At 72.2% G+C, this 56618-nt stretch carries 52 protein-coding genes and 1 pseudogene (1 of these 53 cut by a window edge); 15 read left to right on the top strand and 38 right to left on the bottom strand.

Going from position 1 to position 56618, the window contains the following annotated elements; translation table 11 throughout:
- The 19 genes from GA0074694_RS32455 to asnB all read right to left on the bottom strand — a co-directional run.
- Positions 1-5593, bottom strand: the 5' portion of a protein-coding gene (locus GA0074694_RS32455) for a type I polyketide synthase (RefSeq protein ID WP_218105827.1). The gene continues 3806 nt to the left of window position 1, outside the view; the window shows 5593 of its 9399 coding nt (coding positions 1-5593); it begins with the start codon at positions 5591-5593; the stop codon falls past the left edge of the window.
- A gap of 476 nt (positions 5594-6069) precedes the next feature.
- Positions 6070-7698 carry an FAD-dependent monooxygenase gene (locus GA0074694_RS27645; RefSeq protein WP_091462885.1) on the bottom strand — a complete coding sequence of 543 codons (1629 nt, stop codon included), beginning with the start codon at positions 7696-7698 and terminating at the stop codon, positions 6070-6072.
- A gap of 176 nt (positions 7699-7874) precedes the next feature.
- Positions 7875-8075: a DUF5957 family protein gene (locus GA0074694_RS27640; RefSeq protein WP_176738140.1), complete on the bottom strand. Its 201-nt coding sequence runs from the start codon at positions 8073-8075 to the stop codon at positions 7875-7877.
- Positions 8076-8181: 106 nt separating this feature from the next.
- Positions 8182-9705: a peptide MFS transporter gene (locus GA0074694_RS27635; protein WP_091462883.1), complete on the bottom strand. Its 1524-nt coding sequence runs from the start codon at positions 9703-9705 to the stop codon at positions 8182-8184.
- Between the two features lie 8 nt (positions 9706-9713).
- On the bottom strand, positions 9714-10790 hold the full coding sequence (locus tag GA0074694_RS27630) for a ketoacyl-ACP synthase III family protein (RefSeq protein ID WP_091462882.1): 1077 nt from the start codon (positions 10788-10790) through the stop codon (positions 9714-9716).
- 357 nt (positions 10791-11147) lie between these two features.
- Positions 11148-11462: an antibiotic biosynthesis monooxygenase family protein gene (locus GA0074694_RS27625; protein WP_218105826.1), complete on the bottom strand. Its 315-nt coding sequence runs from the start codon at positions 11460-11462 to the stop codon at positions 11148-11150.
- Positions 11459-11791 (bottom strand): antibiotic biosynthesis monooxygenase family protein, encoded by a 333-nt coding sequence (locus GA0074694_RS27620; RefSeq protein WP_091462881.1) that lies wholly within the window; start codon positions 11789-11791, stop codon positions 11459-11461. The genes GA0074694_RS27625 and GA0074694_RS27620 overlap by 4 nt, the downstream gene beginning before the upstream one ends.
- A gap of 2 nt (positions 11792-11793) precedes the next feature.
- The gene (locus GA0074694_RS27615; RefSeq protein WP_091462880.1) at positions 11794-12543 is read right to left on the bottom strand and encodes an SDR family NAD(P)-dependent oxidoreductase; all 750 of its coding nucleotides are present in this window, start codon (positions 12541-12543) and stop codon (positions 11794-11796) included.
- Positions 12544-12571: 28 nt separating this feature from the next.
- On the bottom strand, positions 12572-13030 hold the full coding sequence (locus tag GA0074694_RS27610; RefSeq protein WP_091462879.1) for an SRPBCC family protein: 459 nt from the start codon (positions 13028-13030) through the stop codon (positions 12572-12574).
- Positions 13031-13032: 2 nt separating this feature from the next.
- Positions 13033-13290, bottom strand: a complete 258-nt coding sequence (locus GA0074694_RS27605; protein WP_091462878.1) for an acyl carrier protein — start codon at positions 13288-13290, stop codon at positions 13033-13035.
- A gap of 31 nt (positions 13291-13321) precedes the next feature.
- Positions 13322-14539 carry a ketosynthase chain-length factor gene (locus GA0074694_RS27600; RefSeq protein ID WP_091462877.1) on the bottom strand — a complete coding sequence of 406 codons (1218 nt, stop codon included), beginning with the start codon at positions 14537-14539 and terminating at the stop codon, positions 13322-13324.
- A complete protein-coding gene (locus GA0074694_RS27595) occupies positions 14536-15807 on the bottom strand; it encodes a beta-ketoacyl-[acyl-carrier-protein] synthase family protein (RefSeq protein ID WP_091462876.1) in 1272 nt (423 codons plus the stop codon). Before GA0074694_RS27595 ends, GA0074694_RS27600 begins: the two co-directional genes overlap by 4 nt.
- Positions 15804-16235 carry a cupin domain-containing protein gene (locus GA0074694_RS27590; protein WP_245714940.1) on the bottom strand — a complete coding sequence of 144 codons (432 nt, stop codon included), beginning with the start codon at positions 16233-16235 and terminating at the stop codon, positions 15804-15806. The genes GA0074694_RS27595 and GA0074694_RS27590 overlap by 4 nt, the downstream gene beginning before the upstream one ends.
- Before the next feature lie 41 nt (positions 16236-16276).
- Positions 16277-16600: a TcmI family type II polyketide cyclase gene (locus tag GA0074694_RS27585; RefSeq protein WP_091462874.1), complete on the bottom strand. Its 324-nt coding sequence runs from the start codon at positions 16598-16600 to the stop codon at positions 16277-16279.
- A gap of 159 nt (positions 16601-16759) precedes the next feature.
- A complete protein-coding gene (locus GA0074694_RS27580) occupies positions 16760-17635 on the bottom strand; it encodes an NAD(P)-dependent oxidoreductase (RefSeq protein ID WP_091462873.1) in 876 nt (291 codons plus the stop codon).
- On the bottom strand, positions 17635-18372 hold the full coding sequence (locus tag GA0074694_RS27575) for an SDR family NAD(P)-dependent oxidoreductase (protein ID WP_091462872.1): 738 nt from the start codon (positions 18370-18372) through the stop codon (positions 17635-17637). Before GA0074694_RS27575 ends, GA0074694_RS27580 begins: the two co-directional genes overlap by 1 nt.
- 72 nt (positions 18373-18444) lie before the next feature.
- Positions 18445-19365, bottom strand: a complete 921-nt coding sequence (locus tag GA0074694_RS27570; RefSeq protein WP_091462871.1) for a hypothetical protein — start codon at positions 19363-19365, stop codon at positions 18445-18447.
- A 26-nt stretch (positions 19366-19391) separates the two neighbouring features.
- Positions 19392-20417 (bottom strand): methyltransferase, encoded by a 1026-nt coding sequence (locus tag GA0074694_RS27565; RefSeq protein ID WP_091462870.1) that lies wholly within the window; start codon positions 20415-20417, stop codon positions 19392-19394.
- 111 nt (positions 20418-20528) lie between these two features.
- Entirely contained in the window at positions 20529-22400 is a 1872-nt protein-coding gene (asnB, locus tag GA0074694_RS27560) for an asparagine synthase (glutamine-hydrolyzing) (RefSeq protein WP_091462869.1), read from the bottom strand.
- A 280-nt stretch (positions 22401-22680) separates the two neighbouring features.
- Here asnB and GA0074694_RS27555 point away from each other — a divergent pair, with 280 nt between their 5' ends.
- Entirely contained in the window at positions 22681-23148 is a 468-nt protein-coding gene (locus GA0074694_RS27555; RefSeq protein ID WP_091462868.1) for an anthrone oxygenase family protein, read from the top strand.
- Entirely contained in the window at positions 23145-24656 is a 1512-nt protein-coding gene (locus tag GA0074694_RS27550; RefSeq protein ID WP_091462867.1) for an MFS transporter, read from the top strand. Before GA0074694_RS27555 ends, GA0074694_RS27550 begins: the two co-directional genes overlap by 4 nt.
- A 453-nt stretch (positions 24657-25109) precedes the next feature.
- Here GA0074694_RS27550 and GA0074694_RS27540 read toward each other — a convergent pair whose 3' ends face one another.
- The 3 genes from GA0074694_RS27540 to GA0074694_RS27530 all read right to left on the bottom strand — a co-directional run bounded on the left by GA0074694_RS27540 (position 25110) and on the right by GA0074694_RS27530 (position 28120).
- Positions 25110-26042 (bottom strand): DUF6410 domain-containing protein, encoded by a 933-nt coding sequence (locus GA0074694_RS27540; RefSeq protein WP_091462866.1) that lies wholly within the window; start codon positions 26040-26042, stop codon positions 25110-25112.
- 122 nt (positions 26043-26164) lie between these two features.
- Entirely contained in the window at positions 26165-26632 is a 468-nt protein-coding gene (locus GA0074694_RS27535; protein ID WP_091462865.1) for an anthrone oxygenase family protein, read from the bottom strand.
- Positions 26633-26905: 273 nt separating this feature from the next.
- Complete coding sequence (locus GA0074694_RS27530) at positions 26906-28120, bottom strand: RNA-guided endonuclease InsQ/TnpB family protein (RefSeq protein WP_091462864.1); 1215 nt, start codon at positions 28118-28120, stop codon at positions 26906-26908.
- Between the two features lie 101 nt (positions 28121-28221).
- Between GA0074694_RS27530 and GA0074694_RS32450 the strand changes: the two genes are divergently transcribed.
- The 3 genes from GA0074694_RS32450 to GA0074694_RS27515 all read left to right on the top strand — a co-directional run bounded on the left by GA0074694_RS32450 (position 28222) and on the right by GA0074694_RS27515 (position 32896).
- On the top strand, positions 28222-30108 hold the full coding sequence (locus GA0074694_RS32450; protein ID WP_218105825.1) for an acyltransferase domain-containing protein: 1887 nt from the start codon (positions 28222-28224) through the stop codon (positions 30106-30108).
- 40 nt (positions 30109-30148) lie between these two features.
- Positions 30149-32224: a multicopper oxidase family protein gene (locus GA0074694_RS27520; RefSeq protein WP_091462863.1), complete on the top strand. Its 2076-nt coding sequence runs from the start codon at positions 30149-30151 to the stop codon at positions 32222-32224.
- A gap of 165 nt (positions 32225-32389) precedes the next feature.
- A complete protein-coding gene (locus GA0074694_RS27515) occupies positions 32390-32896 on the top strand; it encodes an SRPBCC family protein (RefSeq protein ID WP_218105824.1) in 507 nt (168 codons plus the stop codon).
- Positions 32897-33278: 382 nt separating this feature from the next.
- Here the strand turns inward: GA0074694_RS27515 and GA0074694_RS27510 are convergent, their stop codons facing one another.
- Complete coding sequence (locus GA0074694_RS27510) at positions 33279-33977, bottom strand: SDR family NAD(P)-dependent oxidoreductase (protein WP_091462862.1); 699 nt, start codon at positions 33975-33977, stop codon at positions 33279-33281.
- Complete coding sequence (locus GA0074694_RS27505) at positions 33974-34813, bottom strand: LLM class flavin-dependent oxidoreductase (protein ID WP_245714938.1); 840 nt, start codon at positions 34811-34813, stop codon at positions 33974-33976. The genes GA0074694_RS27510 and GA0074694_RS27505 overlap by 4 nt, the downstream gene beginning before the upstream one ends.
- A gap of 165 nt (positions 34814-34978) precedes the next feature.
- Here GA0074694_RS27505 and GA0074694_RS27500 point away from each other — a divergent pair, with 165 nt between their 5' ends.
- Positions 34979-36160, top strand: a complete 1182-nt coding sequence (locus GA0074694_RS27500; protein WP_176738139.1) for a nucleotide disphospho-sugar-binding domain-containing protein — start codon at positions 34979-34981, stop codon at positions 36158-36160.
- 251 nt (positions 36161-36411) lie between these two features.
- On the opposite strand, the gene GA0074694_RS33410 is transcribed toward GA0074694_RS27500, so the two are convergent.
- From GA0074694_RS33410 to GA0074694_RS27470, 7 genes and pseudogenes are all read right to left on the bottom strand, one after another.
- Positions 36412-37935 (bottom strand): FGGY-family carbohydrate kinase, encoded by a 1524-nt coding sequence (locus GA0074694_RS33410; protein ID WP_091462859.1) that lies wholly within the window; start codon positions 37933-37935, stop codon positions 36412-36414.
- Entirely contained in the window at positions 37932-38621 is a 690-nt protein-coding gene (locus GA0074694_RS33405) for a glycerol-3-phosphate dehydrogenase C-terminal domain-containing protein (RefSeq protein ID WP_245714937.1), read from the bottom strand. Before GA0074694_RS33405 ends, GA0074694_RS33410 begins: the two co-directional genes overlap by 4 nt.
- Positions 38622-38682: 61 nt before the next feature.
- Positions 38683-39582, bottom strand: a pseudogene (locus GA0074694_RS34395) (glycerol-3-phosphate dehydrogenase/oxidase); the annotation flags it as partial.
- A gap of 59 nt (positions 39583-39641) precedes the next feature.
- Positions 39642-40526: a 3-hydroxy-5-phosphonooxypentane-2,4-dione thiolase gene (gene lsrF, locus GA0074694_RS27485; RefSeq protein ID WP_091462858.1), complete on the bottom strand. Its 885-nt coding sequence runs from the start codon at positions 40524-40526 to the stop codon at positions 39642-39644.
- Entirely contained in the window at positions 40519-41538 is a 1020-nt protein-coding gene (locus GA0074694_RS27480) for an ABC transporter permease (RefSeq protein ID WP_091462857.1), read from the bottom strand. The genes lsrF and GA0074694_RS27480 overlap by 8 nt, the downstream gene beginning before the upstream one ends.
- Positions 41535-42494, bottom strand: a complete 960-nt coding sequence (locus GA0074694_RS27475; protein ID WP_091462856.1) for an ABC transporter permease — start codon at positions 42492-42494, stop codon at positions 41535-41537. Before GA0074694_RS27475 ends, GA0074694_RS27480 begins: the two co-directional genes overlap by 4 nt.
- The gene (locus GA0074694_RS27470) at positions 42491-43048 is read right to left on the bottom strand and encodes an ATP-binding cassette domain-containing protein (RefSeq protein WP_218105822.1); all 558 of its coding nucleotides are present in this window, start codon (positions 43046-43048) and stop codon (positions 42491-42493) included. The genes GA0074694_RS27475 and GA0074694_RS27470 overlap by 4 nt, the downstream gene beginning before the upstream one ends.
- Before the next feature lie 3 nt (positions 43049-43051).
- Between GA0074694_RS27470 and GA0074694_RS27465 the strand changes: the two genes are divergently transcribed.
- The 3 genes from GA0074694_RS27465 (at position 43052) to GA0074694_RS32020 (ending at position 45266) form a co-directional block, all read left to right on the top strand.
- On the top strand, positions 43052-43465 hold the full coding sequence (locus GA0074694_RS27465; RefSeq protein WP_218105821.1) for a GntR family transcriptional regulator: 414 nt from the start codon (positions 43052-43054) through the stop codon (positions 43463-43465).
- A 184-nt stretch (positions 43466-43649) separates the two neighbouring features.
- On the top strand, positions 43650-44879 hold the full coding sequence (locus tag GA0074694_RS27460; RefSeq protein ID WP_091462855.1) for a helix-turn-helix domain-containing protein: 1230 nt from the start codon (positions 43650-43652) through the stop codon (positions 44877-44879).
- Positions 44880-45098: 219 nt separating this feature from the next.
- Positions 45099-45266: a hypothetical protein gene (locus GA0074694_RS32020; RefSeq protein ID WP_176738138.1), complete on the top strand. Its 168-nt coding sequence runs from the start codon at positions 45099-45101 to the stop codon at positions 45264-45266.
- A 160-nt stretch (positions 45267-45426) separates the two neighbouring features.
- On the opposite strand, the gene GA0074694_RS32015 is transcribed toward GA0074694_RS32020, so the two are convergent.
- Positions 45427-45588: a hypothetical protein gene (locus GA0074694_RS32015; RefSeq protein ID WP_176738137.1), complete on the bottom strand. Its 162-nt coding sequence runs from the start codon at positions 45586-45588 to the stop codon at positions 45427-45429.
- Between the two features lie 248 nt (positions 45589-45836).
- Here GA0074694_RS32015 and GA0074694_RS27455 point away from each other — a divergent pair, with 248 nt between their 5' ends.
- The 3 genes from GA0074694_RS27455 to GA0074694_RS32010 all read left to right on the top strand — a co-directional run bounded on the left by GA0074694_RS27455 (position 45837) and on the right by GA0074694_RS32010 (position 46782).
- Complete coding sequence (locus GA0074694_RS27455) at positions 45837-46316, top strand: DUF2975 domain-containing protein (RefSeq protein ID WP_091462854.1); 480 nt, start codon at positions 45837-45839, stop codon at positions 46314-46316.
- Positions 46316-46522 carry a helix-turn-helix domain-containing protein gene (locus GA0074694_RS27450; RefSeq protein WP_088985077.1) on the top strand — a complete coding sequence of 69 codons (207 nt, stop codon included), beginning with the start codon at positions 46316-46318 and terminating at the stop codon, positions 46520-46522. Before GA0074694_RS27455 ends, GA0074694_RS27450 begins: the two co-directional genes overlap by 1 nt.
- Positions 46523-46617: 95 nt before the next feature.
- The gene (locus GA0074694_RS32010; protein ID WP_176738136.1) at positions 46618-46782 is read left to right on the top strand and encodes a hypothetical protein; all 165 of its coding nucleotides are present in this window, start codon (positions 46618-46620) and stop codon (positions 46780-46782) included.
- A gap of 143 nt (positions 46783-46925) precedes the next feature.
- Here the strand turns inward: GA0074694_RS32010 and GA0074694_RS27445 are convergent, their stop codons facing one another.
- The 5 genes from GA0074694_RS27445 to GA0074694_RS27425 all read right to left on the bottom strand — a co-directional run bounded on the left by GA0074694_RS27445 (position 46926) and on the right by GA0074694_RS27425 (position 53447).
- Positions 46926-48122 carry a M24 family metallopeptidase gene (locus GA0074694_RS27445; protein ID WP_218105820.1) on the bottom strand — a complete coding sequence of 399 codons (1197 nt, stop codon included), beginning with the start codon at positions 48120-48122 and terminating at the stop codon, positions 46926-46928.
- 10 nt (positions 48123-48132) lie between these two features.
- Positions 48133-49182: a PLP-dependent cysteine synthase family protein gene (locus GA0074694_RS27440; RefSeq protein WP_091462853.1), complete on the bottom strand. Its 1050-nt coding sequence runs from the start codon at positions 49180-49182 to the stop codon at positions 48133-48135.
- Between the two features lie 93 nt (positions 49183-49275).
- On the bottom strand, positions 49276-51111 hold the full coding sequence (locus GA0074694_RS27435) for an asparagine synthetase B family protein (protein ID WP_091462852.1): 1836 nt from the start codon (positions 51109-51111) through the stop codon (positions 49276-49278).
- 88 nt (positions 51112-51199) lie between these two features.
- Positions 51200-51625, bottom strand: coding sequence for a SchA/CurD-like domain-containing protein (locus tag GA0074694_RS27430; protein WP_245714935.1), 426 nt, complete (start codon positions 51623-51625; stop codon positions 51200-51202).
- 238 nt (positions 51626-51863) lie between these two features.
- Positions 51864-53447 (bottom strand): multicopper oxidase family protein, encoded by a 1584-nt coding sequence (locus GA0074694_RS27425; protein WP_091462850.1) that lies wholly within the window; start codon positions 53445-53447, stop codon positions 51864-51866.
- A gap of 162 nt (positions 53448-53609) precedes the next feature.
- On the opposite strand from GA0074694_RS27425, the gene GA0074694_RS27420 reads away from it, so the two are divergent.
- Together GA0074694_RS27420 and GA0074694_RS27415 are read left to right on the top strand one after the other, a co-directional pair.
- A complete protein-coding gene (locus GA0074694_RS27420; RefSeq protein ID WP_176738135.1) occupies positions 53610-54344 on the top strand; it encodes a maleate cis-trans isomerase family protein in 735 nt (244 codons plus the stop codon).
- A 125-nt stretch (positions 54345-54469) separates the two neighbouring features.
- Entirely contained in the window at positions 54470-55570 is a 1101-nt protein-coding gene (locus GA0074694_RS27415; protein ID WP_091462848.1) for a pyridoxal-phosphate dependent enzyme, read from the top strand.
- Positions 55571-55673: 103 nt separating this feature from the next.
- Here GA0074694_RS27415 and GA0074694_RS27410 read toward each other — a convergent pair whose 3' ends face one another.
- Entirely contained in the window at positions 55674-56021 is a 348-nt protein-coding gene (locus GA0074694_RS27410; RefSeq protein WP_091462847.1) for a DUF6059 family protein, read from the bottom strand.
- 225 nt (positions 56022-56246) lie between these two features.
- Between GA0074694_RS27410 and GA0074694_RS27405 the strand changes: the two genes are divergently transcribed.
- On the top strand, positions 56247-56585 hold the full coding sequence (locus tag GA0074694_RS27405) for a PadR family transcriptional regulator (RefSeq protein WP_091462846.1): 339 nt from the start codon (positions 56247-56249) through the stop codon (positions 56583-56585).
- Positions 56586-56618 lie beyond the last annotated feature (33 nt).

Genomic DNA, 56618 nt, shown 5'->3' with positions numbered 1-56618 from the left:
CCCGGACGGTCTCGGCGAACCGGACCGTGTTGCGCAGGTTCTGGAACCAGTACCCGGTGCCCAGCTCGGTGGTGTCCAGCAGGCCGCCGGTGTACGTGGACCAGAACGGGATCCGCGACGCCCGGGGCCGGATCTTGCCGAGCAGCTCGTGCACCTGCTCCCGGATCGGCTCCACGAACGGGGTGTGCGAGGCGTAGTCGACGTCGATCCGACGGGCGTTGACGTCCCGGGCCTGGAAGCTCGCGACCAGGTCGTCGAGGGCGGCGGCCTCGCCGGCCACCACCGTGGAGTGCGGCCCGTTGATCGCCGCGACGTGGATCCGCCCGTCCCACGGGGCCAGGTCGACCTGCTCCACCGGCAGCGGCACGGAGACCATGCCCCCGGTGCCGGCGAGCGCGGTGATCGCCTGCGACCGACGCGCCACGACCCGGGCCGAGTCGTCGAGGGTGAGCGCTCCGGCGACGTACGCGGCGGCGATCTCGCCCTGGCTGTGGCCGATCACCGCGTCCGGCTCGACGCCGTGCGCCCGCCAGGTCTCCGCCAGGGAGATCATCATGGCCCAGAGGACGGGCTGGATGACGTCCACCCGGTCCAGCGGTGGGGTGTCCGGCTCACCGCGCAGGACGTCGATCAGGTTCCAGTCGGTGTACGGGGCGAGCGCCTCGGCGCAGCGGTGCAGCTGGGCGGTGAACACCGGGTGGGTGTCGAGCAGCCCCAGCGCCATGCCGACCCACTGCGACCCCTGCCCGGGGAAGACGAAGACGGTCTTCCCCTCGGTCGGGGTGCCGGTGACCAGGTTCGGCGCGGACCGTCCCTCGGCGAGGGCGGTGAGCGCCTCGCGGGTGGCGTCCGGGTCGGCGGCGACGACGACCGCGCGGTGGTCGAACCGCGCCCGGGTGGTGGCCAGGGTGTGCGCGACCACGGCCGGGTCGAGGTCCGGGTGGGCGTCGAGGTGCCGGGCCAGGTTGGCGGCCTGGTCGCGCAGGGCGGCCGGGCCGCGCGCCGACAGTGGCAGGGCGACCGCGCCCACCATGACCGGCGGGACGTCGTCGTCGGCCGGGGCGGCGTCCGCGTCGGCCGGGGCCTCCTCCAGGATCACGTGCGCGTTGGTGCCGCTGATGCCGAACGAGGAGACCGCGCCCCGGCGGGGTCGCGCATCGCGTGGCCACGGCACCGCCTCGGTGAGCAGGGCGACCGCGCCGGACGACCACTCCACGTGCGGCGACGGCTCGGCCGCGTGCAGGGTGGGCGGCAGCAGGTCGTGCCGGAGCGCCTCGATCATCTTGATCACGCCACCCACACCGGCCGCCGCCTGGCTGTGCCCGATGTTCGACTTCAGCGAGCCCAGCCGCAGCGGCCGGTCCGCCGGCCGGCCCTGCCCGTACGTGGCGAGCAGCGCGCCGGCCTCGATCGGGTCGCCGAGCTGGGTGCCGGTGCCGTGCGCCTCGACGGCGTCCACGTCGGCGGGGGAGAGACCGGCGTCGGCCAGCGCGTCGGAGATCAGCCGTTCCTGGGACGGGCCGTTCGGGGCGGTGAGCCCGTTGCTGGCCCCGTCGGAGTTGATCGCGCTGCCCCGGATCACCGCGAGTACCCGGTGACCGTTGCGGCGGGCGTCGGAGAGCCGCTCCAGCAGCAGCACCCCGGCGCCCTCGGCCCAGCCGGTGCCGTCCGCCCCGGCCCCGAACGCCTTGCAGCGCCCGTCCGGCGCGAGACCGCGCTGCCGGCTGAACTCGACGAAGATCCCGGGCGAGGACATCACGCACGCTCCGCCCGTGACCGCCAGGTCGCTCTCGCCCCGGCGCAGCGACTGCACCGCGAGGTGGATCGCCACCAGCGACGAGGAGCAGGCGGTGTCCACCGTGAACGCCGGGCCCTCGAACCCGAAGACGTACGAGATCCGTCCGGAGGCGACGCTGGCGGTGCTGCCGGTGAGCCGGTACCCGTCGGAGCCGGCCGACGTCTCGTACAGGCGTGGTCCGTACTCCTGGGACATCAGCCCCATGAACACGCCGGTGCGGCTGCCGCGCAGCGCGGTCGGGTCGATGCCGGCCCGCTCGAACGCCTCCCACGAGGTCTCCAGCAGCAACCGCTGCTGCGGGTCCATGGCGGCGGCCTCGCGCGGACTGATCCCGAAGAACTCCTCGTCGAACTCGTCGGCCCGGTGCAGGAAGCCACCGTGCCGGGCGTACGACTTCCCGGGCACGCCGGGCTCCGGGTCGAACAGCCCCTCGAGGTCCCAGCCCCGGTTGGTGGGTAACTCGCCGATCGCGTCGACACCCCCGGCGACCAGCCGCCACAGGTCCTCCGACGAGCGGACGTCGCCGGGGTAGCGGCAGCCGATGGCCACCACCGCGATCGGCTCGTCCGCGTCCGCGTCCGCCCGGGTGGCCGCCGGGTCGACACCGCCGCCGACCAGGTGGTCGCGCAGGTGCCCGGCGAGGGCGGCCGGGGTCGGGTGGTTGAACAGCAGGCCCGAGGCGAGCCGCAGCCCGGTGGCCGCGGCGAGCCGGTTGCGCAGCTCCAGCGAGAGCACCGAGTCGAAGCCCAGGTCCCGGAAGGAGAGGTCGACCCCGATCGCGGCGTCGGAGGCATGGCCGAGCACCGCCGCGGCGTTCTTGCGGACCAGGTCGAGCGTCAGCCGGGACTGCTCGGGCGCGGGCAGCAGGGCGAGCCGTTCGGCCAGCGTGCCGGTCAGCCCGGGCCGGGAGTCCCGGACGGGCTCCGCGTCCCGGACCGGGTGCGGTGCACCGCCCGGCGCGGGCCCCGTCGGGACCGGCCCGGCGGCGATCCAGTACGCCTGGCGCTGGAACGGGTACGTGGGCAGGTCGACCGCGCCGTCCGGGACGTGCTCCGGATCGGCGGCGAGGACCGGCGTCCGTTCGGTGCGGGTGTGCACGGTGGCCAACGAGAGCAGCAGCCGGCGCGGGCCGCCGTCACCGCGTTTGAGGGTGCCGGTGGTGGTGCCGGCGACGTGGCTCGCGTCCAGGCTGTCCTGGATGCCGACGGTCAGCACCGGGTGCGGGCTGGGCTCGACGAAGTGGTTGTGCCCGGCCGCCGCCAGCGCCCGGACGGTCTCGTCGAGGCGGACCGGGTTACGCAGGTTCCCGTACCAGTAGTCCGCGGTCAGGGCGGTGCCGTCGACCGGCCCGGCGGCCACCGTCGACCAGAACGGGATCCGCGTGGCGGTCGGCCGCAGCTCGCCGAGCATCTCGTTCCATCGCTCGCGCAGCGGCTCCACGTGGTGGGTGTGCGAGGCGTAGTCGATGTTGACCCGGCGGCAGGTGATCCCCCGCTCCGCGTGCGCGGCGGTGATCTCGTCGAGGGCGTCCAGGTCGCCGGAGACCACGGTGGAGTACGGCCCGTTCAGCGCGCCGACGTGCAGCCGCCCGGCCCACGGGGTCAGGTCGACCTGGTCCGGCGGGAGGGGGATGGAGACCATGCCGCCGGTGCCGGCGATCGCGGTGATCGCCTGGGCCCGACGGGCGACGAGCCGTGCCGAGTCGTCGAGGGTGAGGGCTCCGGCGACGTACGCGGCGGCGATCTCGCCCTGGCTGTGGCCGATCACCGCGTCCGGCTCGACGCCGTGCGCCCGCCAGGTCTCCGCCAGCGAGATGATCATTGCCCAGAGCGCCGGCTGGAGCACGTCCACCCGGTCCAGCGGCGGGGTGCCCGGCTCACCACGCAGGACGTCGATCAGGTTCCAGTCGGTGTACGGGGCGAGCGCCTCGGCGCAGCGGTGCAGCTGGGCGGTGAACACGGGGTGGGTGTCGAGCAGCCCCAGCGCCATGCCGACCCACTGCGACCCCTGCCCGGGGAACGCGAAGACCACCTTCCCCGGGGTGCGGGTGCCGGTGACCAGCCCGCCGTCGGGTAGCCCCTGGGCCAGCGCGGTCAGCGCCGTCCGCGCCTCGACGATGTCCCCGGCGACCACCACGGCCCGGTGGTCGAACCGGGTCCGCGTGGTGGCCAGGCTGTGCGCGACCACGGCCGGGTCGAGGTCGGGGTGGGCGTCGAGGTGCCGGGCCAGGTTGGCGGCCTGGTCGCGCAGGGCGGCCTCCCCGCGAGCGGAGAGCGGCCACCCGGTCACCTCGCCCGCCGCCCCGGTCGCCGCTTCGCGCGCCGTCCCGCCCGCTGCCCCGGTCGCCCGTTCCGCGCCGGTGGTTGCGGTGCGCCAGGTGGTTGCGGTGCGCCAGGTGGTTGCAGGGGCCCCCTCCTCATCACCAGACGGTAGGAAGGGCCCCCTGCAACCAGCCACGCCTCCCGACGGCTCCCTGCCGGCCGGTTGCTCCGGGGCGGCGGCGAGCACCAGGTGGCAGTTGGTGCCACCGATGCCGAACGAGGAGACCCCGGCGAGCAGGGGCGCGTCCGGCCGGGGCCAGTCGCCGGCCCGCTGCTGCACCCGCAGCCGCAGGTCGTCCAGGGGGATGGCCGGGTTGGGGGTGGTGAAGTTCAGGCTGGCCGGCAGGTGCCGGTGACGCAGGGCGAGCACCGCCTTGAGTAGGCCGACGACGCCGGCCGCGCCCTCCAGGTGACCGACGTTGGTCTTGACCGAGCCGACCAGCAGCGGCGCGTCGGCCGGGCGGCCCGCGCCGAGCACCCGGCCCAGCGCGCCCGCCTCGACCGGGTCGCCGACCCGGGTGCCGGTGCCGTGCAGCTCGACGTACTGCACGTCGTGCGGGTCGACGCCGGCATCGGCGTACGCCAGCCGCAGCACCTCCTCCTGCGCCACCCGGCTGGGTACCGTGAGCCCCTCGGCAACCCCGTCGTTGTTGACCGCGCCGCCGAGGATGACCGCGTGCACGCGGTCGCCGTCGGCCAGCGCCCGAGCCAGGGGCTTGAGCAGCACGGCCGCGCCGCCCTCACCCCGGACGTAGCCGTTGGCGCGGGCGTCGAAGGTGTGACAGCGGCCGTCGGGGGAGAGCGCTCCGGTCCGGGCCATGCCGGTGGTGCTCTCCGGAGCCATGATCAGGTTCACCCCGGCCGCGATGGCCAGGCTGGACTCGCCGCGCCGCAGGCTCTCGCAGGCCAGCTGCACGGACACCAACGACGAGGACTGCCCGGTGTCGACGGTCATACTCGGCCCGGTGAGGCCGAAGTGGTGCGAGACCCGGTTGGCGAGGATGCTGCGGTGCAGCCCGGTGACCGTGTGCGGGGAGACCGCCTCCGGGCCGCCCCGGTAGGACAGCGTCGCGTAGTCGTCCCAGATGGCGCCGACGAAGACCCCGGTGCGGGTGTCCCGTACCGTGGCGGGAACGATCCGGGCCTCCTCCATTACCTCCCAGCTCAGCTCCAGCATCAGCCGCTGCTGCGGGTCCATCGCCGCGGCCTCCCGGGGGCTGACCCCGAAGAAGGCCGCGTCGAAGGTGTCGACCCGGTCGAGGAAACCGGCCCGGCGTACGTCCACCGGCGGCTCGCCCACGTCCCGCCACCGGTCTGCCGGCGGTTCGCCGACGGCCTCGACCCCGTCGCGCAGCAACTCCCAGAAGGCTCCCGGGTCAGGTGCCTTCGGCAGCCGACAGGCGAGTCCGATGATCGCTATGGGTTCGGTACGCCCCACGGGTGCCTCACCCACGGTGGTCTGCGGTTCGCTCACGGTTCCCTCCCGGGCGCGGTGGTTCTGACAGGCGCGTGGTGTCCTCTGGGCGGTACTCCGCGCGGGCGCGCCGGGCACCGACGCTGCGCACGCTGACGGCCGCGAAGCTCTGACGGACGGTTCGATGCGGTACGACCGAACTGCACTGCTGGACTACTGCACTGCTGGACTACTGCACTGCTGGACTACTGCACTGCTGGACTACTGAACTGCGTCGCACCCGCTGCGCGGCACCGCGCTGTGCCGCGCCTCCTGCTCAGCTCGGCTGCACCGCCTTCCTCGGCTGCGCTACGTCGCGCTGCCCCGCGCTGGGTTGCGCGCCGCGCCGCGCCGCGTTGCGCTGCGCCGTCGCGTCGCGCTGGGCTGGGCTGAGGTGGTTGCAGGGGGCCCTTCCTCATCAAAAAGCGGTAACAAGGGGCCCCTGCTTCCACCCCAGCCGGGTGTGGCTGGCCGAGAGGCGGTGCGGGCGGGGTGGGTCAGCGGTGCAGCAGGGCGCCCAGCACCCGTTCGACGGTGGACTCGGTGGCCTCGGCGTCGGCCGGGGAACGCCAGCAGACGAAACCGTCCGGCCGGACGAGCACCGCCCCCTGCGGGGCGACGCCGTACGTGTCGTGCCAGGGCCGGTCGTCCTCGACCAGGTCCGCGCCGATCCGGTGGATGTCGAGGTCCACGCCGAGGCGCTTGGCGGCGGCCGTCGCGGCGACGCGCCACGGTTCGCCGGCCGAGCCGAGCAGCAGCACCGGCCGCCGGCCGAACAGGTCCAGGGTGGAGATCCGTTCCCCGTCGCGGCGTAGCCAGACGTGCGGCGCGCGGGTGCCGGGCCGGCCGCCGAGCTGGCGCGGGTCGACCAGGGCGGCGGTACGGACCCCACCCGGCCCGGGCGGGGCGGCGGGGACGGCATCGCCCGGTTCGGCGGCCACCGCGGACGAGTCGTAGACGTAGCCGAAGGTCACCATCAGGGTGTCCCGGACGGCGGCCTTCTGCTCGCCGGTGGCGAACCCGCCCCGGGTGGCCAGCCGGAGTCCGGCCTGGGTCATCACGGTCACCCCGACCGGGTGGCGCTCGGCGTCGTAGGTGGCCAGCAGCGTGGGGGAGGCCTGACCGGTCAGCACGGCGCGCAGCTTCCAGGCCAGGTTGTGCGCGTCGTGGATGCCGGTGTTCGCGCCGTACCCGCCGACCGGCGGCACCACGTGCGCGGCGTCGCCGACGAGGAAGATCCGCCCGTCGGTGAACCGTTCGGCGACCAGCGCGCCCATCTCCCACGGCATGACGCTGCGCAGTCCGACCTCGAGGTCCGGTACGCCCACCGCGGCCCGGACCAGCTCGACGCAGCGTTCGTCGGTGAAGTCCTCCGGGCGCTCGCCCTCCTCCGGGTGGTAGGTGACGATCAGGGTGCCCTGCCCCAGCGAGTCGTCGTGCCCGAGGATGCCCTCCACCTGGTCGTTCTCAACCTGGCAGATGGCGAACCGGCGGCCGGCGAGCGGGCCGGTCAGGTCGGCCCGGAACAGGATGCTCATCTGGTGGCGGACCACACCGCGCCCGTGCCGTCGGATGCCGAGCCGCTCCCGGATCGGGCTGTGCGTGCCGTCCGCGGCGACCAGGTACTCGGCCCGGACGGTCCGGCGGGCCCCGGTCTTCCGGTCCTGGACGGTGGCGGTGACGCCCTCGTCGTCCCGGGCGAGGTCGACCAGCTCCACGCCGAAGCGGATGTCGGCGCCCAGGTCGTTGGCCCGCTCCAGCACCAGCGGCTCGATCCGGTCCTGCGGCAACGAGACCAGCCGCTCGATCGGGCTGATGTCGCTGACGTCCTCCTCGTCGGGGATCCGGGACATGTGGATCTCCCGGCCGGTCAGCGACTCGACCTTGCCGTTGAGGACGTGACCGGCGAAGCCGGCGCTCTCGGCGTAGATGGCGTCGGTCAGCCCGACGGAGCGGTACAGCTCCAGCGTGCGCGGGTACCAGCCCCAGGCGCGGGGGTGGATGGCGGTGCCCGGGTGACGTTCGACGAGGACCGACCGGACGCCGTGCGCGGACAGGAACAGGGAGGTGGAGAGCCCCACCACCCCACCCCCGACGATCAGTACTGGTGTTGTCTCGTCGTACACGAGTGACTCCTCCCGGATCGTGGCTGGCCCAGCCTGGCAGCCCCGCTTGGAGGACGGCTCGAAGCGCGCTTGGAGATCAACGGGGATCGGGTCCGGTACGGCTTCGGATCCGGTACGACGACGGGCGCCTCCCGTCGGTGACGGGAGGCGCCCGGGAGGTGTGTGCGTCGGCGGGGTCAGCGCCGGGGCGGCGCGCTCCGGTGCTGCCGCTGTCGGTCGACGACGACCGCGACGACCGCGCCGACGGCGGCCAGGACGACCGGCAGGAACCGGAAGCCGCCCGGGTCGCCCGAGGTGAGCAGGCCGACGACGCCGATGATCTGGTCGACCACCAGTCCGGCGAAGAACCCGGCGACGAGGCCGATCAGAACTGCCACCAGCGTCCTCACGAGCTGCCTCCCAGCCTCGGTGGGTCGATATCCATAGCCATCCTACATATCGGTTTCCCCGGGGTGGACCGGGCAAACCCGAACGGGACCGCGCTCAGTGCAGGGAGGTCACGCCCTCCGGCGACGGCGTCGTCGCCGGCTGGTCCGGTACGGGCTCGTCGGCGAGGCGTCGCGTCAGCGAGCGGACGGAGAACGCCAGAGCCGCCGCCACGACGAGGCCGACGCCGCCGAGCACCAGGTAGAAGGTGGCGTCGGAGACCACCGCGGTGATCCCGGCGAGCTGGCCGCCGGTGGCCGCGCCGACCGCCGCGAAGAGCCAGAACAGGCCGATCATCTGGCTGGAGAAGCCCGGCGGGGCGACCTGGGCGGCCAGGCTGAGCCCGACCGGCGCCACGACCAGCTCGCCGCAGACGACGATCAGGTAGACGGTGAGCAGCCACAGCGGGGACACCGGGCCGCTCTCGGCCAGCGAGGCGGCGACCGCCATGACCACGAAGGAGACGCCCCCGAGGAGCATGCCGGCGACGAACTTCGGCGGTACCGCCACCCGGGAGCCCAGCCGCACCCAGAGAGCGGCGAAGGCCGGGGCGAGCATCAGCAGGAACAGCGGCTGGGCCGACTGGAACCAGCTCGCCGGCACCTCGAAGCCGAACACGTCCCGGTCGACCGAGTCCTTGGCGAAGATGTTCATCAGCGCGGGGCCCTGGGCGTAGAGCATCCAGAAGAACGCCGAGGCGATCAGCATCCAGAGGAACGCCCGCAGCCGGACCCGGTAGGGCGCGATCTCCGGCCGGCGGTTGAGCCGGATCCAGTAGACGATCGGCACACCGAGCACCATCAGGCCGAGGAGCATCAGGACCTGCTGGAGGGCGACCACCCCGCTGGCCACCCCGACGACGGCGAGCAGCGCCGGGATCCCACCGAAGATCGCCGAGCGCCGCCAGACGCGGGCCCGTACCTCCGGTGGGGCGGGGTTCGACGGGCGGGAGCCGACGTCGCCCAGACCGCGCATCCCGACCACGTACTGGATCAGGCCGACGACCATGCCGAACGCGGCGATCCCGAAGCCCAGGTGCCAGTTGATCTTCTCGGCGGCGAAGCCGGTGACCAGCGGGGCGAGCAGGGCACTGACCTGGACGCTCATGTAGAACAGCGAGAAGGCCGCCTCCCGCCGCTCGGGCTGGCCCTGGTACATGTCGCCGACCATCGCCGCCATGCTCGGCTTGACCAGGCCGGTGCCGACGATGATGCAGCCCAGCCCCAGGTAGAGGGTGGGCTCCGCGGGCACGGAGAGGAAGATGTGCCCGGCGGTGATGAAGATGCCACCCCAGAGGGTGGCCCGCCGCGCGCCGAGTACCCGGTCGGCGAGCCAGCCACCCGGCAGGGCGGCCATGAACACCAGGGACATGTGCATGCCGAAGAGCGCGGCGGCGTCCACCTCGGACATGCCCATGCCGCCGTCGGCCGGGCTGGCGACCAGGAACAGCGCCAGGATGGCGAGCATGCCGTAGAAGCTGAAGCGCTCCCACATGTCGACGACGAAGAGGGTGCCGAACCAGCGCGGCTGGCCGAGGAAGGTCTTTTCGGTGGGCGGGATCGGTGTGGCTGTCGAGCTCATGGTCTCTCTCAACCCCTTCTCGCGGTGCGGGTGAGACCGGCCGACGTGGCCGGGCGGCCGGCGGTGGGTGGCCTGCGGAGCATCTCGACCACGGCGCACGACCAGGTGAATCCCGCGCCCACGCCGGCGAGGAGGCACCGCTGGCCGGGTTGCAGGACGCCGGAGTCGGCGATCTGCCCCAGCCCGGCGATCTGGTCGCCGGCCCCGAGGTGTCCGACCTGGCGTCCCCAGGACCAGGTGGTCCGGTCGGGGTCGATCTTGAACTTGTGCAGGAAGTGGGCGTTGAGCCGGCCTCGCCCGAGGTTCGGCAGGACGAACCAGTCGATGTCGTCGAGGGTCACCTCGGCGTCGGCCAGCGCCCGTTCGATCGCCTCGGACTGGCCCCGGTCGATCCGGTCGAGGATGCCGTCGAGCCCGCTGGACCGGACGAATGCCTGCCGCAGCGACTCCACGTCCACCGTGGCGCGGGCGCTGAACGGGACCGGACCGAACGGGTCCACCCCGCGCTGCATCTGTTCCAGCCCGGAGTCGGCGACGGTGACGATGCTGCGCAGCCGGGCGAACCCGGGCCGACGGGAGACGACGAGGGCGGTGCCGGCGTCGCCGAAGACGGTGCCCGGGTCGCTGCGCCAACGGTCGAACCCGGGCGCGCAGAACCGGTCCCCGGTGGTGACCAGCGCGCTGGTCCGGGTCGGGTCGCCGAGCAGGTAGCCCACCGCCAGCTCCAGCGCGCAGAGACCCCCGTTGGACATCTGCCGCACCTCGATGGCCGGGCAGGAGTTGCCCACCGCCTCGCGCTGCACGTACGAGGCGGGAGCCCACATGTCGTGCCCCTGGTACCAGGTGTTGGCGTGCAGGATCAGGTCGATCTCCGCCGGCCGCGCCCCGGCCTGCCGGATCGCGGTCCGCGCGGCGTGCGCGGCCATCTCCGGACCGGACTCGCCCTCGCTCACGCAGACCGACTGCATCTCGGTACGCCAGACCAGCCGGCGCTCGCAGAGCCCGGCCCGTTCGGCCTCCTCCAGCGTCATCGCCGGGGACAGGCGACGCCCGGTGCCGACGACGTACAGGTTTTCGACCTTCATGCCGACGACCCCGTTCCGGCTCCCGTGGTGCTGCCCGCGTGTCGCAGCCGGTGGCGCTCGGTCCTGTGGTGCCGGTGGCCGCCCGGCGCGCCGGCGAGCCGGGTGCCGGTGCTCGGGGCGGCGCCCACCTGGAGCGGGGTGTCGGTCATGGAACGGCCTCCAAAGTCCGTCGCTGCCCATCCCTGGGCCTGTCGTGCGCTCCCCGGTCGCGGGAGCCGGAAACGGGCGGACGGTGGCCGGAGGACGACCTGGTCAGGGTCGTCCTCCGGCCACCGGTGGATCGCCGGGCGTCCCGCCCGGTCGTCGTCCGGCCCTCGTGGCGGGCGGCCCGCCGGCCGCCCGGCGGTACGACGGCGTTCAGAACGCCGCCGACACCTCGAAGACCTCGAAGAAGTTCTCCTGCTCGCGGTCCTGGTACTGCCGCAGGGGAGAGGTGGAGGGGCGGTGCGAGACACCCTCCTCCCAGACCCGGAACGCCTCCAGGCTCTCCCACTCGCTGAGCACCACCAGGCGGTGCGGGTCCTTCGTGGACCGGAGCAGCTCGTTGCCGATGAGCCCCGGCGTCCCCTCCAGGTGCCGGCTGATCTGGTCGTACGCCTTGGCCACCGCGTCGGCGTCGTCGGCCGGCGCGCGGTGCCACACCATCACCCGGGCGCGACCGGCGCTGCTCACCGCAGGGCCTTCGCGGCCTCGCCGGCCGGCAGCGCGAACACGACGTTCATGGTGAACATCGCGCCGCCGTGCCGGAACGGGTGCAGCTTCTTGCGGTGCTCCACGTGCTCGTCGCTGTGCTCGAACTCCCGGAACCGCGGCTCGTCCACCCAGTCGCTGATGACGTAGTAGGTCGAGTCCTGCTGGGAGTCCTTCATCAGCCACTGCCCGAGGTTGGCCGGGTGGTCGGTGATGACGCTGCCGATGGAGAGCCAGGTCTGCTCGAAGTCGGCCTCCATCCCAGGGTTGATGTCGAACCGCAGCATGACCCGGAACACGGGGTTGCTCATGATCAGATACCTCCGTCGACGGGGATTTGCGCGCCACTGACGTAGCGGGACTTGTCACTGGCGAGGAAGAGCACGACCTCGGCGACCTCGTCCACGTGGCCGAGCCGGCCGAGCGAGGTGAGCTGCGCGTAGCGGGCCTCCATGGCGGCCCGCTGCTCCGGGGTGAGGCGTGCCATCTCCTCGGTCGCGATGACACCCGGCTCCACCAGGTTCACCCGGATACCCCGGCGGCCCAGCTCCTTGCAGAGCGAGCGGGTCAGACCCACCAGGCCGGCCTTGGCGGCGGTGTAGTGCGCCCGCATCGGGATGCCCACCTTGGCCACCCGGGAGCCGATGTTGACCACGGACGCGCCCTCGCCCATCAGCGGCAGGGCCTTCTGGATGACCAGGAAGGTGCCGGTCAGGTTGGTGTCGACGACCGCGTGCCAGTCGGCCAGCGACAGGTCGTCGTAGCCGATGTGGCTGATCACGCCGGCGTTGTTGACCACCACGTCCAGCCCGCCGAGGCGGACCTTGCACTCGGCCAGCAGCTGGTCGATCTGGTCCGCGTCACCGACGTCGGCGCGGACCAGGTGGTGCTGCCCCGGGGTGTCCTTCAGCTCGCGGGCCAGGCTCTCCACGGCCTCGCCCTCGGAGCGGTAGCAGGTCACCACGTTCGCGCCGGCCTTCGCCAGGGTCAGCACGATCGCCCGGCCGATGCCGCGCGTACCGCCGGTGACCAGGGCGTTCTTGCCGGCCAGTAGCTGTTCCATCAATCCTCCAGGTAAGGGGTGCGCCGGCTCAGGAGCGGGCGACGGCGGCCTTCTCGATCCGTTCCTTGATGGCCGCCATCTGGATGGCCGAGTTCTTCAGCAGGTGCGCGGCCATGGCGTCGTCGTCGAAGGGCATCTCGTCCTTGACGTGGAACTCCTGCTCCCAGCGCATCTCCACGCCGCCGTCGACCTCCCGGTACGCCCAGAAGATGTTCATGAAGTCGAACGGGCCGGTCTCGATCCGGTGCGCCCGGACGGTCCGGGTGGCCGCGTCGGAGGTCCGCTCGGAGACCCAGGTGTTCACCCGGCCGTTCTCGTCGGGGTGCATGGTCAGCCGGAACCGGATGGTGTTCCCGTCCCGCTCCAGCACCTCCGCCGCGGCGTACTCGGTGAAGAGGTCCGGCCAGTTCGGCACGTCGTTGGTCATGTCCCAGACCAGGTCCATCGGCGCGTCGATGACGACGGCGCACTCTGTCTTTTTGGCCATCGTCACGCCGCCGGGGCGAGCTGGTCGTTGACGAACTCGATCAGCTCACGCGGGGTGCGCAGCTCGCTGATCATCTCCTCGGGAACCGAGGCCGGGAACTCCTTCTCCAGCCGGCTGACCACCTCGAGCAGGGCCAGCGAGTCGTAGCCGAGGTCGGTGAAGAGGGTGTCGTGGATGTCGGCGGTCAGGTCGACCGAGTCGTCCACGCCCACCGTCGCGCGGATCACGCGCGTCAGGTCGTCCAGGGTCATCTCACGCATGGCAGGTGCCTCCAGTCGGTTGTGGGTGTCGTTACGAGGTGGCACGGACGACGACGGCGGAGTTGAACCCGCCGTGCCCGCGCCCGAGCACCAGCGCGGTGCGCACCGGCGCGGTTCGGGGGCGCTCCCGGACGAGGTCGATGTCGCAGCCGGGGGCGAGGGTGTCGACGTTGATCGTCGGCGGGATCACGCCGTCCCGGATGGACAGCAGCGCGCCGACTGTGTCGAGGGCACCGGCACCGGCGTAGATCCGGCCGGTCATCGTCTTCGGCGCGGTCACCGGCACGCTGTTCGGGCCGAAGATCGCGCTGATCGCCGCGGCCTCGATCCGGTCCAGCTCCGGCACGCCGTACGCGTCGGCGAAGACCACGTCGACGTCGTGGGGCTCGACGCCCGCGTCGGCCAGTGCCAGCCGGGCCGCCTGCTCCAGCGTCGGCTTGCGGTCCCCGCCCGGACGGGGGTCGAAGGTGGCCGCGTAGCCGGCGATCTCCCCGTAGATCCGCGGCGCGCCGCGCCGGCGGGCGGTCTCGGCGTCCTCGACCACCAGGATCGCGCCGCCCTCACCCGGGACGTAGCCGCCCGCCCGCACGTCGAACGGGAGGAACGCCGCGTCCGGGATGTCGCTGTGGCTCAGGTTGCCGGTGGGCATCTGGGCCACCACACCGGCCGGCGACATCGCCGACTCGGTGCCGCCGACCAGGACGAGCTGGTGGTTCTGCCGCAGCACCCGCCGGCCGTGGCCGATCGCGTCCAGGCCGCCGGCCTGCTCGGACACCACGACGCCGCAGTGCCCGCGCAGCTTGTGCCGGATGGAGAGCTGCCCGGTGGTGGCCGCGTAGAACCAGGCGATCGACATGTACGCGCTGACGTGCTCCGGGCCCTGCGTCCAGAGCTTCTCCAGCTCCCGCTGGCCGACCTCGACGCCACCGGTGGCGTTCGCCGTGATCACGCCGATCTCGTACTCGGGGAGCTGGGTCAGGTCGACCTCGGCGTCGGAGATCGCCATCTCGGCGGCCACGAACGCCAGGTGGCTCATGGCCGAGGTCTCCACCAGCAGTCGGCTCGGCACGTGCTCGGCCGGGTCGAAGGTGGCCAACTCGCCCGCGAGCTTCACCGGGTAGCGCGGGGCGTCGAACCGCTGGATGCGGTTGATGCCGCTCTTGCCGTCCAGGATGGACGACCAGTAGGTCTCGGTGTCCATGCCGTTGGGCGCCATGACGCCCAGGCCGGTCACCACCGCTGTCTTCATGCCGGCACCGCCTCGGGGTCGACGACCAGGATCGCGCTCTGGAAGCCACCGAACCCGCTGCCCACACTGAGCGCGGCGTCGGTGCGGTGCTCACGCGCGATGTTCGGTACGTAGTCCAGGTCGCACTCGGGGTCCCTGGTGGTCAGGTTGGCCGTGGGGGGCACCACGTTGTGCTTGACGGCCAGGGCGCAGGCGGCCACCTCGATCGAGCCGATCGCGCCGAGCGAGTGACCGACCATGGACTTGATGGAGCTCATCGGCACGTCGTAGGCCCGCTGGCCCAGGCTGGCCTTGACCGCCGCGGTCTCGTGCCGGTCGTTCTGCTTGGTGCCCGAGCCGTGCGCGTTGACGTAGTCGATGTCCTCCGGGTTGAGCTTCGCCTGGGCCATGCTCAGCCGGATCGCCTCGGCCATCTCCCGCCCGTCCGGCTTGAGGCCGGTCATGTGGAAGCCGTTGGCCCGGGTCGCGTAGCCGGCGATCTCGCAGTAGATCGGCGCGCCCCGGCGGCGGGCCGACTCGGTGCTCTCCAGGACGAACATCGCCGCGCCCTCACCGAGGATCAGGCCGCGCCGGTTGCCGTCGAACGGTCGGCAGGCCGACTCCGGGCTGTCGTTGAAGGTCGACGTCGCCCGGATCGCGTCGAAACAGGCCACCGTGATCGGCGAGATGGGCGCGTCCGTCGAGCCGGCGATGACGATGTCCGCCGCGCCCTCCCGGATCAGGTTGGCCGCGTAGCCGAGGGCGTCGATGCCGGAGGTGCAGCCGGAGGAGACCACCGACGCGGGGCCCTCGGCACGGGTCGCCCAGGCCACCTCGCGCGCCAGCGAACTGGGCGCGAAGTAGTCGTACATCTCCGGGACGGCGTACTCGTGGTCGACGATCCACTTGCGACCGCCGTCTGAGACGACCGTGTACTCGGTCTCCAGGCCCATCGTGCAGCCGACCGCGTTGCCGACGGTGACCGCCGTGCGGGTCGGGTTGAGGTCGTCCAGGGTCAGCCCGCTGTCCTCCACCGCCTCCCGCGTGGCCAGCACGGCCAGCTGGGCGGCCCGGTCCATCCGGCGGACCTCCTGCGGGGTCAGGCCCATCTTCGCCGGGTCGAAGTCGATCTCGGCGGCGACCTGGCAGCGGAAGTTCGACGGGTCGAAGAAGGTGATGCGTCGGGTGGCGGTCCGGCCGGCGGTCATCATGTCCCAGAACGCCTGGCGGCCCACGCCGCCGGGCGCCATCACGCCGATGCCGGTGACCGCGACGCGCGGTGTGCTCACAGGTGCCCTCCGACCTGGGGCGCCGGCTCGTTCTCCCGGCCGGGCAGGAACTCGGTGTCGATGTGCCCCAGCTCGGGGCGGGGCGCCAGCGGGCAGAGGTGGAAGATCACCTGGGCCGGCTCCTGGCCGCGGTTCTCCACCCGGTGCTTGACGTTGATCGGCACCAGGCACGCCTCACCCGGACCGAGGTCCACGTACTCGGTGTCGATCCGCATGGTGATCTGACCGCTCACCACGTAGATGGACTCCTCGGAATACGGGTGAATGTGCTCGCACACGAATTCGCCCGGCTCCAGCGTGAGCATTCCGCCGAATCCGGTCGTCGACTTCACCGTCTTCGGGCTGAGCATGATACGGACATCACCGCCGCGCCGACTGTTCGGCTGTACGTCGCTCCACGAAACCTTCAAGGCGCTCGTGGTGGTCACGGTTTTCTCCTCTCGGCCTGCGGTGCCGGCCCCGGTGACGGTCATTTGTCCGGCGTCCAGGTGTAGAAGGGCTCGGCCATGGCGTCCTTCGGTTCCGCCCAGGCCGGGTCGTACGGGCTGATGAACTTCGCCAGCTTGTCGTGGATGTCCTGGTAGAGCGGGTGGCTGCGCGCCTTGTAGAGGTCCCGGTCGATGGACTTGTCCGCCTCCACGAGGTGGAAGTAGAGGTCGTGGAAACGGAACAGCGTCCGCCGGTCCACCCCGATCATGTGGGGCAGTTCGGTGGCGTCCGATTCGGCGAAAATGTTGGCGACCGACGCGGCATCCGCCGGGTTCATACGGGCCACAATGAGCGTCCGGTGCACAGTCCTCTCCTTTCGGCTGATGCAGGGTTGATCGCCAGGAGTGCCGATCAGGCTCGGCCAGGCATCCCGGTCTGTACTGCGAAATGATTTCGTCGGCGCCTCGAAGGCGCTTAAAGCCCGGATGGAGCATTCGCGAACCCACCGGGGTGGAGACCGCCGTCAGGCGTCGTTACGGCTGAGCATCTCGTGCACCGCGGCGGCGTCCTGGTCGCCGTAGCCCGCGTCGATCGCCTCGGTGAAGGTGACCGCGGACCGCTCGATGACCGGCATGTCCACGCCCACCTTGGCCGCCTCCGCGAGGGCGAGGCGGAGGTCCTTGTTCATCAGCCGGGTCCGGAAGGCGGCCGGCTCGTACCTGCGCTCGCGCATCAGCGCGGCCCGGAACGACATCACCTTGGAGCTGAAGCCGCTGCGCTCCACCGCCATCAGCAGCATGTCCCGGTCCAGGCCGGAGCGCTCGCCGTAGGCGACCGCCTCGGCCATCGAGGCGACCTGGGCACCGAGCATGGCGTTGAAGACCAGCTTCATGGTGGCGGCCATCCCGGGCGGACCCAGGTAGACCACCTGCGGGCCGAGCAGGGCCAGCACGTCGGCCACCTCGGCCAGGTCGTCCTGGGTGCCGGCGGTCAGCACCCGCAGCTCGCCGTTGCGCGCCTGGTGCGGGTTGCCGACCACGCACGCCTCGATCCGCTTCACCCCCGCCCTCGCCGCCCGCTCGCCCGCCTCCCGGGCGTACGTGGGGGAGACCGTGGAGGTGTCGATGATCGGTGTGCCCGGCTTGGCCGCCGGGCACACCGCGCCGAAGAGGACCTGCTCGACAGCCTCGGAGTCGGCGAGGCTGACCAGGACCACGTCCGCGTCGGCGACCGCCTCGGCCGGCGACTCCGCCTGCCGCGCGCCGGCCGCCACCAGCCCGGCGGCCTTCGCCGCGGTGCGGTTCCAGACGGTCAGCTCGACGCCGCTGTCCAGCAGCCGGTGCGCCATGCCGCCGCCCATGCCGCCCAGTCCGAGGACGGCCACCTTCCGGGCGGCCATCAGATGCCGCCGTCGACGTGCAGGGTCGCCCCGGTCACGTACGCCGCCAGCGGGCTGGCCAGCAGGAGCACGGCGTTCGCCACGTCCTCCGAGGTGCCCAGGCGACGCAGCGCGGCGTTGGACTTGATCCGCTCGTACATCTCCGGCGGCAGGCCGGCGCCCGGCTCGGTCTCGATGATGCCCGGGGAGACCTCGTTGATCCGGATGCCGCGCGGGCCGACCTCCTTGCACACCGACCGCATCCAGCCGTTGATGGCGGCCTTGCTGGCGGTGTAGTGCGCCTTCCCGGCCAGGCCCCGGGTGCTCACCGAGGCGCCGACGTTGACGATCGACGCGCCCGCGCCGAGCAGCGGCAGGGCGGCGTGGGTGACCAGGTGGAACGCGGTCAGGTTGGTGTCCAGCACCCGCCGCCACTCGTCGAGGGCCACCTCGGCGGCCGGCGCGTGGCTGTCCACCCCGGCGCTGTTGACCACGATGTCCAGCCCGCCCAGCTCGGTCTTCGCGACCTCGACGAGGCGCGTCACCTCCGCCGGGTCGCGCAGGTCGGCCTGGACCACCTGGTGCCTGCCGCCGGTCGCCTTCAGCTCCCGCTCGAGGCTCTCGGCCGCCTCACGGTCGTGGCGGTAGCAGGTGACGACCGAGGCGCCGGCCCCGGCCAGGGCGGTGACGATCGCGCGTCCGATGCCGCGGGTGCCACCCGTGACCAGGGCGCGCTTGCCGGCCAGTTGAAGATCCACGATTCCTCCGGGTTTCGGGCGGCGCCGCCGGAGCCGGCGGCGCCGCTTGCTCGATGGTGCTCAGGGGGTCGGTCAGACCAGCGTGACCATGCGGTACAGGCCCTCGACCGCACGCGGGTAGCCGGTCTCGGCGTTGGTCGCGTACGAGTAGAGGAGGTACGCGCCGGGGGGCAGCTCGGTGCGGACGATGGCCTTCTGGCCCGCCGAGAGCGGAGCGAGGCCGACCGGCATGGTGGTCACCGGCGACTCGCTCGGCCACTGGCCGTTCTTGATCGCCGCGAAGTACTCCGCCACGTCCTCCGCCGTCGCGCCCGGCGCGAGCCGGGACAGGACCGCCTCGTTGTTGTGTCGGGTGGTGTTGACGACCAGGTGCTCACCGGTCGCCGCCAGGGTCCGGTTCGGCAGCAGGAACGAGACGTTGTCGTTCCGCTCCCGGTGCAGGACGTAGTCGTCCACGTCCGGGAACCGCGGGGCGCCCAGCCGGGTCACCGTCAGCGGCTTCACCTGCGGCACCGCGGTGGCGCTGGTGTAGTCGAAGTTGACCAGGTGGTACGTTCCCGGCAGCAGGAACTGCGTGAACGACACCCGCGAGTCCGGCGTCACGACCGCGCCGCCGAGGTTCTCGGCGCAGGCCATGATCTCGCGCTCGGCGGCGGCCCGCTCGGCCGGGGTGTAGGCCGAGGTGGCCGCCAACGCGGTGAGGAACCGGTCCACCGACACTCCCGACCGGAGTCGAACCAGCAGCAGGGACCGGCCACCGGGCTCCGGGGTGCTGACCCGGAAGGTGACCGAGCCGCCGCGCAGCTGGCTCGGTGCGGTGAAGCTGTCGGGGTGGATGACGATGTCCACCGGGGTCGTGCCGGAGGTGGACGCCGGTGCGGCCGTGGCCGGTGCGGCCACCGACAGGCCGGCCAGCGCGGCCCCGGCGGCCGTGCCCATCAGCAGGCGACGCCGGGAGATCGCGGCGCGCCCGGTATCGGGTTTCGCTGTCACAGGATCGTTTCTCCTTCGTGGCGGGATCAGATGGATCCCGGTCGTGTTAAGGCGGTCTTGCGCCCGATCACGGCCGAGTCTGCGTCGGTCAACGGCAGGACCGAGGTCTCGGTGAAGCCGGCCTCGCGCATCCAACGCTGGCAGTCCGCCCCGGTGTACTCGCCACCGCCCGGGGTGACCAGCTGCATGTTGAGGCTGAGCAGCAGGTTCGCCGGCTCGCGGCGGTCGTCGTCGATCAGGGCGTCGTACACCATGACCCGGCCGCCGACCGGCAGCGCCTCGTACGCCTTGCGCAGCAGGGCGATCCGCTGCTCGTCGTTCCAGTCGTGAAGCACGTGGCCGAAGACCAGGACGTCGGCGGTGGGGAGGCGGTCGTTGAAGAAGTCACCGGCGTGGAAGGTGACCCGGCCGGTCATGCCCAGCTGGTCCATGTGCTCGTCGAAGAAGGGCTGCACCGGCGGCAGGTCGAAGGTGCCGGCGTTCAGGTGCGGGTGAGCCTTGGCGATCACGGCGGCGATGTTGCCCCGCGCGCCGCCGACGTCCACGAAGGACCGAACCTCGGTCCAGTCGAACCTCTCGGCCAGCGCCGGGCCGACCGCCGAGTTGGCGCCGTCCATGGCGGACATGAAGTTCCGCACCGACTCCGGCCGCGAGTAGAACTTGTTGAAGTCGCGGTCGGTGTGCGCCTGCATGTCACCGGTCTTGAGCAGGTCGGTCAGCTTGCCCCAGACGCCGTACTGCCAGGCGTGCATGCGGAGGAAGCCGCCCTGGTACGACGGGTGCTTCGGGTCGAGCTGGTTGGCGGCGGCCGGGCTGATCGAGTAGCGCCCCTCGGCGTCCCGGGCGAGCACCTTGAGGGCGACCAGCGAGTCCAGGAAGTCCCGGGTGGCGCGGGGGTGCAGGCTCAGCGCCTCCCGGATCTCCGGCTCGGTCTTGCCGCCCTCGGCGAGGACGCCGAACAGGCCCAGCTCGACCGCGCTGAGGAAGGTCTTGGCCGACCAGTAGCCCGCCGCGAGGTCGAGGATCGACAGGTCAGAGTTCTTGGTTCCCATTACGAAGGCTCCTTCGGGATGTGGTGCGGGCCGTGGTGGTCGCCACGATGCTCGGAAAACGCTGGCAGCCGCTCCTCGACGAGGGATCGAAGACGACTGGGACGGTGCCGGTCAGAGGTCGACCCGCACCCGGTACTGGTCGAGCCACATGTTGAGCTGGAAGAGCATCTCCACGTGGGTACGGGCCACCCACGCGCGCGGGCCGGAGATCAGGCTGTCCGGGTCGGCGGCGAACGCCTTCGCGGCGGTCACGTCGACCAGCCCGGCGATGGGGGCGTCGCGATCCTCGGTCAGCGTCAGGAGCTGGTCGCAGAGCGCCTTGGCGTACGCGGCGTCCTGGGTCACCGGGTACGGCGACTTCTTGCGGTCCACGATGGACGGGGGCAGGACGTCCCTCACCGCGGCGCGCAGCAGGCTCTTCTCCCGGCCGTCGAAGCTCTTCTGCGCCCACGGGGCGGAGTAGACGTACTGCACCAGGCGGTGGTCGCAGTACGGCAGCCGCAGCGCCAGCCCGACCGAACCGGCGATCGACTCCGAGTGCGGGATCAGCGTCTCCAGCCAGTTGGTGACGTTGAGGTACCACATCTCGCGCATGCGCTTCTCCTGGCCGGTCTCACCCGGCAGCAGCGGCACCCGGTCCATCGCCTCCCGATACCGGCCGCTGGTGTAGCCGCGCATGTCGAGCCGCTCCAGCAGGCCCGCCTCGATCAGGTCGGTGCCCATGCCGTGCTTGCCGCCGCCCCAGTGGGCCATCGCGATCCACGGGAAGGTCTGCGCCTCGATCAGCGGCGGCATCGACATCCACATGGTGCCGCCGAAGACACCGTCGGCGGCGTCGCCGAGCAGGGCCAGCGGGGTGTGCTCCTGCACCGCGCGGCAGAGCACGTAGAGCGAGGTGTTCATGTTGCCCAGCGGGCTCGGCACGTCCTTGGCCCGCAGCGCGTTCGCCGCGACGATCGGGTCGAGCAGGTCGGCGGTGTCCAGCACGATGTCGGTGTGCTCGGCGCCGATCCCGTCGACCAGTTCCTTCACGTACGGCGCGTCCGAGGAGCCCCAGACCTCGTCCGGGGTGAACTCCTCCACCGAGCCGAACGACACGGTGAAGGTGTGCAGCGGCCCCTCGCCGCGCTCCTTGAGCGCCCGGGCGGCCAGCGCGGTCACCCCGGAGGAGTCCAGGCCGCCGGAGAGCATCATGCCCAGCGGCACGTCCGCGGTGAGCTGCCCGCCGACCGACTGCTCCAGCAGCTCCCGGACGGTGGCCACGGTGGTGTCCAGGTCGTCGGTGTGCGGCTGCGCCTCCAACGCCCAGTACCGCTCCTCCCGGTGCCCCGAGCGGGCGACCCGGACGACGTGCCCGGCACGCACCTGGTACATGCCCTTGAACACGCCGTGGCCGGGGGTTCCGGCGTAGGAGAGGATCTCGCGCAGGCCGTCGACGTCGACCACGGCCTCGGCCTGCGGGTGGTCCAGGATCGCCTTCCGCTCGGAGGCGAAGAGCACGCCGTGCGGGGTGGGGTAGTAGAACATCGGCTTGTTGCCGAGCCGGTCCCGGACCAGCAGCAGCTCCTCGCGGCGGACGTCCCACACCGCGAAGGCGTAGCCACCCTCCAGCTTCTCGGCCAGCCCGGCCCCCCACTGGAGGTACGCGTACGCCACCACCTCGGCGTCGCCCCGGCTGCGGAACCGGTGTCCGTGCGACTCGAGCTCGGCGCGGAGCGCGGGCGCGTTGTACACGTCACCGTCGAGCGAGACCACGGCGAGCACCTGCCCGTCCGCCTCGACGACGTACGGCTGCCGGCCGCCGTCCAGCTCGACCAGCTCGACCAGCGCGAGCCTGCGGTGTCCGATGGCGGCACGCGGCGACGTCCAGATCCCCTCCGCGTCCGGTCCCCGGTTGGCCATCGTGGCGCTCATGGCGCGGACGGTCGAATGCGCGCGGGACAGGTCCCGCTCGTAGTCAACCCAGCCAGCGATACCCGACATGGCTCGTCTCCTCACATTCGCGGTCGTTAGGCGTGCAGCGCGGCCCCGGACCGGGGCGATGCGTCACGCCGCCCGGTCGCCTGCTCGCGGTCGATGCTCAGCGGCGCGTCTCGGGTCTGCCTCGGGGCTCGGTCGAAGGCCACGCACGTCGGTGTCGTCGCCCGCCCCCGACCGGCCGGGACGCAGGCGGCGTCGAGCTTTCCTCCACGTCGGCTCGAGGCGGGGCCGTGAGCATCGCTGGCGGAGTTCGTTGCCGGACGCGACGGAAGATGGCGAGCCGATGAGAGAGACAATTGCCCAGGCGCTGGCGGTGGTCGCCGTCGGCGGCAGCGGAATCGTGGCGGGGGTGTTCTTCGCCGTGGCGGTGAGCGTGCTGCCCACCCTCTACACCATGCCCGCGGGCAGCTACATCACCCTGCACCGCAAGCTCGGCCAGGGATACCACCCGTCGATGCCGTTGATCGTCAACTCGACGATGTTCGCCGACATCGCACTGATCTTCCTGGTCGAGGAGCCGGCGACCCGGTGGCTGTTCGTCCTGGCCTCGGTGCTGGCGCTGGGCGTGCAGGGGGTGTCCCACCTCGGCAACGTCCCGATCAACAAGCGGGTGCTCCGGGTCGACCCGGACGCTGTACCGGACGACTGGGACGACCCCCGACCCCAGTGGCGGCGCCTGCACCAGCTGCGGACGGCGCTGGCCCTGGCGGCCCTGACGGTGACCGCGGCGGGCGTGGTGGTGCTGCCGTGACCGCGACCACCCCCGGCACCACGCCCGACGTGGTGACCCCGCCGCCAGCCGCCACCGCCCCGCCGGCCGGCACCACCGCCACCGACGCCCCGCCACCCGCGCGGCGGCTCGGCGTCGTGCTCACCGTGGTGCTGGTGGCCGCCTTCATGACCGGCTTCGACACCACCGGGGTCAACATCGCGATACCGTCCATCCAGGACAGACTGGGCGCGAGTTACGCCTCGATGCAGTGGGTCCTCGCCGGGTACACCCTGCCGTTCGCCCTCCTGCTGGTCACCGGCGGTCGGATCGGCGACGCGTTCGGCCGTAAGCGCGCGTTCCTGGTCGGTCTGGCCGGTTTCACCATCGCCTCGGCGCTCGCCGGGGTCGCCGGTGACGTCGGCTGGCTCATCGCCGCCCGGGTGGCGCAAGGCATCACCGCCGCGATCATGGGCCCGCAGATCCTCGCGGTCTTCCAGGTTCTGGTGCCGCCCGCCCGCCGGGCCCCGCTGCTCGCCGTCTACGGTCTGGTCATCGGCCTCGCCACGGTCTCCGGCCCGATGCTCGGCGGGGTGCTGATGAGCGCCGACCTGTTCGGCTGGGGCTGGCGAACCATCTTCCTGATCAACCTGCCGATCGGCCTGGCCGCCTTCCTCGGCGCGGTGGCCTGGATGCCCGAGTCCCGCGACGAGCGGGGACGTGGCTTCGACTTCGGCGGTGTCTTCCTGGCCGCCGCCGCGCTGCTGCTCCTGCTGCACCCGCTGATGTACGGCCGGGAACTCGGCTGGCCGTGGTGGTCGTGGGTCTGCCTGGCCGTCTCGGTGCCGGCGTTCGTGCTACTCGTCCGTTTCGAGCGGCGCAAGGAACGGGCCGGTGAGTCGCCGCTGGTTGCGCTGCACCTGTTCGGGCAGCGGGCGTTCACCGCCGGGGTGCTGGCGAACCTCATCGTCTCCGCGCTGATGTGGGGCTTCTTCCTGACCTTCGTGGTTTTCCTGCAGAGCGGTCTCGGCTTCACCGCCGACCGGACCGGGTGGACGGTCGCGCCCTGGGCGATCGGCACCGCGCTCGCCTCGATGGTGGCGATCCCGCTGGCCCGGACCGCCGGCCGGACCGCCCTGGTGGTCGGCGCGGTGCTGATGACCCTCGGCATGGCCGGCCTGAACGCGGTGGTGGTCGCCTCCGGTGACCGGCTCACCTCGCTGCCGATCGTGGTCAGCCTCTCCGTGGTCGGCGTCGGGATGGGACTGGTCAGCACGCCGATGCTCAACGTCACCCTGGCCGGTATCCCGCACGCCGACGCCGGGTCCGCGTCGGGCATCTTCTCCACCTTCAAGCAGACCGGTGGGGTGCTCGGCGTCGCGGTGACCGGTGCGGTCTTCTTCGGCCTTCTCGCCGACCAGGACACCGCGAGCCGGGCCCGCTTCGTCGACGCGATGAGCTGGACCCTCGGCGTGCAGGTGGTGCTCTGCCTCCTGGTCGTGGCGCTGGTCTTCGTCCTGCCCCGCAGGGTCGACGCCGCCGCCCGCTGACGTCGCACCAGCTGAGGATCCTCCGTCGGGGTGCCCGGTACCACCGGGCACCCCGACGTCGTGCGTCCGACCTTCGGGTGACCCGGCCCCTGCTCCTGCTCGACGTCGACGGCGTCCTCAGCCTGTACGGCGCGCCCGACCCGCCGGTCGGCTTCACCGACCACCACTTCTTTCCCGGCGAGGGGCCCGTCCGGGTCAAACCCGCGCACGGCGCGTGGATCTCCGCCGCCCTTACTGGACGACGGCCGGCAGCGTGGACCGACGACCCGCGCACCCCCGGAAGCCCGCGACCGGGCCGCGGGCCGCACCGCTCCCACCCTGCTGATCACCGCCGACCCGGCGGTTGGCCTCACCCGCCGGTCCATCGACCAGGTCATCGCCGGGGCCACCACCCTCTGACGGCGATCGGCCGGGCACCCGGTGGGGTGCCCGGCCGATCGGCGACGGGACGGATCAGTGCGACGGGGCGACGCCCACCTCGCGGCGGTTGGACGCCTTGCGGAACGGCAGGCGGACCAGGGTGACCAGGCCGACGACCAGACCGGCGAACATGATGATGCCCCAGAGCGCGTCGGGCACCTGCCGGTTGCCGAGCATCGGGACGAGCAGCAGCAGCACCACCGCGGCGAGCCCCGGCCACCGCTGGCCGAGCGGAAGCGCCCGGTACCGGTCCCGGCCGCGCGCCGCGAGGGCGGCGAACCAGGCGACCGGGACGAGCAGCAGCAGCACCCAGTAGCCGGGGAGCCGGATCGACTCGCCGATCAGGTCCTTCACCGGCGGGACGCTGAGCAGCAGGCCCACCCACCAGTACTCGATGAGGACGAACACGGTCAGCGCGAGCGAGGTGGCCCACAGGACGCCCCGGGTCCGCTCCCGCCGGAACGCCTGCTCGGTGATGTCGATGGCGTTGAACGGGCTGTACAGCACCGTCCGGCGTCCCAGCAGCAGCATCGGCAGGGCGGCGACCTCCAGCCCGCCGTACCGCGCCACACCGCAGAGCAGCACGCCGAGCGTGGTGTAGACGGCCAGCGCCTGGTGCATCGGGGCCGAGCCGATGCCCATCGGGTAGAGCATCATCGGCAGTTGCAGCAGCGCCGACGGGATCCACGGGCTGACACCCTGGAACCGGTCGATGCGCCCGAAGAACCAGATGACGGCGGTGTAGATCGCCGCGATCACGGCGAACCAGACCACCATCATGACCAGTTCGCCGCCGTCTAAGGCCTTATCGATCCGGTACCAGAGGCTGGCGACCGCGATCAGTCCGTAGAGGATGCGGAACCAACTGGCGACCGTGCCGACGTCGCGGCCGATCACGAAGCGGCGGTCGGCGGGTGTGTCCGAGTGGTCCACCGCCCGGCCGGCGGTGTCCGTGTCATGGCTCATCGCGTGCGTACCTTCCATCGAGGGGGATCGTCCGGTACCCGACCGGTCACGGTCGGTCGGGTGAGTATCTGATCGACGAGCAACGAACGGGGGGCAGACAGCCGGGGGACGACGGGGCCGCGTCAGAGCAACGGGCCGACGGCGATCGCGCTGAGCCCCAGGGCGATGACGACGAGGGTCGTCCGGATCGAGTTCCATCTGCCCCAGCGGACCCGCGGATTGATCTGTTCGAAGTTCTCCGGCAACCGCTCCGGGTCGAGGGTCTTGAGCCACCGGTTGATCGGGACGTTCTTGGTCATCGAGATGACCATCGCGCCGAGCAGCAGGACGGCGGACAGACCGAAGCCGATCCGTGCCACCGGTTGGTCCACCACCACGGTGAGCACCAGGTCGACGAAGAGTGACGTGATCATGCAGATCGGCATGAACGGATCGAAGCGGGTCACCAGGAACTGGTGGATCGGCACGTACTGGTCGGTCGGCAGCCGGAGCAGCAGCGGCACCCCACCGAGCACAGTGATCATCAGCCCGCCGGCCGCCATCCCGGTACCCGTCAGGGTGATCGGGACCAGGAGCTGGGTCCAGGTCATCTCGTTCTCGCTTCCAACCCGAGGGTGGCTCGACCACGGGTGGCCGAGCTGGCTTCCGGACATCCTCGGACCGGGGTCTCAACGCCAACTCTGAGGATCGCTGGAGAACCGGGGAGCAGGGCTTCCTTCCAGATGCCTTCGAACCGTTTTCGAGAGCCGACCGCCACTGTCGGTCCGGACTTGGACGACATCGGCGCGACCCGCTGGACAGCCCTACACGGTCGCCGGCGGTAATAGGGCCCGGAGCGGGAGAGAGTTGACATCCTCTCCCGCCTAAAGGCGGGAGATTCTCACCCTCGCGGGTGGGGTTTCCTGGTTCACGGCGGACCGCACAGAAGGAGGACCTTCGTGTCTGACGTCCGCTCCGCAGGCGTTTATGGTCTCGACCAGCCCGGCCGCGACCGCGATGTTCTGGGCGGCGTTGACGTCCCGGTCGTGCCGGGTGCCGCAGGACGGACACCGCCAGTGACGGATGCCCAGGGAGAGCGTGGCGAGCACATGCCCGCACGTCGAGCAGGTCTTCGACGACGGGTACCAGCGGTCGATGACGGCGAGGTGCCGGCCGGCGCGCTGGGTCTTGTAGGCGAGCATCTCGCGGAACTCGGCCCAGCCGGTGCGGGAGATCGCCTTCGCCAGAGACCGGTTGCGGACCATGTTGGCCACGGCGAGGTCCTCCACGGCGATGGCGTCGAACCGGCGCACCAGAGCAGTGCTGGTCTGGTGCAGGAAGTCCCGGCGGGCGTCCCGCACCCGCGAGTGCGCGCGGGCAACCTTCCGTCTGGCCTTGGCCCGGTTGGCCGAGCCCCGCTGTCGGCGAGCCACCATCCGCTGGTAGCGCTTCAGACGGCGCTCCCGACGCTCCATGTGCCTCGGGTGGGGGATGCGTTCGCCGGTGGACAGCACCGCGAAATCCGTCAGGCCGAGGTCCACGCCGACGACCTGCCCGGTCGGCTCGGGTGCGGTGGAGGTGTCGACGTCGATGTCGACGGCGAGGGCCACATACCAGCGGCCGTCCGGGTCACGGGACACCGTCACCATCGTCGGATCCAGCCCGGCCGGGTCGATGCCGGGCCACGACCACACGAACCGCAGCGCGCCGGGGGTTTTGGCCAGGTACATGTTGCCGTCGCGCAGGCGGAACGCCGACCGGGTGAACGACGCCGACTGCCGGCCGTGCCGGCACTTGAAACGCGGATACCTGGCCCGCTTGGCGAGGAACGCGGTCATCGCCGCATGTTGGTGCCGCAGCGTCTGCTGCAACGGCACCGAACTGACCTCGCCCAGAAACGCCGTCTCGGGCTGCTTCTTCATCCCCGTCAACGCCCGGTCGGTCTCCGCGTAGGAGGTGCCTTCACGGGTAGTGCGCCAGCGGCCGGTACGGGCGGCCAGGGTGCGGTTCCACACCACGCGCACGCGCCCGAACGTGCGGTTCAGTACCGCTGCCTGTTCGGGGGTCGGGTATGCCCGGCACTTGTACGCCGTCCGCATAGGACAAACCTACCCGAGAGGATGATCATGGGTGACAGTGGGGCCGCCATTCCTTCCCGCCCTGAAGGACGGGGCATCCTGGCGGCGATCCGGTGACCGCGATGGCAGCGACTGACGTCGCGATCGTGTGGTGGGCGGTCGGACCGTCGGGGCAGGAGGACCGGGGGGCCACCGGCCGCGCGGCAACCGTCGCGGCGGTGTTCGACCGGCTCGGCCCGACCGTACGGCGGGGTCGGCGGACCTCGCTCGTGCTGACCGGTACGACCAACCCGGCCGGGTACGAGGGCGGGGTCAGGTCGGTCTGCGTACTGCCGGGGGTGGCCGGGTCGACGGTGGTCGTTCCCCGCCTCTGCGCGGCGCTGCACCACGCGGCGACCCTGCTGGGCCGGGCCGAGGCCGACCTCACCCTGGTCGCGGCCGAGTTGGACGACGAGCCGGGACGGTGGCTGGTGGTGGCGCTGCGTCGCCTCGCCGAGTCCTGGTCCCCCGACGAGCCGCCGCTGGCGGTCGTCCGGACCACCGACGACCTGACCGAGGCCGACCGTACCCGCTCCGGCGTGCTCCGCCCCGGCGACCTGCGCCGTATGCTGGCCGACGGCTGCCGCCGCCCGAACCCGGTCGCCGACCACCGGGCCCCCACCCCGGTCGCGGTGCCGGACACCTCCCGGCGGGGACACTCGGTGCTCCTGCTGCCGCCGCCCGCGCCGGTGCCCCCGGCCGGGGACCCGCTGGTGATCCGCTGGTCGGCCGTCGACGAGGCGACCGAGGACCGGCGACGCCGGGCGATGGGGCGGCTCGCCCGCTTCGAGGGCGACCTGTTCGGTGACGACCGGCGGCGGGTCGGGACGCTGGCCCGGCAGGCCCCGCGCCGGGCGACCCCCGAGGGCATCCGCGGCGCGGTCGTGGCGGCCGACGCCGCCGAGGCGGCCGGGGCCCTGGAGCGGCACCGGCCCGCGGTGCCGAAGCAACGCCCGGTCGCGCTGCTCTTCCCCGGCCAGGGCGCGCAGTACCCACGCATGGGTGCCGGCCTCTACGGCCACGACCCGGTCTTCACCACCGCGATGGACACGTTCTTCACGCTCTGGGGCGAGGGCGGGGAGCAGTTGCGCGAGGAGTGGCTCTCCGACGACCCGAGCGTTCCCTTCGACGACGGCTCCCGTGCCCAGCCGCTGCTCTTCGGCGTGGGCTACGCGCTCGGCGCGATGGTCCGCTCCTGGGGGGTCCGCCCGGTCGCCTTGCTCGGCCACAGCGCCGGGGAGATGGTCGCCGCCACCCTGGCCGGGGCGTTCAGCCTGCCCGCCGCCGTCCGGCTGATGCGGGCCCGGGTCACCGAAGTGCTGCGCACCCCGCCCGGCGGCATGCTCGCCGTGGCGGCCACCGCCGACGAACTCCAGCCCTACCTGACGCTGGACCCGACCGGGCAGGTCGCCGTCGCCGCCGTCAACGCCCCCCGGCAGACCATGCTGGCCGGTCCGGACGAGGCGCTGGCCGTGGTCCAGGACAAGCTGCGCGAGCAGGGGTACATCTGCCGGCTGGCCAAGGCGCGACAGGCGTTCCACAGCCCGGCCGTGCTCGACGCGTCGCTGGCCACCCGGCCCGCGGTCGAGGCGGCCCGCCCCGGCCCGCCGGTCGACACGGTCTACTCCGCGTACGTCGGACGGAAGCTGGACGCCGCCACCGCCGACGACCCGATGTTCTGGACCACCCAGATCGCCGACCCGGTGCTCTTCTGGCCGGCGCTCGACGCGCTGCTCGCCACCGGTGACCTGCTGCTCGTGGAGGCCGGTGCCGGTCAGGGGCTGACCAACGTGGCCCGCCAGCACCGCGCGGTGCGGTCGAAGGCCAGTGACGTGGTGGCGCTGCTGCCGGCCTCGCCCGGTGCGCCGGTCGCGGACCGCCGGAGTGTCCTCGGCGCCGCCGCGCGGATCTGGGCCGAGGGCCACGAACTCCGGTGGGAGGCGGTGGACGGCACGACCGCCCGCCCCTGACCGTCCACCCCCGACCGATGCCTGACCACGGAGGTTGCCCGTGTTGTTCGAAAGTTATCTCAACTACGACATCGAGGCCGCGCTCTTCCTCACCCTGCTGTGGGGCACGAGCGCGGTCCTGGTGGCGCGTAGGCCACACCACCGCTCCGACCGGCGGGGCCGCCGCCGGGCCACCGTCATGCTGGTGCTGGTCGCCCTCGGCTGGCTCCTCGTCGCCGGCCGCCTGGTCACCACCGCGCTGATGGGCAGCTACGGCTACCTCTTCGTGGCCGACCGGGTCGCGGTGGCGCTGCCCCTCGTGGTCCTGCCCGCCCTGGCCGTGCTGGTGCTGGCGGTGCCCCGCTGGCGTGCCCACTGGAGGAACCCGTCGGCCGAGACCCGGTTGGCGACCTTCGCCCCGCAGGCCGTCGTGCCGTTCCAGGCGACCGCGCTGGGGGCGTTGACCGGTTTCGTCACCGCGATCATGGTCACCATGGGACCGCCGCAGCTCGTCCCGATCCTCACCGTCTACGTCTCCTTCCTGACCGTCCTGGTCGGGCTCTGGCTCTGGCAGCAGTACCGGTACCGGGTCGCCGCGAACGGGGGCCCGGTCCGCCGTTCCCGCCCGGTCCGGGCGCTGCGCGCGGTCGCCGTCGTCGCGGTGGTCGGCCTGGTCCTGGTCGGCGGCCTGAGCTGGGCCGCCAACGAGACCGTCCTGCCGGGACGGATGAACATGACCGACCACGCGCACGGCGGTGTCTCCGCGGCCGGGGCGCACGGCCACCCGACCGGCCGTACGGTCAGCGTGGCCGACCTGACCGGGCCGCGCAGCGAGACCCCGGACCGTCGGTTCACCCTGGTCGCCGAGGCGACGAAGCTGCGGCTGGCCTCCGGCCGGGAGGTCGACGCGTGGCTGTTCAACGGGCAGAGCCCCGGCCCGGAGCTGCGGGTCAAGCGCGGTGAGCTGATCGAGGTGACGGTGCACAACAAGGTGCCGGACACCAACGTGTCGGTGCACTGGCACGGTGTGGACGTGCCCAACGCCGAGGACGGCGTCGCCGGGGTCACCCAGGACGCGATCAAGCCCGGCGGCACGCACGTCTACCGGTTCCGCCCGGACGAGGTCGGCACCCACTGGTACCACTCCCACCAGCAGTCCTCGGTCCAGGTCAAGAAGGGCCTTTTCGGGCCGCTGATCATCGAGCCGGAGCAGTCGGACCTCGCCCCGGGCACCCAGGACCTCATCGTCTCCACGCACACCTGGTACGAGGACAAGCTGCCCCTGGAGCCGCCCGCGATCGGCACCGTCGACCAGCTCGACCGGCGCCGGATGGCTCCGGGCACCCCGGTCCGGCTCCGGCTGATCAACACCGACGGCGCCACCCACCGCTACTCGCTGACCGGTACGCCGTTCCGGGTGGTCGCGATCGACGGCAACCCGGTCAACCAGCCGACCGACGTCGCCGGCGAGCAGGTCGTCATCGGCGGCGGCGGCCGGTACGACCTGGAGTTCACCATGCCCGCGCAGCCGGTACGCCTCACCGAGCTGCGGCGCTTCGGCTCCGAACTGCGGGTCGTCGACGGCGGTCTGCTGCTCAGCGCCGACGGCACCGGCGACGTGCGGCCGGACAAGCCGACGGAGGCGTTCGACCCGACCACGTACGGCTCGCCGCTGCCCACCCCGTTCGGCCGGGACAGCACGTTCACCAAGACGCATTCGTTGGTCTTCGACAACGAGCTGTGGTTCTACGACGGGAGGTTCACCGTGGTCTGGGCCAGCAACGGCATGGCCTTCCCGAAGGCCCCGTCGCTCACCGTCCGCGAGGGCGACCTGGTGAAGGTGCGCTTCGCCAACCGCAGTCACTTCGACCACCCGATGCACCTGCACGGCCACCACGTGCTGGTGCTCAGCCGCAACGGCAGGCCGGCCACCGGCAGCCCGCTCTGGCTGGACACGGTCAACGTCGAGGTGGGGGAGATCTGGGAGGTGGCCTTCAAGGCCGACAACCCGGGCCTGTGGATGGACCACTGCCACAACCTCGACCACGCTGCGGCGGGCATGATGTCGCACGTCGTCTACGAGGGCGTGACCACCCCGTACGAGGTCGGCCACGACACCCCCAACGAACTGGAGTAGCGAACCGCCGCGTTGACGACGGCCCCCGGCTACCCCGCCGGGGGTCGCAACGGTGGCGTCGACGCCGGGGCCGGCCGAAGTAGGCTCCCGCCCGGGGAAGTGGATGCGGCGGCTGCGGCCGGAGGGCCCGCAGGGTGAGCCGCCACGCAGAGGCGGGGGCGAGAGTTGAAGGACGTACTGGACGAACTGGCGGCCGTGCACCGCCAGCTGCGGAAGCGCAGCCTGCCAGCCGGCGAGCCGCACGCGGTGGTGCTCCGACGCCGATACGCTGCGGAGATCGACGACGTCTGGGACGCCGTCACCAGCGCCGAGCGGCTGAGCCGCTGGTTCCTGCCGGTCAGCGGCGACCTGCGCCTGACTCCCGGCCCGGCCGGCGACACCGAGTTCGAGCTGGTCCACACGGCCATCGTCGACGAGGTCTTCTTCTCGACGTACGGCCCGGGTGCCACCGGGGTCGGCTGGGACCTGGGCCTGCTCGGCCTGGCCCTGCACCTGGCCGGCGACGGGATCGGGAACCCGGGTGGATTCGAGTCGTCGCCCGAGGCACGTGAGTTCAGCCGGCGCAGCGCCGTGTCCTGGGGCGAGGCGCATCTCGCCGCAGGCGGCGACCCGGCGCAGGTCGGCGCAGCGGTGGAGGCCACGACGACGTTCTACGTGTCGGACCCGACCTGATACCGCCGCGCCCGTCACCACCGAGCCCGGTGCGGTCGCCCTGGGCCGCCCCGGCCGGCGGAGGGTCCACGTGACTGACGACGACCTGCGCGACCCACGTCCACTTCGCGGCCGGTATCGCCCTCTGCATGCTCCCCGCCTGTCGAGGGGCCCCGGTGTGAGGATGCCCGTGGCTCTGGTGGTCATCTCGCCGTCGAGACAAGCTGACCACGACAGAGCCACGGGCTCGGTCGAGGACACGACCCGGCTCGCGGGTACTGTCCGCCGCTACCGTCGCTGCGCCTGCGCTGACCTGTCCGAACCCGAGCGTTCGGCCATCACCGCGTAGCCCTGGTGGGCCCGGATCCCCGCCTTCGTTCCCACCAGCGTCACCAACGCCGGTTCACCATCCCATGACCTCACGGTCCCCGCGCAGGAACTTGCCGCTGGGACCGTCGTCGGGCAGGGTCGCGGCCCACACGATGCCCTCGGCAGCCTCGGCGGGCAACCGCTGGGCGGTCGGCTGCATGCGCGTGCGCACCCGGCCGGGGTTGACCGCGTTCACGAGCACCCCGGCGTCCTTCGTGGATTCGGCCAACAGCACGGTGAGCGCGTTGAGCGTCACCTTGGACAGCGAGTAGGCGGGCGCGGCACCGAATATCCCGTGAGTGAAGGAGGCGGTGCCGCTGGAGATGTTCACGATCCGGCCCCACCGCCGCTCGAGCATCCCGGGCAGGAACGCCTGCGACACCCGCCAGGCGCCGAGGGTGTTCACCGCCAGCGTCTGCTCCACCAGCTCCAACGGCACGGTCGCCGCGTCGTGCCCGGCGTCCACGAGGACTCCGGCACTGTTGACCAGGATGTCCACGGCGCCGACGGCGTCGCGCGCGGCGTCCACCGACGCCGGGTCGGTGACGTCGAGTCCGACCCAGTCGGTCGTCGCTCCCGTCCGCTCGGCGAGCTCCTTGGCGATGGCCGCCGCGGCATCGGTGTCCCGACCCGCCACCACGACCCGGTGGCCCAACTCGCTCAGCCGCGCCGCGACCGCGGCGCCCAGCCCGCCGGTGGCTCCGGTGACCAGTGCGGTGCGCTGCTCGGTCATGCCGTCCCCCGCACCTTGGCCAGCAGGTCCACCTGCTCCGGGTCGGGGTTGCACGGGATGAAAATCAGTTCGTCGCAACCCGCCGCCGCGTAGCGCGCGATGGTGTCGGCGACCTCGGACTCGGTCTTCAGCGCGCCCGTCGCGATCTTTCCGGCGAACTGCGGCCCGAGGTAGGCGTAGTAGTCCTGCAGGAACCGGTCGACGTGCGCCTCGGCGTCGTCGCCGAGCGCGTAGTAGTGGATGACCAGCTTGCGCGGCTCGGTGGTCACGCCCTGCTCGGCCCAGGTCTCCCGGGCGAACTCCAGCAGGCGCTCCAAGCCGGCCGGCGAGGAGCCGCTCGCGACCCATCCCCAGCCCCAGCGGCCCGCGCGGCGCACCCCGTACTTGGAGTGGCCGCCGAAGGCCAGCCGCGGACCGCTCACCGGCGTCGGTCCGATCGGGTGGTCGAGCCCCTCGTGTTCGCCCGCCCAGATCGCGCGCATCCGCTTCACCATGGCGTCCAGCGCGCGACCGCGGCGGTCGTACGCGGTGCCGTTGGCCTCGAAGTCGTCGGCGCGGCCGCCCGCGGACATGCCCAGCACCAGCCGCCCGCCGGAAAGCTTGTCGATGGAGGCGGCCTGCTTGGCCAACACCGCCACGTCGGCCCGGTACGGGGCGATCATGATGGTGGTCGCGAGCCTGATCCGCTCGGTGACCCCGGCCGCGGCGGCGAGCGCGACCAGTGGGTCGTAGTTGCCGTACACGAGCCGGTCCAACGCACCGAGGGTGGAGAAGCCGAGCTCGTCGGCCCTTCTGGCCCACTCCACGAGCTGGTCCCCGGTCGCCTCCGGAACCATCGACGGAAGTCCAACACCTACGTCCATATCCGCTCAGGTCCCTTTCTGTGGCTCGCGTACTCGTCCGGCAGATGCAACACCGGGCGACTACAGCGCGGCTCGAAGATGCGTGAATGGACGCGGGTTCGAGCGGCCCACCACCGCGCCTGCCTAGCGTCCCCGGACATGCGAGTGCTCATCACAAGCTGGGCGTGGCCCACGCACTACTACCCGCTGGTCCCGCTCGCCTGGGCCCTGCGTTCCGCCGGGCACGAGGTGCGGGTGGCGAGCCAGCCGGGACTCGCCGGTGTGGTCACCGGCTCCGGAATGCCGTTCGTCCCGGTCGGCCGCGACCTGGACATGGAGGAGGCATTCCGCAGCTTCATCAACCCGCCCGCCGGCCCTGGCGCCACGGTCAGGCCCGCCCCGGGCAGCGCCCGCAAGACCCCGCGCGCGATCGGGATGTTCGCCGAGCTGGCCGACGTGATGGCCGAGGACACCATCGCGCTGGCCCGCGACTGGCGGCCGGACCTGGTGGTCACGGATCCCACCGCGTTCGTCGGCGCGCTGGCGGCCAAGGCCGTGGACGCGCCGCTGGTGCGCTTCCCCTGGGGCGCGGACATCATGTCCGAGGTGGCTGCCATGGCAGGCCTGTCCGACGTGGAGACCGAGGTGCTGGCGCCCATCGCCGAGCGCTTCGGCCTACGCGACATCCGGCCCCGGGAGGGCCTGACGCTGGACCACTGCCCGACGGGCATGCAGGTCGCCAATCCGGCACCGCACCGTCAGGGCATCCGTTACCTGCCCTACAACGCCTACGGCGTTCTGCCGCCCGCCCTTGCCGCGCCCACGCGCCCGAGGGTCTGCGTCAGTTGGGGCACCACGATCGGTCGCCTCGACCCGACCCGCTCCCTGATGGGCCAGGTCATCACCAAGATCGCCGCCAGCGGCGTCGAAGTCCTCGCCGTGGTGGCCGCCCACCAGCGTCACGACCTGCTGGCGTCGGTGCCCGAGGGCGTGATCGTCGCCGAGTCGGCGCCCCTCCAGCACGTGCTGCCCGGCTGCTCCGCGGTGATCTCCCACGGCGGCGTGGGCACCATCCTCAACGGCCTGCTGCACGGTCTGCCGCAGCTGGCGGTGGCCCCGCTGCTCCCGGACCACCGCTTCAACTCCCGCCAGCTGGCCGCCTCCGGCGCGGGTCGGGTGCTGACCGCCGAAGAGGTCGCCGACGGCACCGTCGTCGCGGCGCTGCGGGACGTGTTGGACACGCCCGGGTACCGCACCGCCGCCGAGAAGCTGCGCGGCCAGATCGAGGAGAAGCCGCTCCCCGCCGAGGTCGTTGCGATCCTGGAGCAGTACGCTTCGTGACTCTCCGGCTCCGGGTGGCGAAGGTCGGTTCCGACCAGCCGGGCCACGCGGCTGCCACGCCTGCCGGCGGGAACCGGCCCGGCACGGCCCCGGCAAACCCAACGGACCAGCCCCGGGCACCGGCCGGTTCGGGGTAGGGGCCGGGCCCGCTGCCCGCCGGCCCCTGGACCCGCCGCCGTGCCGACCCCGGCCCATCGCAGAGGTGGCGAGGGGCAAGGACGCCTCGCACCTCGCCACCCGGCTGCCACCGGTCAGGCGCTCCTGCCCGGGTGGCGCTCGACCTCCGACCACACCGCGGACATGCGGGCGAGGCAGCGGTCGAACACCTGGGCGTGCTCCCGGTAGGCGGCGCGGTCGGGCCCCGGGCGCACGCAGAGGTCGTCCTCGTCGTTGACGGTCCACGGCGGCACGTCGTGGCCGAGGGCGCCGGGCAGCAGCGAGGCGACGCCCCGGGCACCGAGTTCGCTGGTGAGCTGCCGCCGGACCGGGCGGCCGAGCACGTCGGCGAAGATCTGCGCCCACACCGTCGACCGCGCGCCCCCGCCGGCCAGCCGCCAGGGCCGGTCACCGACGTCCGCGCCGCTGGCCAGAACCCGGTCGATCTGCACCCGGTGGTACTGCGCGACGCCTTCGATGACCGCGCGGGTCAGGTGGCCCCGGCGGTGGTTGCTGGAGATGCCGAGGAACGTGCCGGACGCCGACGGATGCTCCGGTGAGCCGATGACGAAGGGCAGGAACAACAGACCGTCGGCGCCGGGCGGCACGGTGGCGGCCTCCTGGAGCAGTTCCGCCGCGGCGACGCCGCCGGTCTGCTGGTGGGGCACCCCGGCACCGGCGAGCCATTCGAGGTTGGCGGCCGACGTGGGGGCCACCTCCATGGCCAGCATGGTGGCCGGATCGGGCATGAACGCGCTGAGCGTGACCTCCGGGGCGGGAGTGCGTGCGGGCACCACCACCCCGTTGATCGCCCACGTGCCGACGATGATCGTGCCGTCCCCGGGTGCCCGTCCCCCGGCGCCGAGGGTGGCGGCCACGCAGTCCATGCACCCGGCGATGACCGGCAGGCCCTCGGGCAGCCCCGTGCGGGCCGCGGTCGCCGCGCTCAGTCCGGCGACCACCTCGTCGGACCGGAGCAGCGGCGGGAACCGGTCCAGGTCGGCGGCGGGCAGGCCGACCAGTTCGAGTGCCGTCGGCGTGTACGCGCGAGTGTCGAGCCCGACCATGCCGAACGCGCTGGCATCGCTGTAGTCCGCGCTGGCCACGCCGGTGAGCTGCGCGGTGACCCAGTCCTTGCAGGACAGCACCCACCGGGTGGCGGCGTAGGCCGCCGGTTCGGCGTCCCGCAGCCAGCGCAGCAGGACGGCGGGCTGGGCGGCCCACGGGATCGAGCCGGTCTCCCGGGCCAGCCGGCGGGCCCCCTCCGGCGGGATCGCCTGGACGATGTGCTGCGCCCGGCTGTCCGACGAGGCGATGGCCGGCCCGATCGGCCGCAGGGACCCGTCGACCGGGTAGATGCCGTTGCCGTGTGCGGCCACGCCGATGCCCGCCGGGGCGTACCCGTCGGCGGCCAGCTTGCCGCCGATCTCCGCCAGCAGCGACAGCACCGTGTCCGCGAGGACGGTCATGTCGACGTCGTGGCGGTGGGCGGTGACGCTGGTGCGGGGCGTGCGCGCGTGCACGACGGCCAGCTCGTTGCCGACGACGTCGAAGGCGGCCACCTTGGTGGCGGTGAGGCCGACGTCCACCCCGAGGTAGCAGGTGTGCGGGATCGTCACGACGTCCTCCTCTCGCTCGTTCCGGTCGCCGGGACGAGGTCCAGCCCGCGCGGCCGGAATCGCCGCAGCTCCGCCCGGTAGGCGGCCACCTCGGCGTCGGCCCGCCCGGTGTCCCAGCCGAGATGCCGTACGGCGACGTCCGCGCAGGTCACGGCCGTTGCCACCGCCATGTCCGGGCCGAGACCGACCAGCGTACGGCGCAGCAGCACGTCGGCCAAGGTCACGGCCCGTTCCTCGCGGAAGGCCATGACCACCTCGGCGGCGACCGCCCCGGTGCGCTCGTCGACGACCTCGGCCAGTGCCGGGTCGGCCACGACGAGTTCGAGTACCCGGCGCGCCCTTACTCCGTAGATGTCCAGCAGTCGGGCGGACTGCGCCGGAGTGAACGGAGTGGCCGAACGCGCGAAGTCCGCGCGGAAGGCGTACCAGTCCGGCGTGTCGGCCCCGGGCAGCGGCCGGGTACGGGTGGTGCACCGTCGTCGCGGCCGGCCAAGCACCTTCAGCGCCTCGTCGGTGGCGTCCTCGGCGAGGGCGCGGTGGGTGGTCAGCTTGCCGCCGATGATGGTGAGCAGCCCCTCGTACGCGGGCGCGTGGTTGAGCACGGTGTGCCCACGACTGATCTTGGCGTTGTCCGCCACCCCGGCCGTGTAGGGCAGCGGGCGGATGCCGGCCACGCTGTACAGCACGTCGGCCGGCCTGGGGGAACAACCGGTTGGCCTCGGTGAGCAGGTAGTCGATCTCGGCGTCGCTGGCGACGACCTCGTCCAGGTCCCCCTCGTACGTGAGGTCGGTGCTGCCGAGGACGTAGCGGCCCTCCCACGGGAAGATGAAGATCGGTCGCTGGTCCGCGGCGGCCTCGAAGAAGACGCAGGTGTCCGGGGCACCCGGGAACGGGTCGATGACGATGTGGCTGCCCTTGGTGCCGCCGTTGAGCCGCCGGCTCGTCACCTGGCTGTCGAGGATCCGGTCGATCCACGGTCCGGCGGCGTTGACGGTGACCCGGCCCCGGATCTCCCCCGTCCGCCCCGACTGGTTGTCCCGGGTCCGGACGCCGTGGACCCGCCCGTCCGTGACGAGAAGACCGGTCACCGTGGTGTAGGTCAGCACTCGCGCGCCCAGCCGTTCGGCGTCGATCAGCAACTCGACGCAGAGGCGCTCGGCCCACGGCACCTGGGCGTCGTTGAAGAGCACCCCGCCGCGCAGCCCCTTGCGGGAGAGGTGGGGCCAGCGTCGGGCGATGGCCTGCGCGGAGAGGCCCCGGCTGCGTCCGCGCCCCCGGCCGGCGGCCAGCACGTCGAACGCGGCCAGGCCGAGCCGGACCAGGGCCCGGGGCCGGCTGTCTCCGGCGTAGAACGGAATGAGCATGGGGTAGTCGTGGACCAGGTGCGGCGCGGTGCGGAACAGCAGGTGGCGTTCCCGGATCGATTCGTGCACCAGGGTGAAGTCGTAGCGCTCGAGGTACTTCAGGCCGCCGTGGATGAGCCGGCTGGAGGTGGCGGTGGTGCCGGCGCCGACGTCCCCCCGGTCGACCACGACGACGCTCAGGCCCCGGTCGGCGGCGTCTCGGGCGATGGCGAGGCCGTTGATGCCGGCACCGATGATCACGAGGTCGACGATGTCCTCGGCGCCGGTCTGTGGTTGTGACATGAGGAGCTCCCGGAGATGCGGGGTGCGGGCCGGTGGGAGACCCGCACCCCTGGCGGTGGTCAGGACGCGGAGGAGGCCGACCGCTCCCGGAAGAGCTCGTAGGCGTCCGCGGGCTTGGCGTCGTCGTGCACCACGGCGCGGACCGCGGCCAGCATCGCGGCCGGGTACTCGCTCTGGAAGATGTTGCGGCCCATGTCGACGCCCGCGGCGCCCTCCTGCATCGCGCGGTACGCCATGGTCAGCGCGTCGATCTCGGGCAACTTCTTGCCGCCGGCCACGATGATCGGTACCGGGCAGCTGGCGGTCACCGTCTCGAAGCCCTGGTCGACGTAGTACGTCTTGACGATGTGCGCGCCCATCTCGGCGCTGATCCGGGTGGCGAGCCGGAAGTAGCGCGCGTCGCGGACCATGTCCTTGCCCACGGCGGTCACGCCCAGCACCGCGATCCCGTGTCGTTGCCCGCTGTCCACCAGGGCGGCGAGGTTCGCCACCGACCGGGATTCGTGCTCACCGCCGATGAACACCTGGATCGCCAGCGCTGCGGCGTTGAGCCGGACCGCGTCCTCGATGTCCAGGGCGATGTGCTCGTCCGAGAGTTCCCGCAGGACGCTGGGCCCGCCGCTGGCCCGCAGCACGATCCCGGCGCTGCTCTGCGACGGGATGCTGGTGCGCAGCGCGCCCCGGGTCATCATGATCGCGTCGGCGCTCGGCACGAGCGGAGCGATGGTGGCGTCGAGCCGCTCCAGGCCGGCCATCGGCCCGAGGAAGTAGCCGTGGTCGAAGGCCAGCATCACCGTACGGCCGTTGTCGGGCCGGAAGATCCGGGACAGCCGGTTCTGGAGGCCCCAGTCCTGGGCGTGGGCTCCCTTGACGTGGAAGCCCGTGGCCGTCGGGGCGGTCCCGCCGTAGTTGCGGGCGTCGAGCAGACCGTCGGTGTCAGCCATTGGTGTTCTCTCCTGTGCTAGTTCCAGCGGTGGTCGCGACCGCGGGGCGCAGCCGTCGACCGGGTCGGGTGGTCCCGCCGGCGTGGCGGAGGGTTCCGCCGCCGGCGAGGAAGAGGACGAACAGCACCAGGGCGCCCTTGAGCAGGTTCTGCGCGGCGGTGCTCCAGCCCACGAGGTTGACGAGACCGTCGAGCAGGATGAAGAAGAGTGCGCTGCCCCAGATGCCGACCGGCACGGCCCGGCCCCCCGAGATGAGCGTGCCGCCGATGACGACGACGGCGACCGAGTCGAGCAGGTAGCGGGTGCCCAGGTCGGGCGACGGCGCGATGTAGGCGGCGAGCAGCGCGCCCGCCAGTCCGGCGAGGGCGCCGCTGGCCAGGTAGGTGGTGGCGATCGTCCGGGCGATGGGGATGCCGGCGCGCTCCGCGGCCTGCCGGTTCTGGCCGACCGCGAGCAGCGAGCGACCGTACGTGGTGCGGCGCAGGAGGGCCACGACGAGCGCGGTCAGCGCGGCCACCGCGACGGCGAGCACGGGCACGCCGGCCGGGCGCAGGTTGAGCAGTCTGCGCAGCCCCTCGTCGGGCACCGCGGTGAAACCGTCGGCCAGCGACAGCGTCAGCGACGAGGCGATCAGCCCGGCGGCCAGGGTGGCGATGATCGGCGGGACGGAGAGCCCGAGGATCGCCACCACGCTGATCACCGCGACGGCCAGCCCGGTCCCGATGCCAGCCAGGATGCCGACGGGCACCGATCCGGTCGACGCGGTGACCTGGACCGCGACGAAGCCGGCGAGGGAGACGACCGGCGCCACCGACACGTCGATGTTGCCCGGCCCGGCGGTGATCACCAGCATCTGGCCCAGGCCGACGATGACCAGGTAGGGGGCGAGGGACAGCGCGAGCGAGACGGTCTGCCCGCTCCCCTGGTCGGAGATGGCCAGGATGGTGACCCAGACCAGCGCGGCGGCGACGAATCCCCAGATCCAGGGGCGGGCGAGCGTACGGAGGGTCATCGGAGCACCTTTCCGACCACGACGCGGCCGGCGAGCACGGCCAGCACGATCGCGCCCTGTACGGCTGACTGCATGTTCGACGGCACGTCGAGCAGGCTGAGGACGACACTGACCAGGCCGAGGGTGATGCCGCCGATGGCGACGCCCCACGGCACGGCGGTTCCACCGGCGAAGGATCCGCGGCCGAGGATCACCGCGGCGACCGTGATCAGGGTGTAGCTGGTGGCGGACGAGACGTCGCCGCCGCCGGTCTGCGACGCGAGGGCGAGCCCGGAGAGCACACCGAGCGCCCCGGCCACGGCGTACGCGACGACCCGCGCGGCCAGCGGCCGTAGCCCGGCTCGTTGCAACGCGACCGGGTTGCTGCCCAGCGCGCGGGCCCGGACCCCGACGGAGCTGCGGGCGGACAGCAGCCAGACCACTGCGGTGACGACGAGGATCGGCAGCAGCGGGGCGGGGAAGCCGCCCGGCTGCCAGGAGCCGAAGGTCGCCAGCCACTGCGGGGTGCTGCCGCCCGGCGTGGGCAGGACGAACATCCCCAGTCCCAACCAGACGAACGAGGCCCCGAGGGTGGCGATCAGCGACGGCACCCGGCGCAGGTGGATCAGCGCGCCGAGGACCGCGTAGGCCGCCACGAGGCCGAGCAGCATCAGCGCGCCGGTGCCGGGGGAGGAGACCAGTTTCGTGGCGGTGACGACGGTGACCAGGCCGACGAAGTTGCCGATGCCGAGGTCGATGTCGCCCACCGCCATGAGCACCATCTGGGCCTGGGCCGCGATGACCAGGGGCACCGCGGCCGAGAGGACCAGGGTGAGACCGGGGACGGTCAGCACGTCGGACTGCAGCGACGCGCAGACCCCGATCATGGCCACCATGGCGACCGTGCTGACCATGGCGGGTCCGGTGCGGCGCAGCAGGGCCCGCGACGGCATCGCCGTCGCGACGAGGTTCGTCATCGCGGTGCTCCCATGGGCTCGGACTCGGCGAAGGAGACGGCGATGATCCGTTCCTCGGAGATCTCCGCGCCGGTCAGCTCGGCGACGACCCGGCCGGCGCGCAGCACGTAGACCCGGTCGCAGTGCGCCATCTCGGCGTTCTCGCTCGAGTACCAGACCACGCTGCGCCCGTCCGCCGCCTCCTGCCGGATGAGCGTGTAGAGATCGGTCTTCGTGTGCACGTCGACCCCGCGGAACGGGTCGTCGAGCAGGATCAGGTCGGCCGTGGAGGCGAACGCCCGGGCCACGATGACCTTCTGCTGGTTTCCGCCGCTGAGGTCGGTCATGCCCGCGTCGGCGCCACCGCGGATGGCCAACCGGTCCACCCAGTCGCGGATCGCGGCCTCCTCCGCGCCGGTGCGGCGTACGCCGAACCGGGCCAGGCCGCGCATGGCGGTGACGACCAGGTTCTCCGCCACGGACCACAGCGGCAGGACGCCCGCGCGCTGCCGGTCACCGGGCACGTACGCGCGGGTGCCCTGCACCGTGGTGTCCCACGCCGGGTCACCACCCACACGGTGAGCCAGAGCCTCAGCCCGGCGGACCAGGGCGAGGCGGACCTGCTACAGGTTCCGGTCGGCGAGCCGGTCGTGCGGATGCGCCGGCTCCGGGGCGTCGACGGCCAGCCCTGGCTGCTCGTCGACACCGCGCTGCCGGCGCGGCTGGTGCCCGGCCTCGATCGCGCCGTCCTGGAGAACCAGTCGCTCTACGACGTGCTGCGCCGCCGGTACGGGATCGAACCCGTCGGGGCCGACCGGTGGATCGAAGCCGTCTTCCCCGAACCCGAGGACGCCGCCCTGCTCGAGGTCACCACCTCGACGCCCCTGCTCGGCATCGAGTCCGTGGCCTGGCTGCGGGACGGCACCCGGTTCGAGGCCTACTACGCGTTGCACCGCAGCGACCAGACCCGTTTCTTCGTGGGTATCCGCTGACCACACGGCAGCCCTCGCGGCGCGGCCGGCGTGGCACGGCGGCGCGGGACGCGACCTCCGGGCTTCGGCACCCGGTCGACGACTCGGGCGTCACCGGAGCGGCCTTCGCTCGGTGTACCGTCCGAAGTGGCGACCCGGGTGCGGCCGGCGGGCCGCCGCTCGGCCCGCTACCTGGGGAGCGATCGTGGAACCGACCATCGGCGAGAACCTCGCGGCGATCCGCCAGCAGTCGACCCTGACGCAGGAGCAACTCGCCGAACGTGCCGGGGTGGACGTCGGGGTCATCCGCAAGTTGGAGCAGGGTGCGCGCAAGAGTGCGCGACTGCCCACCCTCCAAGCGCTCGCCCGCGCTCTGAATGTGCCCACCAGCGCGCTGATCGGCGACACCTCCCACGCGGCCGCCCGAGCCGAACCGGACCACCGGCCGCTGTCCCTCGCGGAGATCCGCCGCGCGGTCGTGCCCGTCCGGGGTATCACCGGAACGGCACTCACCCCGCCGGCCGGTGACCCACCGAAGCCCGAGGTGCTGCGTGCGCGGCTGCACGCGGTCGACCGCGCCTACCACGCCAACGACTACGCCCGCGCGCTGTCCGACATGCCGGCGTTGCTGCTCGACGTGCGGGCCGCCGCCGGCCTGGCGGATGGGATCGACCAGGCCAGCGCGTACACCCTGCTCGCCCGGACCCAGCACCTCACCGGAAACCTCCTGATCCAGCTCCGGGCCAGCGACCTGGCGATGACCGCGTTGTCCGGCGCGCTGGACGCCGCCCGTCAGGCCGGCAACCAGGTGGTGGCGACCACGGTCATCAAGGGCATGTGCTGGGTGCTCATCCGGCAGGGCCGGTTCGTCGAGGCAGCCGAGCTGGCGGTCGCCACCGCCGACCAGGTCGAGCCCAGGTTCAGTCGCGCCGTACCCGACGAGTTGGCCGCGTGGGGGTGGTTGCTCACGGTCGCTGCTGCTGCGCGTGCCCGGAACAACGAGCCCGATGCGGCGGTGGAGTTGACCAGCGCCGCGGCGGCCGCGGCGGTCCGGATCGGGCAGTGGGCCCCGGAGCCGGGGCACCTGATGATGGTCGGCGGGTTCGACACCGCGCGGGTGCAGATGCAGCGCGCGGAGAACGCGGCGGTGGCCGGTGATCCCAGCCGGGTGCTGGAGTTGGCGAAGCAGGTCCCGCCGGGGCCGACGGCGGTGGCGTCCAGTTGGCAGCGGCACCGGCTGGACGTGGCGTGGGCCCACGCCGAGCAGCGCCGGTACGCCGATGCGACCGAGGTGCTGCTCGACCTGCGGGCCACCGCGTCGACCTGGCTACGGCAACAGCGGTACGCCCGGGACATCGTCCAGTCCATCTCGGGGCAACGGCGGCGGGCGATGTCACAGGAACTGGCCGACCTGGCCGCACTCGTCGGCGCGTAGGTGGTACCCGCTGTACCACCTTTCTCCCCGACGGTCGGTCGTGCCCCGGATCGCATCTGTCCCACCCGGGCCAACTCCGTGACCATCTGATCGCAGGGCGTGATCTACGCGGGTCCCTCCGTGGGTGATCCGGTCGTCGTCGCGCCCCCGGCCGGGCGCGGCGGCGGTCGGCCCTTCCCCGGGTGTCGCTGCCGCGCCCTTTTTCGAGGAGGGTGTCACGTGGACGGTACGCGGTCGGACCCGGAGCAGAACCGCGGTGAGCAGATCGAGGCGGCGGAACGGGAGGCGGCCAAGCAACGGCTCCTCGACCAGGCCGAGGCGGACCGAATACCGGCGGAGGAGACGACCCGGGCGGTGCCGGAGCGGCGGTGGCGCCGTGGCCAGTGACCTTCTCCCGGGCGGGCGGCGGGCCGCCGCGTCGATCTGCCGGATCAGCAGCGCTGCCGCTGGGCCGTGTAGTGGACGCCGACCTTGCCGATCACGGTCAGGTCGGTGAGCGCGGTGTTGGCGACACGGCTGACGTAGCACGAGTACCGGTGCTGGTTGATCACCTCAAGGTGGATGTGCCCCAGGTGGACGAGCCCCGGATCGGCGGGTAGACGGTCAGTGGGTCGGCCGTGGTGTGCGCGGCGGCGGGGGCGGCCGGGGCGACGGCGGCACCGATGGCGAGCACCAGGGCGGCGACCGCGCGAGCAAGACCGAATCTCACGATTCCTCCAGGGTGTCCTGTGGCGGTGCCGGTGTCGACGTCCCGGGTCGGGTCGGGACGGGCCCGCGCATCGGGGTGATCCTATATCGAGGAAGATCGTTTTCGGTTTTCCGGAGCCTGCGTGGATGGCGGTCGCGGGTCGTGAGGGGTGCCGGGGCGTCCGGCCCCGCCCCCGGAGTTCGTCGCGAGCGGCGGGCGGACTTCACAAACCAATTGACTTTCGATAGGTTGCGAGCGATAGTCGATGTATGTTGGCTGAGCATCGAGCGGTCGCCCCGCTCAGAGTCTTCCTCGTGGTGCTGTTCGGGATCCTGGTCATGCTCCAGACGTTCTCGCTGCCCGGGCAGTTCGCGCACATGGCCGAGGAGTCCCCGGACTTCGCCTATCTCCGGTGGCCGATGACCGCCGTCTCGGTGTTCTGGGTGCTGTGCGTCCAGGTGGTGATCGTGTCCACCTGGAAGCTGCTCACCCTGGTCAGGCACGACCGCATCTTCAGTGACGTCGCGCTGCGGTGGGTGGACGCGATCGTGTGGGCGATCACCGCCGCCTGGGCGGTGCTGGTGGGTGTCTTCCTGTACGTCGGCTTCAACGCGTCGGACCCCGGTCTGCCGCTCCTGCTGTTCCTGATGGTGGTGGGTGTCGCCGCACTGGGGCTGCTGATGGTGGTCATGCGGGCCCTGCTGCGGCAGGCCACCACGCTGCGCACCGACATGGAGGCGGTGATCTGATGCCCATCGTCGTCCGTATCGACGTCGAGCTGGCCAAACGCAAGATGAGCGTCGGCGAGTTCGCCGAACGGGTCGGGCTCACGCCCGCCAACGTGGCCGTGCTGAAGAACGGGCGTGCCAAGGCGGTCCGGTTCAGCACCCTGGAGGCCATGTGCCGGGTGCTCGGCTGTCAGCCCGGTGACCTGCTCGAGTGGGTCGAGGACTGACCACGGCAAATGACCGGCCCCGCACGGAACACCGGACCAGGCCGACGCGCGCACCGGCACGTACGGCGGCGGTTCGGCCCCTCGAAGGAGATCTGATGAAGTACGTCCTCGCCCTCGTCGTCCTCCTCGGCATCGCGCTCGGCGTCGCCGGCATCGTGCTCGGGGAGGCCGACGACTCGCCGGGCCTCCAGCTCCTGGGCGCCCTGCTCGTCATCGGTGCGATCGGGTACGGCGTGCGGCTCGTCCGACGCAGCAGATAGCGGTACGACCGCGGCGCCCGGCCGTCGGGTGTTGCACCTGCCCGGCAACCACCTGGGCGTGCACGTGCTGCCGCACCCCGGCACCCACAGAACGGTGCGCCGGAGCCCGCGACGGACTCCGGCGCACCGCTGAGCACCGCCGGTCAGTCCAGGACGATCAGGTCCCGGTCCAGGGTGGTGAGCAGCTTGTTGCCGTCGGCGGTCACCAGGAACGGGTCCTCGACCTGCACCGCCCCGAGGCCGAACTCGTAGTAGGGCGTCTCGATGTTGACGACGACCCCCTCCTCGATGGTGTCCTCGTTGTCCGGCGTGACGTTCACCCGGTCGTACAGTTCGACGCCGATGCCGTGGCCGACGTGGTTGCGTCGGTAGTGCGGCACTCCCGCCTCGTGTACGGCCTCGACCACGATCCGGAACAGCTCGCCGCCGGTCATGCCGGGCTTGGCCTCGGCGTACCCCCGGTCGCAGCCGGCCTTCATCGCCGCGTAGTACCGGCGCAGCTTCTCCGGCGGCTCACCCAGGTTGACCACCCGGGCGATGTCGGCCCAGTACCCGTCGACCACGCAGCCCACGTCGAACCAGATCGCGTCGCCCCGGCGCAGCGCCACGTCGCTCGGACGGGTCTGCCCGGCCACCCCGCCCCGGCCGATCTTGATGTGGCTGAACTTGGCCCGACCGCCCGCGCCGGCCACCGCCCGCTCGAACTCGCGGGCCAGTTCCCGCTCGGTCACCCCGGGCCGGGCCAGCGCGCTGACCGCCTGGATGCCCACCTCGGCCACGTTCGCGGCGGCGGTGATGCTGCGCACCTCCCGCTCGGTCTTGACCTTGCGGGCCCAGCGCAGCGAGTGCGACGCCAGCCGCACGTCGAGCCGGGGCAGCTTCTGCCGCAGCGCGTCGACGTAGCCGTGGGCCACGCCGTCCTCGTCGAGGCCGATCCGTGCCTCGGCGAGCCCGGCCCGACGCAGCGTCTCCACCAGGGCATCCATCGGGGTCGGCACCACCGGGGCGGCCACCGACGTCTCGGCCAGCCGCCGTTCCCGGTCGGTCAGCTCCACGCCGTCGGGCAGTTCCCGGAAGAAGACGCCGTACCCGATCGCGCCCGCGATCTCGACGGACGCGTCCAGGGCCTGGTCGATGTCGCACCGGGAGGCGACGAAGTGCGGCCGGTCCAGGGCGTCCCGGGTGACCACCGCGTACGCCTGCCCGGTGTGCGGAAAGATCTCCAGACCGACCGCGGCCACGCCGGTCAGGTAGTAGACGTTCTCGATCGTCGTGGCGACGAGTCCGTCCAGCCCCTGCTCGTCCATGAACCGGGCGAGCCGTTCAACGTTGGCGAACACCTGTCTCTCCTCACCCACTCGTGACCAGGCGGGACACCTGCTCCAGGGTCATCGACGGCCACGCCGGGTCCTTGGCGGCGGCGACCAGCAACTCCGTGGTGGCCAGCGCGGCCACCGCGTCACCGAGGCCGTGCGCCCGCAGCCACTCGTCGTCGTACGACTCGCCGAGGTAGTTGCCGCCGTCGTCCGGGGCCACCGCGACGATCCGGGATCCCGGGTTGTCGTGCGCGTGGTGCAACGCCCCGAAGACCGCCGCGCCGGCCGACTCGCCGACCAGCAGGCCCTCCCGGCGGGCCAGCAGCCGGCTGGCCGCGATCCCCTCGTGGTCGGCCACCAGGTGCACCCGGTCGACCAGTTCGGTCTGGAGGTTCTCCGGCTTCCAGGCGATGCCGAGACCGCGCATCAGCCAGGTCTCGTACGGGAAACCGAACGCCCGCGACCCCTTCGCGTCGACCCCCACCGTGACCATGTCGGGGAGCTTCTTCTTCAGGGTCTCGGCGAGCCCGCTGATGTGACCGCCGGTGCCGACCGCCGCGACCAGCGCGTCGAACTGGCCGACGTCGTCGAGGATCTCGTACGCGGTCTGCTCCGCGTGGATCTTCGGGTTGGCCGGGTTGTCGTACTGGTTGGGCCAGAACGCGCCGGGCGTGGCGGCCAGCAGCTCGTGCACGCGGTTCAGCCGGGGCCGCTGGTAGCCGGTCTCGTCCGGCTCCTTGACGATTTCCAGCTCGGCGCCGAAGGCGGAGACGTACTCCACCATGGACGCCGGTGCCTTCGGGTCGGTGACCAGGATGACCCGGTAGCCGCGGGCCGCGCCGATCAGCGCGAGCCCCTTGCCGGTGTTGCCGGAGGAGGACTCGATGATGGTGCCGCCGGGCTTGAGCCGCCCGTCGCGCTCCGCCTCCAGCACCATGGACAGCGCGGTACGGTCCTTGACGCTGCCCGCCGGGTTGCGGGATTCGAGCTTGAGCAGGATCTCCGAGCCGTTGTCGACCCGGATCCGGTTGAGCCGGACCACCGGGGTACGGCCGATTGTGTCCAACACACTGTCATTGATCATGTCGTACCCCTACGCCGTGAAGTCGCCGATGCGAGCGGATTGGTGACGGTCGTGCGGGGAGCGGTCGACGCGTGTGCCGCTCAGGAGGCGGCGTTACAGCGCCAGCCGTACCCGGTAGTGGTGCAGCCAGAGGTTGAGCTGGAGGGTCAGCTCGGCCGCCGCGCGGGCGAGCCGGTCCTTGGCCAGTCGCGGCGCGTCGTCGGCGAGCGCCTTCGACGCCTCCAGGTCGATCAGCGGACGGACCGGGGCGTCCGGGTCGGCGAGGATCGCCCGGAACTCGTCCTGGAGGCGTTGCGCGTAACTCGGGTGGTTGCTGACCGGCGTCGCGCTCTGCCGGCGCTTCAGCACCTGCTCGGGCAGCAGGTCGGCGACCGCCGCGCGGAGCAGGCTCTTCTCGATGCCGGCGTGGTGCTGGAACGGCGCCGGGATGTTGTAGGCGTACTCGACGAGCTTGTAGTAGTTGATCGGGGCGCGGGTCTGGAGCCCGGCCGCGGCGAACACCGACGAGTCCAGCGGACCCCGGGTGAGCACCAGGTACGAGACGCGGCGCATGTTCCGCTGCCACTCGTCCTCGCCCGGCAGGTACTCGATCTCGCCGATCGCCTTGTGGTACTCGTCGGCGTAGTAGTTCCGCAGGTCCAACGCGGCGAGGGTGTCGGCGTTGAGCAGCGCGGTGCCGAAGCCGTTTGTCGCGCCGAAACGCTGGGCCAGCGCGATCCACGGGAACGTGCCGGATTCCACCAGGCCCTGGTCGGTGGACCAGCGGGCGCCCTGGAAGAGCTGGTCACCCGCGCCGCCGGTGAGGACGATCTTGCCGCCCTGCGCCCCCGCGTGCTGGATGAACAGGTACTGCGACGTCTCCATGTCGTAGATCCGGGTGGGGGCGTCCTTGGCCCGGAGCATGCCCTGCCGGATGATCGGGTGCAGGATGTCGGTCGACTCCAGCTCGACCAGGTTGTGCACCGAGTCGATCATGTCCGCGACGGCCTGCGCGTACGGCGAGTCGCGGGTGTCGCGCATGACGTCCGCCTCGAACTCGCTGGACTTGAAGTCCACCGTGTACGTCCGCAGCTTGTCGCCGCCCCGACGGCGCAGCTCGGCCGCGGCCAGCGCCGCCACCGAGGAGGAGTCGATGCCGCCGGAGAGGGTGGCCACCAGCCGGGACGTGTCGGCGGGCAGGGTCTCGCGGATGCTGTCCTCCAGCATCCGGCGGACGGTGGCGGTGGTGCTCTCCAGGTCCTCCTCGTGCGGGCGGGAGGAGAGCTTCCAGTACGTCCGCTTGCTCCAGCCGGCCCGGCCGAACCGGGCGATCTCGGCACCCTTGATCGACTCCAGGCCCTTGAAGAGCGGGCCCGGCGGCAGCGCGTGGGAGATCGCCTCGCGCAGCCCGGACGCGTCCAGGACGGCGTCGACCTCCGGGTGGGCCAGCAGGGCCTTGCGCTCGGTGGCGAAGATCAGGCCGGTGGAGGTGTGCGTGTAGTACAGCGGCTGCTGGGCGAGCTGGTCGCGGGCCAGCACCAGTTCCTCGGTACGCGCGTCCCAGATGACGATCGCGAACGGGCCGGCCAGCCAGGGAATGAACTCCACCCCCCACTGCTGGTACGCCGCCGAGATCAGCTCGACCGCCGGGGTCTCCGGGGCGAAGCCGCGCCCGGCCGAACGCAGCCGCTGCCGCAGGTCGTCGAGGTGCAGCGGCGCGCCGGTCACGGCGGCGACCACCGGGGCGCCGTCGACCTCGGTGACGAACGGCTGCCGGCCGCCCGCGCCGTCCGCGTCGAGGGTGCGGTAGCCCAGCGCGGCGCGCGGCGAGACCCACACCGCCTCGCCGTCCGGGCCCCGCTGGGCCAGCGTCGCCGTGAGCATCGTGACGACGGGTCGGTCCAGGACCAGGTCCCGGGTGAAGTCGATCCAGCCAAAAACGCCAGACATGGAGCTACCTTTCCGCGCTGATCGAGGTGGGGGAGAGGGCGGTTGCCGGTGGCCGACGCCACCGGCAACCGATTCGCCGAGGAGCCGGTCAGCCCTGCTGCGCGCCGGCCGGTACCGGACCGGGGTAGTTGTCCTTGGTGAGCTGCGCGATGCAGCGCATGTTGGCGTTGCGGAAGTACTCGGCGAACTTCTCCGGGGTGCTGGTGTCCCGCTGGGTCTTCAGGTACTTGGCGAGCTTGCCCTCGAGGTCGTGCACGCCGCTCTGCTGGCCCATGTGCCGGCCGATGGCGCGGAAGTCGCCCTCGTAGTGGATGACCCGGATGACGATCTCGCCGCTGATGAAGACGGCGCTGCCCAGCAGTTGACCGACCTCCTCGCCGTTCTCGTTCTTCAGGATCGGGGTGCTGACCCGGCGGAAGTTCGCGAAGATCTCGGCGATCTCGTCCTCGTGTCCGGGAATGACGTCGTACCTGATCGCGGCGTACGGCATGCTCGCGTCCTTTCGCGTGGTCATCGTGTGCGGCGGGTGCCCTGACGGGGCGGGCCTGGTGATCGCCAACTCCGCCGCAGCGCACGTTTCCACCGCCGGCTCGAAGGCGGATTGGGAAGGGCTCGAGCCAGGTGGGCACCGCTGTCCCCGGCACCCGCCGCCACCCGTCGCCGACCGACACCCCTCGACGGGTACGCAGACGGCGACCGGCGCGCACCCTGCTCGGGTACGCGCCGGTCGCCGCAGCGGTCGTACGGGGGTATCAGACCACTTCGAGGTTGCTCATCATGACCATGTCCTCGTGTTCGAGGTTGTGGCAGTGGAAGACGTACTTTCCCTTGTAGCCGGTGAACTTGGCCAGTACCTCGACCACCTGGCCGGGCAGGATGTCGACGGTGTCCTTCCAGCCGGCGTCCCGGGCCGACGGCGGCCGACCCTGGCGGCTGAGCACCTGGAAGTGGGCCAGGTGCAGGTGCACCGGGTGGTGGACGTCGGTGACCAGCTTCCAGATCTCCACCGAGCCGAGCTTGGGCTGGGCGTCGATCCGCTTCGGGTCGAACGGCTTGCCGTTGACCGCCCAGACTCGCTTGCCACCGGAGACTCCCTGACCGAACAGGAACTGCCGGGTCTGGACGGCCATCGAGCGGTCCAGCTGCTCGAAGTCGGCCAGCCGGCTCGGCACCGCGCTGTCGTCCGAGGCGCTGCGGGCGACGTGGAACTGCATGATCGAGCCGAGCTTGCCGCTGTCCAGCTCGTTGCGGAGGGTGACCTTGGTGCCGACCTTGAACTTGGAGAAGTCGATGACCAGGTCGTACCGCTCGGCCGGGGCGATCTCGATCTTGTCGTGCCCGATCGGCGCGCCGAGCAGCCCCGAGTCACTGCCGATCTGGACGAACGAGCTGCCGTCCCTCGGCTTCGGGTCGAGGCTCAGACCGTACCTCCGGGCGTTGGAGCCGTTGAGGACCCGGAACCGGTACCGGGTGTTGGTGACGTCCATGATCGGCCAGGGGGCACCGTTGACCAGGATGACGTCGCCGAGCACCCCGTCGGAGAACTTCTCGGTCACCCCCGGGTCGTGCAGGTTGTGGTCGGCGGAGGGGTACCGGAACGAGCCGTCCTCGGAGAAGGCCCGGTCGCAGATGAACAGGGGCACCTCCTGCTCCCCCTTGGGCAGCGGCAGGGCGTCCTCCTCGTCGTCCCGGACGATGTGGAAGCCGGCGAGCCCGCGGTAGACCTGGGGACCGGTGAAGTCCATCCGGTGGTCGTGGTACCAGAGCGTGGCGGCGGGCTGGTCGAGCGGGTAGATGTAGTCTTTCGTGCCCTGGCTGGTGTTGCCGGGGTCCATGCTGTGGCCGGGCATGCTGCCGCCCGGCTTCCAACCGCCGTTGGGCAGTATGTAGTCGATCGGGTAGCCGTCGTGCTCGGGCGGGGTCTTCCCGCCGTGCAGGTGCACCACCACCGGCACGGAAAGCTCGTTGCGGTGCCGGACCACGGTGCGCCGGCCCGCGCGTGACTCGATCGTCGGCCCGGGGAAGGTGCCGTTGTAACCCCAGATCTCGGTCTGGTGCCCCGGAATGATCTCCACTTTGGCGGATCGTTGGGTAAGTTCGTAGAAGTCGGTGCTGCCGTCGGAATTGGTCGGCTTGAGCACCTGCGGCCGGGGGAGGGGGACCTGGAACGGCTCCGGGAGGTCGAGTTCGCTCTTCATCTTGGAGCCGGTGCTGGATCCGGAACGGGTGCCCACGTTGTCGCCGAGCTTGTCGCCGAGCTCCGAGCACCCGGCGATCGGGACGGCAGCGGCTGCGCCACCCGCCAGTTGGATCAGACGTCGACGGCTCAGGGTCATGACAGGCTCCTCACGCGGGAGACCGGCGGGTATGACAGCCGGTCACATTCAAATATGCTACACGTAGCGACCCTACCTAAACCGAAAGGTGGGTGGCGGGATCGTCCACCCGGTGCGCGCCGACTCGTCCGGCGCTCGAGCGGATCTCGCTACCGTCCGATCATGGCGGAGACCACGATCCACCGCGATCCCGAGTGGACACACCGACTCGGCTTCCTGGTGCCCAGCGTGAACACGGTCCTCGAGCGTGACCTGCGGCTGAGCCTGCCCACGACGGTCAGCGCGCACGTCGCCCGGATGTCCATCACGCGGGACACCCCCGAACAGCTCGCCGCGCTCGCCGACAGCGTGCCCGAGGCCGCGCGGATGCTCGCCCACGCCGCCGTCGACTCGATCGTCTTCGCCTGCACCAGCGGAAGTCTCTACCACGGGCTCGGCTACGACGCCGAGATCACCGAGCGGATCACCGCCGCGTCCGGCCGGCCCGCCTCCACCACGTCCACCGCCGTGGTGGCGGCGCTGCGGTCGCTCGGCCTGACCCGGGTGGTGCTCGTCACGCCGTACGAGCCCTGGCTCGACGACCTGGTGGGGACCTTCCTGGGCGCGCACGGCATCGAGGTGACCGCCACCGCCGGCCCGGCCCTGCCGGACCCGCTGGACACCGCGTCCGTCCCGCCGGAGGGGATCGCCGCCGCGGTCGTCGATCCCGGTGCCGCCGACGGCATCTTCATCAGCTGCACGGCGTTCCGGGGACTGGAGGCCGCCCGGATCCTGCGCGAGCGCTTCGGCCTGCCGGTGGTCTCCAGCAACGAGGCGACCTGCTGGGAGGGGCTGCGGCTGGCCGGCCGGGCCCCGGACACCTTTCCGCTCGACGGGTACGCCGGGCTGCGCCGCTGAGCCCCCGGGCGGCCCGGGTCGGTCCCGTGAGCGGGCGGTGGCGCTCCGCCTAAACTGGACGCTTCCACGGGCGTCCCGGCCGGGTCCACCCGACCGGCGTCCGTCCATCCTGGTCCGGGAGAAGCATGCCCACGATTCAGAACCCGCGCCTGGCGGGGCTCGCCTGTATCCGTTGCGACCGCCGGTACGAGGTGGCCGACCACTCGACCGGGTGCCCGGCCTGCCTGGCCGAGGGCAGACCGATGAACCTGGAGTGCGTGTACACCCCGGGCGAGTCCACCGGGGTCGACCAGCCCTACCTGCGGCCGGTCACCCTCGGCGAGGGGCGTACGCCGCTGCTGACCGACATCGCCGGGGCCGTGCCCGGGCTGGACGTCGCCCTCAAGTGGGAGGGCGCCAACCCGACCGGCTCGCACAAGGACCGGTTCAGCGCGGTGGTGGTGAGTCGGGCGCTGTGCGCCGGCTACGAGGGGATCGTGGCCGCCTCCTCCGGCAACGCCGGGGTGTCGCTGGCCACCTACTGCGGTCGGGCGGGGCTGCGCTGCGAGATCGCGGTCACCGACGACACCCCGGCCCGGGTGGTGGAGCTGATGCGCGACCTCGGCGCGGAGGTGGTCTCCTTCCCCCGCAGCGAACACCGCTGGGAGCACGTCGCCGCCTACCGCGACTCCCGGACCATGCTGCCGGTCACCAACTTCGTCGTCCCCCCGGTCGGCAGCAGCCCGTTCGGCATCGAGGGGTACAAGCTGGTCGCCGAGGAGCTCCTCGCCGACCGGGACGGCCGGGCACCGGAGTGGGTGGTGGTGCCGGCCTCCCGGGGTGACCTCGCGTGGGGCATCCACCTCGGGTTCCGGGAGTTGCTCGGGGCCGACGCGGTGCCCCGGATCTGCCTGGTGGAGCCCTTTCCCCGGGTCGCCGCGGTGCTCGCCGGAGCCGACCTGTACGCGACGTTCCCGGGCAGCACCCGGGTCATGCCGTCGCTGGGCGGCAACCAGCTCGCGGCCCAGGCCGTGGAGGCGGTCCGGCGCTCCGGCGGGCAGGCCGTGGCGGTGGACGACGAGAGCGTCCTCGCCGAGACCCGGCGCCTCTGGCGGGCCGGGTTCCCGCTGGAACCGAGCAGCGCGGCCGGTCTGGTCGCCGTCTCCCGGTCCCTGGCCGCCGGGACGATGACCCCGGAGTCCGACGTGGTCGTCGTGGCCACCGCGCACGGCCTCAAGGGCATGTGAACCGACCGCCGCAGGCCGGCGGCGGTGCCCGTGGTCCGGTGTTTCGTCGGCGGTGCCGCCGCCCGGCTCCCCGCAGGGGCGGCGGCCGGTCACGTGCCGGCGTTCAGCGCAGCTGCGACCAGAGTCGGCGTTCCACCGGCGTCGGGGGGACGTGGGGGATCAACCGCTCCGGGTGTCCGGCCGGCGGTGCGCCCGGTTCCGTCCCCGCCCACGGGGTGCCCGGCTCCACCGGCGACGGCGGCTGCCCCGGCTCGCCGCCCACCGGCCGGCAGGTGGCATCGGTGACCGTCGGCACGGGCCCGCCCGCCGGTGGGGTGGCCGGGGGAAAGGCCTCGGGCGGCAGCGGCGTGCCGATGAGCGCCGCGCCGAACGCCTTCAGTCCGGAGAACAGCTCCCGGGCGAGGCTGACGGTCAGCCGGCCACACCTGCTCAGAACCCTGTACGCGTCCATCCCGCCGTCCTCGTCCGCACGTCGTGTCGCGGTGACGAGGGGCCGCCGGGTGTGGCACGGCCCGCCGTCTCCCGGCGCGGCACAAGAATGATCGGGACGACTCGATGCGCGGTCGAGAGGCGGTGGCGGGGACCGGTGGGACACGCGGGGCAGAGCCCTGAACATCCCGAATAGGGTATCTACCTGTAGCTGGGCTACCGTACCGCCTTCGTGTAGATTGGCTACATGAGGCCAAACGCGTTGCGGGGGCACCTCGACGCCCTGATTCTCTCCGTCCTGGAGCGGGAGTCGCTGCACGGTTACGCGATTATGGAAGCTCTCCAGGCCCGCAGCGGCGGCGCGCTCGACCTGCCGACCGGCACGCTCTACCCGGCCCTGCGCCGGCTGGAGCGGGCGGGCTACGTGCAGAGCGAGTGGAGCACAGTCAGTGGCCGTAAGCGCCGGACGTACCAGCTCACCGCCTCCGGGCGGCGGGCCCTGGCGGACGAGCGCTCCGAGTGGCGGGACTTCGCCGCGGTGGTCGAGGGCGTGCTGCGTCCCGGCACGGCGGCGGGCTTCGCCTGAGTCGACCCGGTGCCGCCCGGTCCCGGGCGGCAC

This window comes from Micromonospora inyonensis (assembly GCF_900091415.1).
Lineage (GTDB): Bacteria > Actinomycetota > Actinomycetes > Mycobacteriales > Micromonosporaceae > Micromonospora > Micromonospora inyonensis.
The sequence above is the reverse complement of the archived record's forward strand: the minus strand, read 5'-3'. Positions and strand labels throughout refer to the sequence as shown.

What these genes read in the sequence shown, in the direction of transcription:
- GA0074694_RS27440 (WP_091462853.1), bottom strand. Translation starts at nt 49,182, where the DNA reads ATGATCAATGACAGTGTGTTGGACACAATCGGCCGTACCCCGGTGGTC.
- GA0074694_RS27635 (WP_091462883.1), bottom strand. Translation starts at nt 9,705, where the DNA reads ATGAGCTCGACAGCCACACCGATCCCGCCCACCGAAAAGACCTTCCTC.
- GA0074694_RS27580 (WP_091462873.1), bottom strand. Translation starts at nt 17,635, where the DNA reads ATGGCCGCCCGGAAGGTGGCCGTCCTCGGACTGGGCGGCATGGGCGGC.
- asnB (WP_091462869.1), bottom strand. Translation starts at nt 22,400, where the DNA reads ATGTCGGGTATCGCTGGCTGGGTTGACTACGAGCGGGACCTGTCCCGC.
- GA0074694_RS27405 (WP_091462846.1), top strand. Translation starts at nt 56,247, where the DNA reads ATGAGGCCAAACGCGTTGCGGGGGCACCTCGACGCCCTGATTCTCTCC.
- GA0074694_RS27415 (WP_091462848.1), top strand. Translation starts at nt 54,470, where the DNA reads ATGCCCACGATTCAGAACCCGCGCCTGGCGGGGCTCGCCTGTATCCGT.
- GA0074694_RS27455 (WP_091462854.1), top strand. Translation starts at nt 45,837, where the DNA reads ATGTTGGCTGAGCATCGAGCGGTCGCCCCGCTCAGAGTCTTCCTCGTG.
- GA0074694_RS27565 (WP_091462870.1), bottom strand. Translation starts at nt 20,417, where the DNA reads ATGGGAACCAAGAACTCTGACCTGTCGATCCTCGACCTCGCGGCGGGC.
- GA0074694_RS27450 (WP_088985077.1), top strand. Translation starts at nt 46,316, where the DNA reads ATGCCCATCGTCGTCCGTATCGACGTCGAGCTGGCCAAACGCAAGATG.
- GA0074694_RS27425 (WP_091462850.1), bottom strand. Translation starts at nt 53,447, where the DNA reads ATGACCCTGAGCCGTCGACGTCTGATCCAACTGGCGGGTGGCGCAGCC.
- GA0074694_RS27555 (WP_091462868.1), top strand. Translation starts at nt 22,681, where the DNA reads ATGAGAGAGACAATTGCCCAGGCGCTGGCGGTGGTCGCCGTCGGCGGC.
- GA0074694_RS27435 (WP_091462852.1), bottom strand. Translation starts at nt 51,111, where the DNA reads ATGTCTGGCGTTTTTGGCTGGATCGACTTCACCCGGGACCTGGTCCTG.
- GA0074694_RS27540 (WP_091462866.1), bottom strand. Translation starts at nt 26,042, where the DNA reads ATGAGCCATGACACGGACACCGCCGGCCGGGCGGTGGACCACTCGGAC.
- GA0074694_RS27620 (WP_091462881.1), bottom strand. Translation starts at nt 11,791, where the DNA reads ATGAGCAACCCCGTGTTCCGGGTCATGCTGCGGTTCGACATCAACCCT.
- GA0074694_RS27475 (WP_091462856.1), bottom strand. Translation starts at nt 42,494, where the DNA reads ATGACGAACCTCGTCGCGACGGCGATGCCGTCGCGGGCCCTGCTGCGC.
- GA0074694_RS27615 (WP_091462880.1), bottom strand. Translation starts at nt 12,543, where the DNA reads ATGGAACAGCTACTGGCCGGCAAGAACGCCCTGGTCACCGGCGGTACG.
- GA0074694_RS27480 (WP_091462857.1), bottom strand. Translation starts at nt 41,538, where the DNA reads ATGACCCTCCGTACGCTCGCCCGCCCCTGGATCTGGGGATTCGTCGCC.
- GA0074694_RS27510 (WP_091462862.1), bottom strand. Translation starts at nt 33,977, where the DNA reads ATGACCGAGCAGCGCACCGCACTGGTCACCGGAGCCACCGGCGGGCTG.
- GA0074694_RS32010 (WP_176738136.1), top strand. Translation starts at nt 46,618, where the DNA reads ATGAAGTACGTCCTCGCCCTCGTCGTCCTCCTCGGCATCGCGCTCGGC.
- GA0074694_RS27505 (WP_245714938.1), bottom strand. Translation starts at nt 34,813, where the DNA reads ATGGTTCCGGAGGCGACCGGGGACCAGCTCGTGGAGTGGGCCAGAAGG.
- GA0074694_RS27600 (WP_091462877.1), bottom strand. Translation starts at nt 14,539, where the DNA reads ATGAAGACAGCGGTGGTGACCGGCCTGGGCGTCATGGCGCCCAACGGC.
- GA0074694_RS27500 (WP_176738139.1), top strand. Translation starts at nt 34,979, where the DNA reads ATGCGAGTGCTCATCACAAGCTGGGCGTGGCCCACGCACTACTACCCG.
- GA0074694_RS27630 (WP_091462882.1), bottom strand. Translation starts at nt 10,790, where the DNA reads ATGAAGGTCGAAAACCTGTACGTCGTCGGCACCGGGCGTCGCCTGTCC.
- GA0074694_RS27610 (WP_091462879.1), bottom strand. Translation starts at nt 13,030, where the DNA reads ATGGCCAAAAAGACAGAGTGCGCCGTCGTCATCGACGCGCCGATGGAC.
- GA0074694_RS27420 (WP_176738135.1), top strand. Translation starts at nt 53,610, where the DNA reads ATGGCGGAGACCACGATCCACCGCGATCCCGAGTGGACACACCGACTC.
- GA0074694_RS27410 (WP_091462847.1), bottom strand. Translation starts at nt 56,021, where the DNA reads ATGGACGCGTACAGGGTTCTGAGCAGGTGTGGCCGGCTGACCGTCAGC.
- lsrF (WP_091462858.1), bottom strand. Translation starts at nt 40,526, where the DNA reads ATGGCTGACACCGACGGTCTGCTCGACGCCCGCAACTACGGCGGGACC.
- GA0074694_RS27530 (WP_091462864.1), bottom strand. Translation starts at nt 28,120, where the DNA reads ATGCGGACGGCGTACAAGTGCCGGGCATACCCGACCCCCGAACAGGCA.
- GA0074694_RS27430 (WP_245714935.1), bottom strand. Translation starts at nt 51,625, where the DNA reads ATGACCACGCGAAAGGACGCGAGCATGCCGTACGCCGCGATCAGGTAC.
- GA0074694_RS27605 (WP_091462878.1), bottom strand. Translation starts at nt 13,290, where the DNA reads ATGCGTGAGATGACCCTGGACGACCTGACGCGCGTGATCCGCGCGACG.
- GA0074694_RS32450 (WP_218105825.1), top strand. Translation starts at nt 28,222, where the DNA reads ATGGCAGCGACTGACGTCGCGATCGTGTGGTGGGCGGTCGGACCGTCG.
- GA0074694_RS27535 (WP_091462865.1), bottom strand. Translation starts at nt 26,632, where the DNA reads ATGACCTGGACCCAGCTCCTGGTCCCGATCACCCTGACGGGTACCGGG.